General features: G+C 71.6%; 53 protein-coding genes (1 of these 53 only partly in view). 35 read left to right on the top strand and 18 right to left on the bottom strand.

Annotated elements, in window-relative coordinates; translation table 11 throughout:
* From ACFYP0_RS08075 to ACFYP0_RS08065, 3 genes are all read right to left on the bottom strand, one after another.
* On the bottom strand, positions 1–209 hold the start of the coding sequence (locus tag ACFYP0_RS08075; RefSeq protein ID WP_355493929.1) for a MaoC/PaaZ C-terminal domain-containing protein. Its footprint begins 454 nt before the window's first position; 209 of the gene's 663 nt are visible here — the first part of the coding sequence; the start codon lies at positions 207–209; its stop codon lies off the left edge, out of view.
* Positions 206–904 (bottom strand): GtrA family protein, encoded by a 699-nt coding sequence (locus tag ACFYP0_RS08070; protein WP_355493930.1) that lies wholly within the window; start codon positions 902–904, stop codon positions 206–208. The genes ACFYP0_RS08075 and ACFYP0_RS08070 overlap by 4 nt, the downstream gene beginning before the upstream one ends.
* A 63-nt stretch (positions 905–967) precedes the next feature.
* Positions 968–1,504, bottom strand: a complete 537-nt coding sequence (locus tag ACFYP0_RS08065; RefSeq protein WP_386995488.1) for a GtrA family protein — start codon at positions 1,502–1,504, stop codon at positions 968–970.
* A 439-nt stretch (positions 1,505–1,943) separates the two neighbouring features.
* On the opposite strand from ACFYP0_RS08065, the gene ACFYP0_RS08060 reads away from it, so the two are divergent.
* The 4 genes from ACFYP0_RS08060 (at position 1,944) to ACFYP0_RS08045 (ending at position 7,002) form a co-directional block, all read left to right on the top strand.
* The gene (locus ACFYP0_RS08060; protein ID WP_356977943.1) at positions 1,944–3,788 is read left to right on the top strand and encodes a phosphoenolpyruvate carboxykinase (GTP); all 1,845 of its coding nucleotides are present in this window, start codon (positions 1,944–1,946) and stop codon (positions 3,786–3,788) included.
* A gap of 37 nt (positions 3,789–3,825) precedes the next feature.
* Positions 3,826–4,695 (top strand): hypothetical protein, encoded by an 870-nt coding sequence (locus ACFYP0_RS08055; protein WP_356977945.1) that lies wholly within the window; start codon positions 3,826–3,828, stop codon positions 4,693–4,695.
* A gap of 359 nt (positions 4,696–5,054) precedes the next feature.
* Positions 5,055–6,200, top strand: coding sequence for a geranylgeranyl reductase family protein (locus ACFYP0_RS08050; RefSeq protein ID WP_356977947.1), 1,146 nt, complete (start codon positions 5,055–5,057; stop codon positions 6,198–6,200).
* 31 nt (positions 6,201–6,231) lie between these two features.
* Entirely contained in the window at positions 6,232–7,002 is a 771-nt protein-coding gene (locus ACFYP0_RS08045; protein WP_091394347.1) for an isoprenyl transferase, read from the top strand.
* 36 nt (positions 7,003–7,038) lie between these two features.
* Here the strand turns inward: ACFYP0_RS08045 and otsB are convergent, their stop codons facing one another.
* The 3 genes from otsB to ACFYP0_RS08030 all read right to left on the bottom strand — a co-directional run bounded on the left by otsB (position 7,039) and on the right by ACFYP0_RS08030 (position 8,890).
* Entirely contained in the window at positions 7,039–7,863 is an 825-nt protein-coding gene (otsB, locus tag ACFYP0_RS08040; protein WP_124854365.1) for a trehalose-phosphatase, read from the bottom strand.
* 67 nt (positions 7,864–7,930) lie between these two features.
* Positions 7,931–8,284, bottom strand: coding sequence for a hypothetical protein (locus tag ACFYP0_RS08035; protein WP_124854366.1), 354 nt, complete (start codon positions 8,282–8,284; stop codon positions 7,931–7,933).
* A gap of 162 nt (positions 8,285–8,446) precedes the next feature.
* Positions 8,447–8,890: an XRE family transcriptional regulator gene (locus ACFYP0_RS08030; RefSeq protein ID WP_124854367.1), complete on the bottom strand. Its 444-nt coding sequence runs from the start codon at positions 8,888–8,890 to the stop codon at positions 8,447–8,449.
* 264 nt (positions 8,891–9,154) lie between these two features.
* Here ACFYP0_RS08030 and ACFYP0_RS08025 point away from each other — a divergent pair, with 264 nt between their 5' ends.
* The 7 genes from ACFYP0_RS08025 (at position 9,155) to ACFYP0_RS07995 (ending at position 16,231) form a co-directional block, all read left to right on the top strand.
* Complete coding sequence (locus ACFYP0_RS08025; RefSeq protein WP_030328857.1) at positions 9,155–9,499, top strand: hypothetical protein; 345 nt, start codon at positions 9,155–9,157, stop codon at positions 9,497–9,499.
* Positions 9,500–9,530: 31 nt separating this feature from the next.
* Entirely contained in the window at positions 9,531–9,866 is a 336-nt protein-coding gene (locus ACFYP0_RS08020) for a hypothetical protein (protein WP_124854368.1), read from the top strand.
* A gap of 412 nt (positions 9,867–10,278) precedes the next feature.
* A complete protein-coding gene (locus ACFYP0_RS08015) occupies positions 10,279–11,694 on the top strand; it encodes a PhoH family protein (protein ID WP_112581923.1) in 1,416 nt (471 codons plus the stop codon).
* 277 nt (positions 11,695–11,971) lie between these two features.
* Positions 11,972–12,649 carry an aggregation-promoting factor C-terminal-like domain-containing protein gene (locus ACFYP0_RS08010; RefSeq protein WP_124854369.1) on the top strand — a complete coding sequence of 226 codons (678 nt, stop codon included), beginning with the start codon at positions 11,972–11,974 and terminating at the stop codon, positions 12,647–12,649.
* Between the two features lie 105 nt (positions 12,650–12,754).
* Positions 12,755–13,408, top strand: coding sequence for a rhomboid family intramembrane serine protease (locus tag ACFYP0_RS08005; RefSeq protein ID WP_386995074.1), 654 nt, complete (start codon positions 12,755–12,757; stop codon positions 13,406–13,408).
* A gap of 106 nt (positions 13,409–13,514) precedes the next feature.
* Entirely contained in the window at positions 13,515–14,483 is a 969-nt protein-coding gene (locus ACFYP0_RS08000; protein ID WP_112730527.1) for an NAD(P)/FAD-dependent oxidoreductase, read from the top strand.
* 65 nt (positions 14,484–14,548) lie between these two features.
* Entirely contained in the window at positions 14,549–16,231 is a 1,683-nt protein-coding gene (locus ACFYP0_RS07995) for a hypothetical protein (protein ID WP_386995072.1), read from the top strand.
* 73 nt (positions 16,232–16,304) lie between these two features.
* Here the strand turns inward: ACFYP0_RS07995 and ACFYP0_RS07990 are convergent, their stop codons facing one another.
* Both ACFYP0_RS07990 and glpX read right to left on the bottom strand, forming a co-directional pair.
* On the bottom strand, positions 16,305–17,276 hold the full coding sequence (locus ACFYP0_RS07990) for a DMT family transporter (RefSeq protein ID WP_356977954.1): 972 nt from the start codon (positions 17,274–17,276) through the stop codon (positions 16,305–16,307).
* Positions 17,273–18,304, bottom strand: a complete 1,032-nt coding sequence (gene glpX / locus ACFYP0_RS07985; RefSeq protein WP_091394313.1) for a class II fructose-bisphosphatase — start codon at positions 18,302–18,304, stop codon at positions 17,273–17,275. The genes ACFYP0_RS07990 and glpX overlap by 4 nt, the downstream gene beginning before the upstream one ends.
* Positions 18,305–18,463: 159 nt before the next feature.
* Between glpX and ACFYP0_RS07980 the strand changes: the two genes are divergently transcribed.
* Together ACFYP0_RS07980 and ACFYP0_RS07975 are read left to right on the top strand one after the other, a co-directional pair.
* Positions 18,464–19,111 (top strand): DUF4245 domain-containing protein, encoded by a 648-nt coding sequence (locus ACFYP0_RS07980; RefSeq protein ID WP_386995069.1) that lies wholly within the window; start codon positions 18,464–18,466, stop codon positions 19,109–19,111.
* Between the two features lie 205 nt (positions 19,112–19,316).
* Positions 19,317–20,162 carry a hypothetical protein gene (locus ACFYP0_RS07975; RefSeq protein WP_356977956.1) on the top strand — a complete coding sequence of 282 codons (846 nt, stop codon included), beginning with the start codon at positions 19,317–19,319 and terminating at the stop codon, positions 20,160–20,162.
* A gap of 43 nt (positions 20,163–20,205) precedes the next feature.
* Here the strand turns inward: ACFYP0_RS07975 and ACFYP0_RS07970 are convergent, their stop codons facing one another.
* Both ACFYP0_RS07970 and xseA read right to left on the bottom strand, forming a co-directional pair.
* Entirely contained in the window at positions 20,206–20,427 is a 222-nt protein-coding gene (locus ACFYP0_RS07970; protein ID WP_030328827.1) for an exodeoxyribonuclease VII small subunit, read from the bottom strand.
* 45 nt (positions 20,428–20,472) lie between these two features.
* A complete protein-coding gene (gene xseA, locus ACFYP0_RS07965; RefSeq protein WP_355493964.1) occupies positions 20,473–21,639 on the bottom strand; it encodes an exodeoxyribonuclease VII large subunit in 1,167 nt (388 codons plus the stop codon).
* A 266-nt stretch (positions 21,640–21,905) separates the two neighbouring features.
* Here xseA and ACFYP0_RS07960 point away from each other — a divergent pair, with 266 nt between their 5' ends.
* Together ACFYP0_RS07960 and ACFYP0_RS07955 are read left to right on the top strand one after the other, a co-directional pair.
* Positions 21,906–22,892: a 4-hydroxy-3-methylbut-2-enyl diphosphate reductase gene (locus tag ACFYP0_RS07960; RefSeq protein ID WP_091397205.1), complete on the top strand. Its 987-nt coding sequence runs from the start codon at positions 21,906–21,908 to the stop codon at positions 22,890–22,892.
* A gap of 41 nt (positions 22,893–22,933) precedes the next feature.
* The gene (locus tag ACFYP0_RS07955) at positions 22,934–23,368 is read left to right on the top strand and encodes a hypothetical protein (RefSeq protein ID WP_356977959.1); all 435 of its coding nucleotides are present in this window, start codon (positions 22,934–22,936) and stop codon (positions 23,366–23,368) included.
* A 71-nt stretch (positions 23,369–23,439) separates the two neighbouring features.
* On the opposite strand, the gene ACFYP0_RS07950 is transcribed toward ACFYP0_RS07955, so the two are convergent.
* Both ACFYP0_RS07950 and rmuC read right to left on the bottom strand, forming a co-directional pair.
* Complete coding sequence (locus tag ACFYP0_RS07950) at positions 23,440–26,736, bottom strand: S8 family serine peptidase (RefSeq protein WP_355493942.1); 3,297 nt, start codon at positions 26,734–26,736, stop codon at positions 23,440–23,442.
* 138 nt (positions 26,737–26,874) lie between these two features.
* Positions 26,875–28,050: a DNA recombination protein RmuC gene (rmuC, locus tag ACFYP0_RS07945; protein ID WP_356977961.1), complete on the bottom strand. Its 1,176-nt coding sequence runs from the start codon at positions 28,048–28,050 to the stop codon at positions 26,875–26,877.
* A 54-nt stretch (positions 28,051–28,104) separates the two neighbouring features.
* Here rmuC and ACFYP0_RS07940 point away from each other — a divergent pair, with 54 nt between their 5' ends.
* The gene (locus ACFYP0_RS07940; protein WP_356977963.1) at positions 28,105–28,914 is read left to right on the top strand and encodes a hypothetical protein; all 810 of its coding nucleotides are present in this window, start codon (positions 28,105–28,107) and stop codon (positions 28,912–28,914) included.
* A 67-nt stretch (positions 28,915–28,981) separates the two neighbouring features.
* On the opposite strand, the gene ppc is transcribed toward ACFYP0_RS07940, so the two are convergent.
* From ppc to ACFYP0_RS07925, 3 genes are all read right to left on the bottom strand, one after another.
* A complete protein-coding gene (ppc, locus tag ACFYP0_RS07935) occupies positions 28,982–31,768 on the bottom strand; it encodes a phosphoenolpyruvate carboxylase (RefSeq protein ID WP_124859999.1) in 2,787 nt (928 codons plus the stop codon).
* Positions 31,769–31,897: 129 nt separating this feature from the next.
* Positions 31,898–32,950 (bottom strand): hypothetical protein, encoded by a 1,053-nt coding sequence (locus ACFYP0_RS07930; protein WP_386995066.1) that lies wholly within the window; start codon positions 32,948–32,950, stop codon positions 31,898–31,900.
* A 136-nt stretch (positions 32,951–33,086) separates the two neighbouring features.
* Positions 33,087–34,001, bottom strand: coding sequence for a cyclase family protein (locus ACFYP0_RS07925; protein WP_356977967.1), 915 nt, complete (start codon positions 33,999–34,001; stop codon positions 33,087–33,089).
* Positions 34,002–34,297: 296 nt separating this feature from the next.
* Here ACFYP0_RS07925 and mfd point away from each other — a divergent pair, with 296 nt between their 5' ends.
* The 4 genes from mfd (at position 34,298) to ACFYP0_RS07905 (ending at position 41,563) form a co-directional block, all read left to right on the top strand.
* A complete protein-coding gene (gene mfd / locus ACFYP0_RS07920) occupies positions 34,298–37,930 on the top strand; it encodes a transcription-repair coupling factor (RefSeq protein WP_386995064.1) in 3,633 nt (1,210 codons plus the stop codon).
* Between the two features lie 145 nt (positions 37,931–38,075).
* Positions 38,076–38,828 carry a hypothetical protein gene (locus tag ACFYP0_RS07915; protein WP_124860007.1) on the top strand — a complete coding sequence of 251 codons (753 nt, stop codon included), beginning with the start codon at positions 38,076–38,078 and terminating at the stop codon, positions 38,826–38,828.
* 2 nt (positions 38,829–38,830) lie between these two features.
* Positions 38,831–39,823: a nucleoside triphosphate pyrophosphohydrolase gene (locus ACFYP0_RS07910; protein WP_355493945.1), complete on the top strand. Its 993-nt coding sequence runs from the start codon at positions 38,831–38,833 to the stop codon at positions 39,821–39,823.
* Between the two features lie 120 nt (positions 39,824–39,943).
* The gene (locus ACFYP0_RS07905) at positions 39,944–41,563 is read left to right on the top strand and encodes a DUF885 domain-containing protein (RefSeq protein ID WP_355493946.1); all 1,620 of its coding nucleotides are present in this window, start codon (positions 39,944–39,946) and stop codon (positions 41,561–41,563) included.
* 13 nt (positions 41,564–41,576) lie between these two features.
* On the opposite strand, the gene ACFYP0_RS07900 is transcribed toward ACFYP0_RS07905, so the two are convergent.
* The gene (locus tag ACFYP0_RS07900; RefSeq protein WP_355493947.1) at positions 41,577–42,272 is read right to left on the bottom strand and encodes a hypothetical protein; all 696 of its coding nucleotides are present in this window, start codon (positions 42,270–42,272) and stop codon (positions 41,577–41,579) included.
* 213 nt (positions 42,273–42,485) lie between these two features.
* Here ACFYP0_RS07900 and eno point away from each other — a divergent pair, with 213 nt between their 5' ends.
* The 4 genes from eno to ACFYP0_RS07880 are packed head-to-tail and all read left to right on the top strand — an operon-like array spanning position 42,486 to position 45,550.
* Entirely contained in the window at positions 42,486–43,769 is a 1,284-nt protein-coding gene (eno, locus tag ACFYP0_RS07895) for a phosphopyruvate hydratase (protein WP_091394269.1), read from the top strand.
* Between the two features lie 32 nt (positions 43,770–43,801).
* Positions 43,802–44,440, top strand: coding sequence for an FtsB family cell division protein (locus ACFYP0_RS07890; protein WP_355493948.1), 639 nt, complete (start codon positions 43,802–43,804; stop codon positions 44,438–44,440).
* Between the two features lie 34 nt (positions 44,441–44,474).
* Positions 44,475–45,032, top strand: a complete 558-nt coding sequence (locus tag ACFYP0_RS07885) for a DUF501 domain-containing protein (RefSeq protein WP_124861646.1) — start codon at positions 44,475–44,477, stop codon at positions 45,030–45,032.
* Positions 45,029–45,550 carry an amino-acid N-acetyltransferase gene (locus ACFYP0_RS07880; protein ID WP_124861649.1) on the top strand — a complete coding sequence of 174 codons (522 nt, stop codon included), beginning with the start codon at positions 45,029–45,031 and terminating at the stop codon, positions 45,548–45,550. The genes ACFYP0_RS07885 and ACFYP0_RS07880 overlap by 4 nt, the downstream gene beginning before the upstream one ends.
* 1 nt (position 45,551) lies before the next feature.
* On the opposite strand, the gene ACFYP0_RS07875 is transcribed toward ACFYP0_RS07880, so the two are convergent.
* On the bottom strand, positions 45,552–46,442 hold the full coding sequence (locus tag ACFYP0_RS07875) for an alpha/beta hydrolase family esterase (RefSeq protein WP_355493949.1): 891 nt from the start codon (positions 46,440–46,442) through the stop codon (positions 45,552–45,554).
* Between the two features lie 97 nt (positions 46,443–46,539).
* On the opposite strand from ACFYP0_RS07875, the gene ACFYP0_RS07870 reads away from it, so the two are divergent.
* Positions 46,540–47,580, top strand: a complete 1,041-nt coding sequence (locus ACFYP0_RS07870) for an ArsR/SmtB family transcription factor (RefSeq protein WP_355493950.1) — start codon at positions 46,540–46,542, stop codon at positions 47,578–47,580.
* 22 nt (positions 47,581–47,602) lie between these two features.
* Entirely contained in the window at positions 47,603–48,547 is a 945-nt protein-coding gene (locus tag ACFYP0_RS07865) for a Ppx/GppA phosphatase family protein (protein WP_356978030.1), read from the top strand.
* On the opposite strand, the gene ACFYP0_RS07860 is transcribed toward ACFYP0_RS07865, so the two are convergent.
* Positions 48,544–48,735 (bottom strand): hypothetical protein, encoded by a 192-nt coding sequence (locus tag ACFYP0_RS07860; RefSeq protein WP_386995060.1) that lies wholly within the window; start codon positions 48,733–48,735, stop codon positions 48,544–48,546. The two genes, ACFYP0_RS07865 and ACFYP0_RS07860, sit on opposite strands and share 4 nt — an antisense overlap.
* A 384-nt stretch (positions 48,736–49,119) precedes the next feature.
* On the opposite strand from ACFYP0_RS07860, the gene ACFYP0_RS07855 reads away from it, so the two are divergent.
* The 9 genes from ACFYP0_RS07855 (at position 49,120) to ACFYP0_RS07815 (ending at position 56,631) form a co-directional block, all read left to right on the top strand.
* A complete protein-coding gene (locus ACFYP0_RS07855) occupies positions 49,120–49,452 on the top strand; it encodes a PadR family transcriptional regulator (RefSeq protein ID WP_074316865.1) in 333 nt (110 codons plus the stop codon).
* Entirely contained in the window at positions 49,449–50,441 is a 993-nt protein-coding gene (locus tag ACFYP0_RS07850; RefSeq protein WP_355494436.1) for an HAAS signaling domain-containing protein, read from the top strand. The genes ACFYP0_RS07855 and ACFYP0_RS07850 overlap by 4 nt, the downstream gene beginning before the upstream one ends.
* Before the next feature lie 130 nt (positions 50,442–50,571).
* Positions 50,572–51,171, top strand: coding sequence for an LppU/SCO3897 family protein (locus ACFYP0_RS07845; RefSeq protein ID WP_355494435.1), 600 nt, complete (start codon positions 50,572–50,574; stop codon positions 51,169–51,171).
* Positions 51,172–51,370: 199 nt separating this feature from the next.
* On the top strand, positions 51,371–52,057 hold the full coding sequence (locus ACFYP0_RS07840) for a dienelactone hydrolase family protein (protein WP_112671006.1): 687 nt from the start codon (positions 51,371–51,373) through the stop codon (positions 52,055–52,057).
* A 19-nt stretch (positions 52,058–52,076) separates the two neighbouring features.
* Positions 52,077–52,790, top strand: a complete 714-nt coding sequence (locus ACFYP0_RS07835; RefSeq protein ID WP_355494434.1) for a uracil-DNA glycosylase — start codon at positions 52,077–52,079, stop codon at positions 52,788–52,790.
* A gap of 22 nt (positions 52,791–52,812) precedes the next feature.
* Positions 52,813–53,598: a DUF4129 domain-containing protein gene (locus ACFYP0_RS07830; RefSeq protein ID WP_355494433.1), complete on the top strand. Its 786-nt coding sequence runs from the start codon at positions 52,813–52,815 to the stop codon at positions 53,596–53,598.
* Positions 53,595–54,182 carry a hypothetical protein gene (locus ACFYP0_RS07825; RefSeq protein ID WP_386995056.1) on the top strand — a complete coding sequence of 196 codons (588 nt, stop codon included), beginning with the start codon at positions 53,595–53,597 and terminating at the stop codon, positions 54,180–54,182. The genes ACFYP0_RS07830 and ACFYP0_RS07825 overlap by 4 nt, the downstream gene beginning before the upstream one ends.
* Positions 54,182–55,189 carry an AAA family ATPase gene (locus ACFYP0_RS07820; protein WP_091394243.1) on the top strand — a complete coding sequence of 336 codons (1,008 nt, stop codon included), beginning with the start codon at positions 54,182–54,184 and terminating at the stop codon, positions 55,187–55,189. Before ACFYP0_RS07825 ends, ACFYP0_RS07820 begins: the two co-directional genes overlap by 1 nt.
* Complete coding sequence (locus ACFYP0_RS07815; RefSeq protein ID WP_355494431.1) at positions 55,189–56,631, top strand: DUF58 domain-containing protein; 1,443 nt, start codon at positions 55,189–55,191, stop codon at positions 56,629–56,631. The genes ACFYP0_RS07820 and ACFYP0_RS07815 overlap by 1 nt, the downstream gene beginning before the upstream one ends.
* Positions 56,632–56,777 lie beyond the last annotated feature (146 nt).

Here is a 56,777-nt window from a genome sequence, read left to right as displayed (position 1 = left end):
CCGCTGGCGATCAGACCACCGTGTCGGCTCTCAGCGGCCAGGTCGGGGTCGACGTGGTACCACTGCGGGTCGAAGCGGCGGGCGAAGGCGACCATCTCGTCGGCGTCCACGGTGACCACGCCGAGGTCGACGGTGAGCCCCGGGACGAGATCCTCGAAGAACAGCTCGGCCGGCCGCCCCGTGCCGGAGCGGGCGTCGGGGGTCGTCACCGGCGGGGCGCGCGGCGGGTGCTGACGTGCAGCTCCGCGGCGAGTTCCGCGTCCAGGTCGACGGCGGGGCTGACGCTCAACTGCGGGGGCCGGCCCTGAGCCGGTGCGCCGGCTGGGGAGTCGAGGCGTTCCGCCTCCTCCAGCTCGGACACCGATTCCGCCAACTCGGCGACCGGGTCCATCTCCGCCATGGTGTCCCACTCGTCGCGCGGAATGTCGTGCCAGGTGGAGTCGGGCTTCGCGGCCTCGTCCTCGGCCGGTGCGACGGGCTGGAAGACGAAGGTGCGGTATGACCAGAATCGGAACAGCGTGGCCAGCAGGACGCCGACGGTCTTGGCCAGATTCAGCGCCAGCAGGCCGTGTACGCCGAGACCGTACTTGGCCGCCGCCACGGCCCCCAGCTCAATGAGCAGGCCGGCGCCATTGAAAAGGAAGAAAAGGAGATATTCCCGGCGAAGTGCCGATTTCGGGCGATCGCGGTACGTCCAATGCCGATTCATGAGGTACGACGTGATGGTCGCGACGATCGTCGCGATCACGGTCGCCTTCAACTGACCGTTGACGAAAACGGTCAGTGCAAGGGCATTGAACACCGCGTAATTGATGACGGTGTTGATGCCGCCGACGATGCCGAACTTGAGCGCCTCGTGGATGAACTTCTGCCAGCGCTCAGGCAGCAGGCGGACAAGACGCATGCGAAACACCTTAGGGCAGTCGGTGCGGCCGGCGATCACCGGCCGAACGAGGTGGGCGGCAGGTCACGCCCCGTGGTCCCGGTCGGGATTCACCTGCGGAAGGGTCGGGGTTCCCGCTTCGACGAAGACGAACCGCCGGTACGACCAGAATCGAAACAGCGTGGCGAACCCCGTGCCGACGATGTAGCTGGCGAGATTGTCCGCCAGGCGCGTCTGGAACACGGCCGGCCAGATGGCTCCGAGCCCGTAGCGGCTGAGCGCTAGGCAGGCCACCGTGATGCCGAGACCGACAGCGTTGAAGAAGAAGAAGAGCGCGTACTCGCGGGCCGCGTTGTTGCGCTGGCGGTGCCGCCACGTCCAGAACCGGTTGCCCACGAAGGCGACGGACGCCGCGATCACGGTGGAGATCGTTTTCGCCGTCAGCTCTTCGACGCCGTGCTTGCTCGTCAGGTAGTTGAAGAGCGCGAAGTCGACAAGGAAGGCGAAACCACCCACGGTGGCGAACTTGCTCATCTCGCGGATGAGGTGACCGAAGCGGTCGAGGAGTACGCCGACGAGACCCCGCCGGGTCTGCCGGGGACCCGGTTGTTCCCCGGTCATCGTGGCGGCCACGGAGGGATCCTACCGGCTGCCGGCCAGTCAGAGGGGTAGCAACGGCAAGCGGGCGTGGTCTCCCGGAGGGGCCCAGCGCCGTGTACGTAACCACCGCACAGCGCGTAGCCAATTGGGAGGACTGAGCCGCCGCGGAACGGGAATCACCGCACCGGTCGGCGGGGCAGGTCCACGGCCCGACCGCAACAAGCTTCCGCCGGGGTGCACAACAAGATTTGCGTGAAACTGCGCGGGAAAGCGGGTATCAGCTCGTGATGCCGCAGCGAGGCCGTAGCTTGTGCAGTTCTTCACAACCTGTCCCACTGACTCGGAAGGCTGCCCGGTTTACGCTGAGGCCAATCCCAGGTTTCCACGAAGGCGACGCATCGCGCCGCCGAGTCTCGTGCATCCCATAGATCGGTCAGCGTCGACCACAAGGAGATGTGTCATGGTTGCTCCGGCTGTTGTGCGGGGTATTGATCAGGCCCCGACGTCCCATCCGAAACTGCTCGCCTGGGTCCGTGAGGTCGCGGAACTGACCACCCCCGACCGTGTCGTCTGGGTGGACGGGTCCGACGAGGAGTGGCGCCGCCTCACCGATGAGCTGGTCGAGTCCGGCACCCTGATCCGGCTCAACCCGGAGAAGAAGCCCAACTCGTTCTACGCGCGCACCGACCCGACGGACGTCGCCCGGGTCGAGGAGCGCACCTACATCTGTTCCGTCGACGAGGCGGACGCCGGCCCCACCAACAACTGGATGGCGCCGGCCGAGATGAAGCGGACGATGACGGATCTGTACCGGGGATCCATGCGCGGTCGCACCATGTACGTCATCCCGTTCGTCATGGGGCCGGTCGAGGCCGAGTCTCCGATGTTCGGTGTCGAGATCACCGACAGCCCGTACGTGGTCGCGTCGATGCGCATCATGACGCGGATGGGCGCCCGGGTCCTCGAGGCCATGGGTGACAACGCGGACTTCGTGCACGCGCTGCACTCGATCGGCGCCCCGCTCGCCCCCGGCCAGCAGGATGTGGCCTGGCCGTGCAACGACACCAAGTACATCTCGCACTTCCCGGAGAGCCGGGAGATCTGGTCGTACGGCTCGGGTTACGGCGGCAACTCGCTGCTGGGCAAGAAGTGCTACTCGCTGCGAATCGCCAGCGTGATGGGCCGGGACGAGGGCTGGCTCGCCGAGCACATGCTGATCCTCAAGATCACCTCGCCGGAGGGCAAGACCTACCACATCGCCGGCGCGTTCCCCTCGGCCTGCGGTAAGACCAACCTCGCCATGGTGGAGCCGACGATTCCCGGCTGGAAGGTCGAGACCATCGGCGACGACATCGCCTGGATGCGGTTCGGCCCGGACGGCCGCCTCTACGCCGTCAACCCCGAGTACGGCCTGTTCGGCGTCGCGCCCGGCACCGACTGGAAGACCAACGCCAACGCCATGCGCACGCTGGACCGGGGCAACTCCGTCTTCACCAACGTCGGCCTCACCGACGACGGCGACGTCTGGTGGGAGGGCATGGGTGAGCCGCCGGCGCACCTGATCGACTGGAAGGGCAACGACTGGACGCCGGAGAGCGACAGCCTGTCCTCCCACGCGAACAGCCGGTTCTGCACCCCGATCACCCAGTGCCCGATCCTCGCCGACGAGTACTTCGACCCGAACGGCGTGCCGATCGACGCGATCCTCTTCGGCGGACGCCGCAAGGACACCGTCCCGCTGGTGACCGAGGCCCGCGACTGGGTGCACGGCGTCTACATGGGTGCCACGCTCTCCTCGGAGACCACCGCCGCCGCGTCCGGCGCCGTCGGCGTGGTCCGGCGGGACCCGATGGCGATGCTGCCGTTCATCGGCTACAACGCCGGGGACTACTTCCGGCACTGGATCGAGATGGGCAAGGGCGCCGACGGCGACGAGGCGAAGCTGCCGAAGATCTACTACGTCAACTGGTTCCGCAAGGACCCGGACGGCTCGTTCCTCTGGCCGGGCTTCGGGGAGAACTCCCGGGTGCTCAAGTGGGTCGTCGAGCGGATCGAGGGCACGGCCGACGCGGTCGAGACGCCGGTCGGCATGGTCCCCGCGCCGGACGCCCTGGACGTCGAGGGCCTGGACATGACCCCGGAGGACGTCCGGATCGCGCTGAAGGTCGACCCGGACGAGTGGCGCAACGAGCTGCCGATGATCACCGAGTGGTTCGAGAAGTTCGGTGACAAGCTGCCCGGCGTGCTCTGGGCCGAGTTGGACGCGCTGCGCGCCCGCCTGGACGCCGCGCAGCCGCAGCGGTAGGTGTGAACGAGCCCCATCGCGGGCAACATCGGATTTCATGAGGACGGCCGCCGAGACCCAGGTCCGGCGGCCGTCCGCCGTCCGGGTGCTCACCACCCTGCTGGCGACGACGGCGGCGGCCACCGTCGTGGTCGAGCTGCTCAACTGGTGGTACGCCCCGGAACAGGGATTCGGGCTGGCCGTACGGACCGGCTGGGCCATGCTGCGCTCGTTCGGCTTCCTGCTGCTGATCGGGCACGTGCGACGGGGTCGTACGGTGGCCCGCCCGTTCGGGCTGATCCTCGCGGTCACCACGATCTTCGCGGTCGGCCGGCTCATCGTGCCCCGGCAGGGGGTGCCGCCACTGCCCGGCCTGCTCGGCTTCGCCATTCTCACGGCGCTCTGTGTCGCGGTGGTCTGGTTGCTCTACCGCTCGTCGGCGTTGGCCGGGCACCTGGTCCGGCACCGTCCACGCCTCGTCATCGACCGGGACGGCATCTCCTGGCGGGAGACCCCGCCACGCCGACCACAGGCCAGCGCCTGGCTGTTGACCAGCCGGGTGGCGGCCTTCACCTACAGCCCGTTGATGCTGGTGCCGGCCCTGGTAGCCGGAGGCTCCATCCTGGACGATCGACTGACCGCGGTGCCGGCCGTGCTGTTCTGGTTCGGCGCGGGCATCACCGCCAGCTACGCCGTGCTGTTCTGCACCGCGTTCCTGATGCGGGGCAAGGACTGGGCGCGCGGCGTGCTGGTCGTCGTCACTGTGGCCGTACTCGCCGTGGATCTGCCGCTGTGCTGGTGGCTGCTGGGTGTAGACGGCCTGGTCCGCGACGGAGGCCCCCTGGTGGCGGCGGCAGGGCTGACCCTGTACGGCCTTCGCCGCGCCGCCCGCGCCCCCGACGACGCACGACCTGAACCCCGACCCTGACCGCGGTTGGAGCCCCGCACCGACGCCGCTGGGTGCCGACCCGGCGGCCGACCGCGGCCCAGCACCTGCCCGTCCCCCCTCCTCTGCTCTGCACCGTCCTTTGCTCTGCACCCCGATAGGCGACAGTCGCGGACGGTGACCGTCGCATCCGCGGGTGCAGAGCAAAGGGGGGGTGGGTGAGACCGGCCGGCCCGGTGCGGGAGCGGTCTTCGCGCGCGGGCAGGGGGCAGGATGGCGGGTGGCGTCGGTCACAGCGGCCGGCGCCGGGACGGCTGCGGAGATCGTCGGGCGGCCGGCCGCAAGGCCGACCGGGTCGCCCGGCGAGAGCGGCCGCGCCCCGTCGGACTGGAGGGAGGCGCATGGTGGGCGACGAGTTCGACGTGGTGGTGGTGGGGGCGGGGCCGGCCGGGGCGGCAGCCGCGCTGACGGCGCGCCGGGCCGGTGCCAGCGTGCTGCTGCTGGACCGGGCCGATTTTCCCCGGGACAAGGCGTGTGGTGACGGGATCGCCGCGCACTCGGTGGACGTGCTCGCCGAGCTGGGGGTGACCGAGGCGGTGGCGGGCTACGCGCCGCTGCCGGCGTTGCGCATGATCTCGCCCGGTGGCGGTGCGGTGGCTCGGGCGCTGCCCCGACCCGCGTACACAGTGCCCCGGGAGGTTTTCGACGCGCGGCTGGTGGCGGCCGCGGTGGCCGCCGGTGCCCAGCTGCGCCGGCACACCGTGCGCCAGGTCGAGCCGCGCGCGGACCGGGTGGTGCTCGACGGGCAGGTGTCCGGTCGGGTGGTGATCGGCGCGGACGGCGCCGGTTCGGTGGTACGCCGGGCGCTCGGCCACCAGCCGAACCCCGACCGGCACCTCGCGCTGGCCATCCGGGGGTACGCCCCGGCTCTGCCCGGCCCGTCCGAGCAACTCATCGTCACCTCGAAGGCGCGTTGGCCGGCGTACGCCTGGTCGTTTCCGATCGGTGACGGACGGGCGAACGTCGGGTACGGGGAGGTCCTGCGCGGTGAGCCGCTGAGCCGCGCGTACCTGCTGGACCGACTGGCCGCTCTGCTGCCCGGCACCGATCTGGCGACCGTGACCGCGTTGCGCGCGCATCATCTGCCGCTCTCCACCCACCGACCGTCGCCGGGGCGAGGGCGCACCCTGCTCGCCGGGGACGCCCTGTCACTGATCAATCCGTTCACCGGGGAGGGCATCTTCTACGCGTTGCTCTCCGGCGCGCTCGCCGGGTCGGCGGCGGCCCGGTCGCCCGAGGGCGCGGCAGGCCGCTACGCCGACGGGTTGCGTCGTCGCCTCGGGACCCACCTGCGGCATAGTTCGGTCGCGGCCTGGTTGGCCCGGCGACGACGGGTGGTGGACGCGGCGGTCCGGGCCGCCCGTCGGGACGACCGGGTGTTCTACGACGTGGTCGAGTTGGGACTGGGTGACGGACGCCTCACCGCTCGTACGCTCGCACTGATCGGTGCCGGTCTGGGCGGTGGGGATGGGGCTCCGAGGCAGTGAACTGGCCGAAGGGTCGCTACGCTGCTAGGTGATGACGCTGCGGAACCTTATCTACTCCGTGTACGAGCGCCGGCTCACGGCGAAGCTCGCGGGTAAGCCGGTGCCCCGGCATGTCGGGGTGATGTGCGACGGCAACCGCCGATGGGCGAGGGAGATGGGTTTCGTCGACCCGAACGACGGGCACCGGGTCGGCGCGGCAAAGATCAAGCATGTCCTCGGCTGGTGTGACCAGGCCGGCGTCGGGCACGTGACCCTCTACCTGCTGGCCACCGACAACCTGCGCCGTCCGGCCGCCGAGCTGGACCCGCTCCTCAAGATCATTGAGGACCTGGTGGTGGAGCTCTCCGAGGAGGGCAACCCCTGGCGACTGCGCATCGTCGGGGCGCTCGACCTGCTGCCGGCGCAGACCGCGGCGGCGCTCAAGGGCGCCGAGGAGCGCACCCGCGAGCGCACCGGCGGCGCGGAGGTCAACATCGCGGTGGGCTACGGCGGTCGCCGGGAGATCACCGACGCGGTCCGTTCGCTGCTGCTCGAGCACGCCGCCACCGGGGGCACGATCGAGGAGTTGGCCGAGGTGCTGGACGTCGAGCACATCGCCGAGCACCTCTACACCCGGGGCCAACCCGACCCGGACCTTGTCATCCGCACCAGCGGCGAGCAGCGGCTGTCCGGTTTCATGCTCTGGCAGTCCGCGCACTCGGAGTTCTACTTCTGCGAGCTCAACTGGCCGGATTTCCGGCACATCGACTTTCTGCGGGCCCTGCGCTCGTACGCCACCAGACAACGCCGCTACGGGGCCTGACCCGGCGGCGACGTCGTCGGTCGCCGCCCGATCAGGTCAGGGCAGGTGGGTCAGCGCCCGGGTGAGGAAGTCGCCCAGGGCGGCCGGCGACTCGATGGTCAGGTCGGCGGCGTTGGCCACCTCTTGTCCGGTCTCCGGGTTGGCCACCGCCACGCAGACACCGAGGAAGTCCGGGTCGGCGGCGGCGCGAGCGCGCAGCGCGGCGAAGGCCTTGATGTCGGAGACATCGTCGCCGAAGTACCAGGCGCCGGTGGCGCCCTTGATCGCCTCGCCGATCACCATGCCCTTGTCCCGGTCGACCGGTGGCTTGAGCTCCAGCACCATCCGCCCGGCCTGCGAGCGCAGCCCCAGACGGTCGGCCTGTGCCTGCCCCCACTGCTGCACGGTCGCGCCGAGTTGCGGGGCGGTACGCCAGTGCAGCGCGACCGAGAGCCGCTTGTACTCCACAAGCGTGCCGGGCGGCAGTTCCGCCCGAGCCAGGTCGGCCAGCTCCGCCATGGTCGGCACCCAGGGCAGCGCGGCCGGTTCGGTGACTGTCTCGCCGCCGGAGTGGCTGTGCTCCAGCCCGTAGAGGCCGTAGAGGTCCACGCCGACGAGCCCGCCGAGCTGATCCCGAAGGAACTCGACGGGTCGGGCGGAGACGATCGCGACCCGCTGCACGACCGGGGCGAGCGCCTCGATCGCGGCCAACGCCTTGGGCGCCGGGCGTACCGCGGTCGGATCGTCGTCGACGGGCGCGAGCGTGCCGTCGAAGTCGAAGAAGAGCACGGTCCCGGCCGCCCGGCTGGCGGTTGTCCGCCAGGCCTGGTCGGCGTTCAACGGGGTTCTCGGCTGCTGATTGCCCAGATTCAACGGCGGCACGCGCGTCAGCGTACCCCGGCGATCCAGGCTCATTCCTGGCCGAGCGGGCCCATTCAGCGGTACGCGATCAGCGTTCGGCGGCTCCTCGTCCGCGCCGCCCGAACGGCACCACTGCCGCCTCCTGGCCGTGGCTCAACAGGTAGCCCTCCACGAACCCGGTGTTGCGATCGCCGGTGTGGTTCTCGATCTCGGTGAGCCGGGCCACCAGGAACTCGGTGAGCGCGCTGATTCGGTTGTTCAGACGCTCGTGCAGCTCGGCGACGACGGCCAGGACGACCGCGGTGCCGGCGGTGACGAGCGCAAAGAGGTTGACGAGCAGCGGCAGCTGCCCGCCGTCGACCGCGAGGGTCACCGTGTTGCCGGTCGCCCACAGTGTCACCGACACCGTTGCGACCACGACTGCCAACCACTTCAGGGTCATGGACAGACCCCTCCTTCTGTCCCGCAGGGCTGGGTTCGGCCTTGTCCCGTCCCCCCGCCGATGACGAGCCCAAGCAGTACGAATAGGGACGCTAGCGTGCCCGTTCCAGCCCCGGAGGCAAACGAATGAACCTGACCAGGCGTTCTTTCGCTATCTGAGGAACTAGCCTGCCTGATTGCCCCTTTTTCGGACATCGACCGGCAGCGTTGGGCGGTATGCGAGATATCTGATGGTTTCCCGGATGTGGAACTTCTCCGCGTCCGACACCTGCGGATCGACCAGACGGCGCAGCAGCGCCTCCACGTCGGGGTCCATCGGAGGGGCGGCCTGGCCGGTGCGGGGGCCGGTCGCGGCGCGGTCCCAGCCGAGCGCGGCGAAGGCGGCGGCCGGGTTCAACCCCAGGCCCTCGCAGAAGGCGACCACCCGCTCGGCCTCCGGATCGCTGGCCCAGTCGCCCCGGACCCAGCGGTTGATGGTCTGCCGGGAGACGCCGGTGCGCCGGGACACCTCGGTGCCGCTCCAGGCTCGGGTCGCCCGTGCCTCGTCCAGGGCTCGCCGGACGAAGGTGGCGAAGGCGATCTTCCGCGCATTGGCCGTCTCGGTCACCCCGTGACGGTACGGCCAGCCGACTGCGGGTGCGCGGCCCGCCTCGCCACTGTCACGCGGACGTGACGAGGGGTTCGGATTTCCGGTAAACGAGTCAGTGCCACTGTTGAGGGGTGTCACGCGGGCAGAATAGATGAACGTAGTGGCAAACGTAACCGGACGAAAAGCTGATACTGTCACGCCCATGGGACAATCTACGGTGTGTCACGTGCATGAGACGATTGGTGCTCACATGCGTCACGCCCCCGGTGCCGGGGGGTCGTGGTGACCGAGCTCGCCACCCGCGCCCAGGCCTTCGGGCTGATCGCCGAGGGGGTCGCCGCGGGGCTTACCGCCCCCTGGCGCCTCTACCTGGCCCGAGGCTGCCGCTACCTGTCGCTGAGCGTCGGTGATCGTGCCGAGTGGAACGCGTGGCGTACCCATCTCGGCTGCCCGGAGCTGAGTGTCCGGGTCTACGACGCCGGCGGCGAGATCCGCCGGTCGTCGGTGGCCGAGGTCGTGCTGGACGGCTGCCGGATCAGCGTCGAGCTGGTCGAGGAGGTCAGCACCGACGACCTGGACCGGCTGCTCGTCGCCGACCCCACCACGATCGAGCCGGAGGAGCGATGACCTGGCGTCCCGGCTGGGCCGGAGCTGCCCGATGAGCCCTTTTCTCGCGGTGTTCCTCGTCCTGGTGCTCGGTGCCACCAGTTACGCGGCCGGCCGTCTGCACGGGCAGCTCAGCTACCGCATCGGCTACCGCTTCGGTTACCGGCAGGGCTACTTCGACGGTGACCGGGGCGCCTGGAACCGGCGTCGTCGGGACGCCCAGGCGGCGATCGCCTCGGCCCTGTCGGTCTCGCCCGCTGGCGTGGTCCGCTCCGCCGGTGCGGTCGAACGCCCTGGCACCACGTACACCGGCTCGTCGTTCAGCGCGCCGGCCGCCCCGATCACCGGGCGGCACCCGACCGGCACGCTTGTCCGACGTAGCGGGTGAGGTCGGTCGGCGGGCTGCCCCGCCGACCGGCGCCACGAGCGCGGTGCGTCGTCCGCGGCGGACACGCACCGTCGGGGTCACGTCAGACCGGTGACGGTGGCCCCACCGGCCGGGATGCGCGCAGGGGGCATGCATCCCGGCCGGTTCCGCCGCGTTCACGACAATGCCTTTCGGCTGGTGCGGGCGTCGGCGGAGGGCTGTTCATGAGCGCGTCTTGGGAGATCCACGTTCGGCCTCTAGCCGGGAAGGTCAGGCGGGGCTAGCGTCTAGGCATGGCACGGGGTTCTCCCGAGCCAGCCGGTTCGCCCGGATCTGCGACCTCGCGCATGGGGTTCCGCATCCGACCCCGTGTCCCCGGGCACCGGAGGAGGCGGAACACGGGTGGCGGGTGCCCATCCGTCGGAGCAGGCCTGTGACGACTCGCCGTACCATCGCCGGTGCCGACCAGACCCCGGCCGCGACTGCCACGCCCCGCCGAGCCACCAGGAGCCGCCGTTCGGCGGCCACCGCGCCGGCCGACCCCAAGGAGCCACGACCAGCCGGCCAGGCCTTTGTCCTGGACACGTCGGTGCTGCTCTCCGATCCGGCGGCGTTCCACCGGTTCGCGGAGCACGAGGTGGTGCTACCTCTGGTGGTCATCACCGAGCTGGAAGGCAAGCGGCACCATCCGGAGCTGGGCTGGTTCGCCCGGCAGTCGTTGCGGATGCTCGACGACCTGCGGGTTCGGCACGGCCGACTCGACCGCCCGGTGCCTGCCAACGACGTCGGCGGCACCCTGCGGGTGGAGCTCAACCACACCGACGACGGCGTCCTGCCGCCCGGTTTCCGCACCGAGAGCAATGACGCCCGGATCCTCTCCGTCGCGCTCAACCTCGCCGCCGAGGGGCGGGAGGTGACCCTGGTCAGCAAGGACATGCCGCTGCGGGTCAAGGCGGCCTCGGTGGGTCTGCGTGCCGACGAGTACCGCCACGGCCAGGCCAGCGACCCGACCTGGACCGGCATGTCGGAGATGGAGTTGAGCGAGGAGCAGATCGGCCAGCTGTACGCCGGCGAGACGCTCGACCTCGACGAGGCGGCCGGGCTGCCCTGCCACACCGGTCTGGTGCTGCACTCGGGGCGTGGTTCCGCGCTCGGTCGCGTGCTGCCGGACAAGTCGGTACGTCTGGTCCGGGGCGACCGGGAGGCGTTCGGGCTGCACGGCCGCTCGGCCGAGCAGCGGATCGCTCTCGACCTGCTGTTGGACGAGTCGATCGGGATCGTCTCGCTGGGTGGCCGGGCCGGCACCGGCAAGTCGGCGCTGGCGCTCTGCGCCGGGTTGGAGGCGGTGATGGAGCGCCGCCGGCACAAGAAGGTGATCGTGTTCCGCCCGCTCTACGCCGTCGGTGGCCAGGAGTTGGGCTACCTGCCGGGCTCGGAGTCGGAGAAGATGTCGCCGTGGGCCCAGGCGGTCTTCGACACGCTCGGCGCGGTGGTGCACGAGAACGTGCTGGAGGAGGTCACCTCGCGGGGCATCCTGGAGGTGCTGCCACTGACCCACATCCGTGGGCGCAGCCTGCACGACGCCTACGTGATCGTGGACGAGGCCCAGTCGCTGGAGCGCGGGGTGCTGCTGACCGTGCTGTCCCGGATCGGGCAGGGCTCCCGGGTGGTGCTCACCCACGACGTGGCCCAGCGGGACAATCTGCGGGTCGGCCGGCACGACGGGGTGACGGCTGTCATCGAAGCGCTCAAGGGCCATCCGCTCTTCGCGCACGTCACCCTCAGCCGTTCGGAGCGGTCGCCGATCGCCGCGATGGTCACCGACCTTCTGGAGGACATTCCGATCTGACGGCCCTTTTGTGGGTTTTCGTCCCCATTTTCGGTGTGGCGCAGATCACAAACGGCCTGGTTGGTTTCCCATCAGCCTCACTGTGCGCAATCGTGTCTCACGAGCGTCCATGCACCACCGGAATCGTTGGCGATCGTTCGTCCCGAGACGGACGACATCGGCGAAGGTCGGTGCGTCGGCGCGACCGGCAACCGGTCGGGGCGCTCGTGGCACGGCTGACGGCCCACCTGTGGTCTGCGCCGCGCCACGTCCTTGCTCCCGACGAAGGGACCACTTCGTGAGTCGGCTGTGGAGCCGGTTGGGCGCCCGTACGGCTGCTGTAGCGCTGCTCTCCGTGGGCGTTGCCGGTGGCTTCTACCTGGGCGAAGACCGGGAAACCCAGCAACAGGGTCTGACCGAGCAGGTCAGTCTCGAGGTCGACCGGGCCGACCTCGCGTACCAGCGCGAGCGGCAGGCCGCCCACCAGGTGCAGTTCTCCAAGCAGCGGGCCGCCGAGTACCAGGCCAAGCTGCGGGCGAAGCAGGCCGCCAAGGAGGCCGCCGAGCGGGCCCGCCGGGCCGAGGCCGCCGCGGCGTCCCGCAAGCGCGAGCGTGCCGCCGCCAACGCGCCCGCCAAGCCGTACGACGGGCCGATCCCGGCGTCCTGCGCCGAATACAGCGGCAACCGCAAGACCGGCTGCGCCCTGATGATCAGCGCGGGTTTCGGCATCGCCGAGTTCCCCTGCCTGGAGAAGCTCTGGACCAAGGAGAGTGGCTGGAACCACAAGGCCAGCAACTCCTCGTCCGGTGCGTACGGCATCCCGCAGTCTCTGCCGGGCAGCAAGATGGGCTCCGTCGCGTCCGACTGGCGCACCAACCCGGCCACGCAGATCAAGTGGGGGTTGGGCTACATCAAGGGCAGGTACAAGACGCCCTGCGGCGCCTGGACCTACTTCCAGAACAACGGGCACTACTGACGGCTGTCGAAGGCGGGGCAGGTGGCTCTTCACCGCCCCGCCTTCGCGCGTACCCGGACGGGACGTGAGTGGCGGTCGGCCGCTTTTGCTGATAGCAGTTGTGGAGTGACCCTGCACCCGTCAAGCGGCGACCCCTACCGGTTCGGCACCGAGGCGTTCTACGCCGCGCTCGGCCGGGCGTTCGTCGCCATGTGCGCGGTGGTCCCGTTCCTCTTCCTCATCGAGGCCGTCGACCAGGGGCTCGCGTTCGGCCTGGACGCCACCGCCGGCATCATCCCGAAGCGCATCGACGGGCTGGACGGGGTCTTCTTCTCCCCGTTCCTGCACCACGGCTTCGACCACCTCTACAGCAACAGCATCCCGCTGATCCTGCTGGGCACCTTCGTCCTTGCCGCCGGCGCCCGCCGGTTCCTCTGGTCGACTCTGATCATCATCCTGGTCAGCGGGCTCGGCGTGTGGTTCACCGGCTCACCCAACTCGGTGGTGGTCGGCGCCAGCGGTGTCATCTTCGGCTACCTGGGCATCCTGCTCACCCGGGGCATCGTCGAGCGCAGCTGGTGGAACTTCGCGGTCTTCCTCCTGGTCGGCCTGCTCTACGGCTGGCAGCTGGTCGGCATCCTCCCCACCGACGAGCGGATCTCCTGGCAGGGGCACCTGTTCGGCCTGCTCGGCGGGGTGGTGGCGGCGATCCTGTTCCGTCGGCGGCGACCCGCCGTGGGCGGCCCGGACTACTCGGGGTCCACGCTCAGCCTGCCCTGAGGCGATTCTCCGGCGCGCCTCTGGGACGTGCTTGCCCGACCGTCGCCGCCCGCTTACGGTCGAGATCAGCACGCGTTGATCCGTGAGCGGAAAGCGACGGTACGCCATGCGCGAGGTCGATGTCGCCGTGATCGGGGCCGGTCCGGCCGGCCTCTTCGCCGCGTACTACGCCGGGTTCCGAGGGCTGTCGGTGGCGGTGATCGACGCGTTGCCCGAGCCGGGCGGTCAGGTCACCGCCATGTACCCGGAGAAGCTGATCCTCGACGTCGCCGGCTTCCCCGCGGTCAAGGGCCGCGACCTGGTGGCCAACCTGGTGGCCCAGGCCGCCCCGTTCGGTCCGCAGTACCTGCTCGGCACCCGGGCGGAGAAGCTCGCGTACGCCGACGGTCGCCCGGTGCTCGGCCTGGCCGGTGGCGAGCAGCTTGCGTGCGGCGCGATCGTGGTCACCGGCGGGCTCGGCAGCTTCAGCCCTCGGCCGTTGCCGTGCGCCGACGGCGCCCCCGGCTCCGGGATCGTCTACTTCGTGACCGAGCCGACCGAGCTGACCGATCGGGACGTGCTGATCGTCGGTGGCGGCGACTCCGCCTTCGACTGGGCGCTGGCGCTGCAACCGCTGGCCCGCTCGGTGACCCTGGTGCACCGCCGGGAGAAGTTCCGGGCCCACGCCTCGACGGTCGCCCGGGTGCTGTCCCTGCCGGTGCGGGTGGTGGTCAACGCCGAGGTCACCAGACTGCTCGGGGACGGGGTGGTGACCGGTGCCGAGGTGACGGTGCGCGGCGGCGCGACCGAGACGCTGCCGGTGGACACTGTGGTGGCCGCCCTCGGCTTCACGGCCGACCTGGGCCCGCTCGCCGAGTGGGGGCTACGGCTGGACCGCCGGCACATCCTGGTCGACAGCGCGATGGCCACCAACCTGCCCCGGGTCTTCGCGGCGGGTGACATCACCGAGTACCCGGGCAAGGTCCGGCTGATCGCCACCGGCTTCGGTGAGGCGGCGACTGCGGTCAACAACGCGGCAGTGGCCATCGACCCGAGCGCGCACCTCTTCCCCGGGCACTCCTCCGACGCCGGCTGAGCGTCGGTACCGGACCCAGGCCGACCTGAGTCCGGATCGAGACAGCTCGACCGGATCCTGAGGGGATGACGGGCTCCGAGACACCGCAGGACGGCGCACCCACCACGCTGTCCTGGCTCTGCCACCCCGCCACAGTGTTCGCGCTGGTCCTGCTGCTGGTCAACGACCATGTGCTGAAGGCGGCTTTCCCCGGCCTGGTGACCGGCAAGCTGAGCGACGTCGCCGGCCTGGTGCTCGCCCCGCCGTTGGTCGCGGTGCTGCTGACCCTCCTGGTGCCACGGCTGCCGTCCCGGGCCGCCGCGGTGGCCGGCCTGGTCGCGGTGGGCGTCGGGTTCGCCGTCGTCAAATCCAGCGGGTACGCCGCCGAGCTCGCCTCCTCGGCCTGGACCGTGCTGGCCGGGCCGTCGCTGGTCCGGGCCGACTGGACCGACCTGCTCACCCTGCCGGCACTCGGCCTGGCCTGGTGGAGTTGGACGCGGTCACGTCGCCGCCCGGTACGTCAACGGACCGCCCGGCTGGTCCGGCTGCTGGTGGTGCTGCCACCGGCGGTGTTGGCGGTGGCCGCGACCAGCGCGATCCACTATCCATACGCAGTGAGCACCGCGACGCTCGACGGCCACCCGGCGATCTCGGTCGGCAGCGGCTACAGCTCATCGGACTGGCCGGCCGGTCCGACGGACGGGCAGTGGGCGGTCAGCGAGGACGGCGCGACCACCTGGCGGCCCGCCACGGAGGAGGAGCAGCGGCGACTGTCCGGCCAGGAGGTCGGGCAACAACAGGCGTGCGCTGCGGATGAGCCCCGGCGCTGCTACCGGGTCGTCACCGGGCACCTACGGGTCGAGGAGAGTGACGACGCCGGTGCGACCTGGCGGGTGGCCTGGGAGGTGCCCGACGGGCAGCGCGAGGAGTTGGCCCGGCGGTCGCCGAACCCGGGCGACATCCACCGGCACTTCGCCTCCCGCGATCTGGTCGTCTATCCCCACACCAACGGTGGTCACGAGGTGCTGGTCGCCAACGGCCGGGACGGGTTTCTGCGCCGCCTGCCCGACGGTGGCTGGCAGCGCGACGGGTTCCTCTTCGAGGAGGGGCAGATCGCCACGTCGTGGGACAAACCGCGCCGGCTGAGCGGTGGCGGACCCGGCGACCGCGAAACCGACCTGCTGCTCGCCGTCGCGCTCGCGCTCACCCTCGGCTGCGCGGTCACCGTGCTCGCCGGCCACCTGGCGATCCGCCGCGGCGGAGGTCCCCGCTGGTGGGGGATCGCCGGCAGTGCGTCGATGCTGGTCGCGGGGATCGTGTTGGCCGCGGTGTGGGAGCGCGACGACGACAGCGGGACGTCCCTGGCCCTGTTGTTCCTCGTCCTGCCACTGGGGGTCCTGACGGCGGCGGCCCTGATCGTCCGAGGCTCCTACCAGGGTGCGCTGCCCCGATGGGTCCGGTGGGTCCTGCTCGGGCTCCTGTTCACCGCGCTCCTGGCCGGGCTGCCGCTCGTCGGTTGGCTGTACGGCACCCCGTCGCGGACCCGGTTCGCGGTGGCGCTCGCCCTGCTGGCCACGGTGCCGGGCGTGCTGCTGGCCACCCGGATCGCGCGGCTGGTGGACCCGGCCCGTGGGTTCGAGCGCCGGTACCCGCCGCGCCCGCCCTATGCGCCCTATCCGCCGCACGGGCCCTATCCGCCTGCGCCCTACCCCACGCGTCCACCGACGGTGCCTGATCCGCCGTACCCGTCGCAATCGCCGCCGCAGTGAACCTTCGGGGTGCGGCTGAACTCTTGGCGGGCGCTGGTCGGCGGCGGGCGGCTGGTCAGCGGCGAGCGGCTGGTCAGCGGCGAGCGGGTGGCGCCAGCGCGGCGATCAGCACCGCCACCAAGGTCAGCGCCGCCCCGAACAGGGTTTTCACACCCGGGTGCGAGGCCGCCGTGGGGAGGATCAGGTCCAGCAGGACGGCGCCCACGATCTGCCCGGCGATGGTGGCCAGACCGAGCAGCAGAACGCCGGTGAAGCGGACGATCGCGGCGGCGATCGCGATGAACACGATGCCGATCGGGCCGCCCAGGTAGAGCCACGGCTCGGTCGGCAGGTCGCCGCCCGGCCAGCCGCGTACGGCGATGTCGATCGCGAACGCGACGAGCAGGGTGACCGTGCCGACGGCGAAGTTGACAAGGGTGGCGGTCAACGCACTGTCGGCCGCCGCTCGGACCCGGCCGTTGACGGCCTGCTGCCAGGCGATACCCACCCCGGCGAGCAGCGGTAGCAGGGCCAGCGCCAGCGCGCCCAGGTCGCCAAGACGGTCGCCCACCGCCAGGCCGACCGCCAGCACGGTGAGCACCGCGCCGGCCAGCCGCTGTCGGGTGACCGGCTGCCGGCCGGTCGGCCCGATCCCGGCCCGGTCCACGGCGAGGCTGCTGCCGGTCTGACCGGCGACCACCGCCACGGTGAAGACCGCCACGCCCAACGTGCCGATGGTGAGGCCCTGGGTGGCCACCAGGAAGGCTCCGCACATCCCGCCGAGGCACTGCCAAGGCCGCAGCGCGCCGGTCCGCAGCGCCCGCCGCGTCGCGGCCAGCCCCCGCCGACCACCGGGGGTCGCGGGCACCAGCACCAGCAGCACCAGCAGACCGACGCCGAACGAGATGACCGCGGCGGCGAAACCGTCGTCGAGGCGTACCCCCAGCTCGCCGTTGATGCGCGACTGCACCGCCACCGCGACCCCGGAGGCCGACGCCAGCGCGACGCCGGTGATCCGGCGGGCGGCCGACAGGGTCTGCGGGGTCGCCGTGTCGGTGGCTGTCACTCCTGCTCGGCCAGCGGACGACCGTCGAAGTCGACAGCGGAGTAGAGCGCCAGCTTCTCCAGCCGGTGGTACGAGTCGATCACCCGGATGGTGCCGCTCTTCGAGCGCATGACGATCGACTGGGTGTACGCGCCGCCCGCCCGGTAACGCACCCCGCGCAGCAGGTCGCCCGAGGTGACCCCGGTCGCCACGAAGAAGCAGTTGTCGCCGGTGACCAGATCGTCGGTGCCCAGCACCCGGTCCAGGTCGTGCCCGGCGGCGATCGCCTTCTCCCGCTCCTGCTCGTCACGCGGCCACAGCTTGGCCTGCATCGCACCGCCCATGCACTTCAGCGCGCACGCGGAGATGATGCCCTCCGGGGTACCGCCGATGCCCATCAGGACGTCGACGTCCGACTCGCCCCGGGCCGCCGCGATGGAGCCCGCGATGTCGCCGTCGGAGATGAACCGGATCCCCGCCCCGGTCCGGCGGATCTGCGCGACCAGGTCGTCGTGACGGCTCCGGTCCAGCACGCAGACGGTCACCTCGGAGACGTCGGTGCCCTTGACCTTGGCGATCCGGCGCAGGTTCTCCGCCACACCGGCGTTGATGTCGATCACGTCGGCGTACGCCGGCCCGACGGCGAGCTTCTCCATGTAGAACACGGCGCTGGGGTCGAACATCGCACCGCGCTCGGAGACGGCCAGCACCGCCACCGCGTTCGGCATGCCCTTGCTCATCAGGGTGGTGCCGTCCACCGGGTCGACGGCGACGTCCACCTCCGGGCCCGTGCCGTCGCCGACGTGTTCGCCGTTGAAGAGCATTGGGGCGTTGTCCTTCTCGCCCTCGCCGATCACCACCACACCGCGCATCTGGATCGAGTTGATCAGCTTGCGCATCGCGTCGACCGCGGCCCCGTCGCCGCCCTCCTTGTCGCCTCGACCGACCCACCGGCCGGCGGCCATCGCCGCGGCCTCGGTGACCCGGACCAGGTCGAGGGCAAGGTTTCGGTCGAGATCCTGTGGGATCCGCGTCCTGGTGTTCGTCATGACGGCTACTCCTCCTCGCGACGGTGCGGGGACGACCGGCGGCGGGGAGGCCCCCACTGACGGCTTTGTCGCTGATCCTCACACGATGGCCGACCGGGCGTCGGCGCGGGGCGGTGATGGCCCGGATACCGCCGGTCGGGCGGCTGCGAAGATAAGGGGGTGGAACCCGCACAGCCAGCCGACCGTGTACCCGCCGACAGCACGCCGCCCGACGGTCAGCCGCCGGCCGACGTCCCCGCCGGCCGCGGTGGTGAGCCCGCCGCAACCGACCCGACCCCACCGCCCCGGGCGGTGTCCGGCAAGTCCGAGCGGTCGCCGAAGGACATGGCGATCTCGCTGCTGGTGCTGCTCGTCCCGATCGCGCTGCTGCTGGCGTTCTACCGGGGATTCCTCGGCGGCGACCAGGCCACCACCGTCGATCCGGCGCCCGCCATCGAGCAGGCCCGTTCGGCGAACGTTTTTCCGGTGAGCCAGCCGCAGGGGCTCAGCGGCGACTGGAAGACGGTCAGCGCCCGTTACCAGACCGTCGAGGACGGTGCGAACCTGCGACTCGGCTACCTCACGCCGGAGGGGCGGGGCGTCCAACTGCTGCAGAGCAGCGTTCCGGCGGACCGCCTGCTCCCCGCCGAGCTGACCAGTCAGGGCCAGCCGCAGGGCCCCACCGAGCTGGCCGGGCGCACCTGGCAGCTCTACACGGCCCGGGGAAACCAGCAGGCGCTGGTCCTGCTGGAGCCGACCCGCACGGTGATCGTCGTCGGCGACGCCCGGGACAACGAACTCCGCGAACTGGCCGGCTCGCTGCGCTGACCGACCCGGTGGGGTGGCCCCGCCGGCGCCGAATCTGGGCAACAGGCCCGAAGGGTGATTGTCCGACCCGTCGACAGGGAACAAGGAGGGCGTGACCCGGGCGCGTTGCTCGGCCCGGGTCGCGCGACGCAGCCGACGGTGCTGCTGCGTCGCCGGAGTTTCCGGCGCCGTCCAGGTCGTCGGGTGACCCCCTTGGGAGACACGTATGACTGTTCGACGACTCGGCGCCGGCCTGGTAGCCGCCGCTCTGATCACGCCCGCACTGGCCGCCTGCGCCAGCGGAACCGGCACCGCCGGATCGACGCCGTCCCCGACGGTGAGTGCGTCCGGCACGGCGAGCGCGTCCGGTGCTCCGGTGGCGGGTGACGCCAAGCAGGCCCTGCTCGACTCCACCAAGGAGATCAGCAACGGGAACTTCCGGTTCACCCTGGCCGGCGCCGGTTCGACGGCGGAGGGGCTGGTGCACCAGCCGAGCCAGAGCGCGGCGATGAAGATCGCGATCGGTGGCCCCTCGTCCGACCTGGCGATGAAGCTCGACGTGGTCCACTTCAAGCCGGACAGCTGGGTCAAGCTGGAGCTGAGCGGCCCCACCGCCGACAGCCTGCCCGCAATCAAGCAGCTCAACCTCGGCAAGTACCAGCACCTGGACCAGAACCGGATCAAGGGCAACCGCAACCTCGGCTTCGACTTCGAGAAGGTCGACCCGGCCGGTAGTGCGGTGCTCACCCAGGGCATCACCGAGGTCCGCAGCACCGGCACCGGCGCGTACGCCGGCACCATCGACGTCACCAAGGCCGCCGAGGCGGGCTCGTTGAACGCGGCCACGATCGCCGCGCTGGGCACCCAGGCGAAGACCGTCCCGTTCACCGCGAAGGTGGACCCGCAGGGCCGGCTCAGCGAGTTGGTGCTGCAGTTGCCGGCGGCCGGGCAGACCGCCGCCCAGGAGATCAAGATGACCTACTCCGACTACGGTGCCGCCACCGCCGCGCAGAAGCCGCCGGCGGACCAGGTCGTCGAGGCGCCGGCCGAGCTGTACAGCCTGTTCAACTGACGTACCGAGGTGGGGCGGCTCCGGCCGCCCCACCGGCGGTCGGTCAGGAAGCGGGCTCCTGCCGGGCGGCGTCGATCCGCGCCCGCGCACCATCCAGCCAGCGTTGACAGATCACCGCCAGCGCCTCGCCGCGCTCCCAGAGTGCCAGCGACTCCTCCAGGGACGTGCCGCCGGCCTCCAGCCGTTCCACCACCGAGGCCAGCTCGGCGCGGGCCTGCTCGTAACTGAGCCGTTCGTCCGGCCCGGCCTTCGTGTCGTCAGTCATCGCGTTCATCTCAGCACACCACTCCCCACCGCGCCGCGTCGCCACTCAGCCATCGACCGTCGCGGCCAGCTCGCCGTCGGCCAGTCGTACCCGCAGCGGGTCGCCCTTGCCGACCTCCGCCGCCGCGCGGACCACGTGGCCATCCGCGCGCTGCACGATCGCGTACCCCCGGTCGAGGGTGGCGGCGGGGGAGAGGGCGCGCAGGCGGGCGAGGGTGTGCCGCAGGTCATCCTCGGCGGCGGTGAGCCGATGCTCCAGGCAGCGGCCGGCCCGCTGACGCAACGCGGTCAGCTCGGTCGCCCGATGCTCCACCATCACCTGCGGCCGGGCCAGCACCGGCCGGGAACGCAGCCCGTCGAGCCGGTGCGTCTCCCGGTCGACCAGGTTGCGTACCGCCCGTTCGAGGCGGTGCCGGGCCTGACCGATGAGGCGTACCTCCTCGGTGAGGTCAGGGACGACCCGCTTCGCCGCGTCGGTCGGGGTGGAGGCACGGACATCGGCGACGTAGTCGATCAAGGGCGCGTCCGTCTCGTGGCCGATCGCGCTGACCACCGGCGTACGACAGCCGAACACCGCGCGGCAGAGTGCCTCGTCGGAGAAGGGCAGCAGGTCCTCGATGCCGCCGCCACCCCGGGCGATGATGATCACGTCGATGCTCGGGTCGGCGTCCAGCACCTTGAGCGCGTCGACGATCTGTGGCACCGCGGACGGGCCCTGCACTGCCACGTTGACCGTCCGGAACTCCACCGCCGGCCAGCGCCGCCGGGCATTTGTCAGCACGTCCCGCTCCGCCGCCGACGCACGACCGGTGATGAGCCCGATCCGGCCGGGCAGGAACGGCAGTCGACGCTTGCGGGCGCGGTCGAAGAGCCCTTCGGCGGCGAGCAGCTTCTTGAGCTTCTCCAGTCGGGCCAGCAACTCCCCGAGCCCCACCTGGCGAATCTCGTCGGCCCGCAGGCTCAGCGTGCCCCGGGCGGCGTAGAACTCGGGCTTGGCGTGCAGCACCACACGTGCGCCCTCGCGTAGCTCCGGCGCGCCGGAGTCCAGGACGTCCCGGTTGGTGGTGACGGTCAGGCTCAGGTCGGCCGATGGGTCACGCAGGGTGAGGAAGACCGTGCTGGCCCCGGGGCGGCGGCTGATCTGCGCGACCTGCCCGTCCACCCACACCCAGCCCAGCTTGGCGATCCAGGCCCCCACCTTCTGGCTGACCACCCGTACCGGCCAAGGCTCCTCAGCGCTGCTCGCCCCGCCGCCCCCGCCCCCGCCGCCCCCGCCGCCGCTCCCGCCGCTTCCGCCGCTTCCCGCCCGCCCACCCTCGCTCACCCGCCCACCCTACGGACCTCCCCGGTGATCAAGAGGTTTGCGTCGGCGTTGGGCGCGTTTCTGACGCAAACCTCTTGATCACCGGCGGCTGGGGGTGGGGTCGGGGTGGGTTGCGGGCCGGTGCCGGATGGGAGGGCGGCACGTACGATGGGGTGGTGACTGAGGCTCAGGCGACTCACCGGACCGGCAAGCGCGTGCTCCTGGCCAAGCCCCGCGGCTACTGCGCGGGTGTCGACCGCGCGGTGCAGACCGTGGAGGAGGCGCTGAAGCTCTACGGCGCCCCGATCTACGTGCGCAAGCAGATCGTGCACAACAAGCACGTGGTGCAGACCCTGGAGGCCCAGGGCGCGATCTTCGTGGAGGAGAACGAGGAGGTGCCGGAGGGCGCCACCGTCGTCTTCTCCGCGCACGGTGTGGCGCCGGAGGTCCACGAGCAGGCCAAGGCGCGGTCGCTCAAGGCGATCGACGCGACCTGTCCGCTGGTCACCAAGGTGCACCACGAGGCGCGGCGCTTCGCGGCCGAGGACTACGACATCCTGCTCATCGGCCACGAGGGGCACGAAGAGGTCATCGGCACCGCCGGTGAGGCCCCCGCGCACATTCAGCTGGTGGACGGCCCGGACGGCGCCGACAAGATCACCGTACGTGATCCGGAGAAGGTGGTCTGGCTCTCCCAGACCACGCTCTCGGTCGACGAGACGCTGGAGACGGTGGCCCGCCTCAAGCAGCGGCTGCCGCTGTTGCAGTCCCCGCCCAGCGACGACATCTGCTACGCCACCTCCAACCGGCAGCACGTGGTCAAGGAGATCGCCGCCGACTGTGACGTGGTGATCGTGGTCGGCTCGACGAACTCCTCCAACTCGGTCCGCCTGGTAGAGGTCGCCCTGGACGCCGGCGCCCGCGCCGGTCACCTGGTCGACTTCGCCCACGAGATCGACGACGCCTGGCTGGAGGGGGCCACCACGGTCGGTCTGACCTCGGGTGCGAGCGTCCCGGACGACCTGGTCCAGGAGGTGCTGGTCCACCTCGCCGCCCGCGGCTTCGCCGACGTCGAGGAGATCACCACCGCCAACGAGCGGCTCACCTTCTCGCTTCCGCAGGAGCTGAGGCGGGACATGAAGGCCGCTGCGGCGCGCGGCTGAAGCAGGGGAACGAACTCGGTTCGGCGTACGTCAGATTCGGCATGAGGACTCTTCGGCTCGCCGTCCCCGCGCTGGCCGTCTGCGTGGCGCTGAGCGCCTGCGGCGGCCAGGGTGTCGGGGGCGGCACACCCACCCCGACACCGACGGGAGCGCAGCCGGTGACCAGCCAGCCCACGCCCGACCCGACGCCCTCGCCGACGACCGGCACCCCGACCGTGCCGCCCGGGGTGAAGACCCCGAAGCCGGGCGGCCCGAGCACGCCGCCGGGCGTCGGAGCCACCACCCTGAGCGGCACCCTGCAGAGCGGCGTGGAGCCCGGGTGCGTACTGCTCGACGGTTACCTGCTGCTCGGCGGCCCCCGTGACGTGTTGATGCCGGGCGCGCGGGTCGAGGTCACCGGCCGGGTGGAGCCCGGCATGATGACCACCTGCCAGCAGGGCACCCCGTTCGTCGTCACGGCCGCCCACCGGTCCTGACCACTCACCCCTGACACGCGGGAGCCCGCCCCCGAACGTGGGGACGGGCTCCCGCCGGTGTCACGAGCGGATCAGTTCACGGCACCGATGGACACGTTGCCACGACCCACGATCGCACCCTCGCTGGTGACGATCGCCAGCTCACCGGAGAGCTGACGCCCGTCGGCCGGAACGGCCACCGCGGTCACCGTGCCGGTGATGGTGGCCGACTCGCCGTGCATCAGCGGCACCGCGGTGGCCGGGGCGGTGATCGTGCCCAGCGACGCGGACGCGAACGCGTCGTAGTAGTCGTAGGCGGTGCTGGTCCCCGGCCCGTCAACCCCGTACGGCTCCACCACGACGCGGTAGGTGCCGGCGGCCGGGTTGGTCAGCGTGACCGCCTCCTCCGAGTCGCCGTCCGCGGCCCGGCCGACCTCGGTGGTGCCCCGGTAGACGAACAGGTCCAGGTCGGCTCCCGCGTTGGCGGGGTTGCCGATCCGGGCGGTGAACGTCGACGTACCCGCCGGGATCTCGACGGTCCACTCCTGGTTGGGACCGCCCTCGGTGATGGTCGGACGCTCGGTCCGCACACCGGTCAGCGCGCCACTGCGGCCGCTGACCGAGACCGGACCGAAGGCGTTGGTGACCTTCCAGCTCACCGGGGTCGGCTCGCCGGCCTCGACACTGGGCAGCTCGACCAGCGCCGGCTCGACCGTCAGGCCCTGCACCCGCGCCTGGAGCTTGAACGGGTTGTTCAGCGCCGGTGACGTGCGCCGCGACTCCACCTCGATCTCCCAGACCCCGGGAAGCGGGTTCTGGTAGTCACGCTCCTGCGGCTTGCAGACGTTGACGTCGGAGAAGTTGGTGTAGCAGGCGGTGCTCGCGGTGCTCTCCACCGGCACACCCAGCGGGTTGATCGCGATGAACCGGGTCTGCGAACCGGTCGCGATCCCGGAGAGGTTCACCTGGAGGGCCTTGGCACCCTGCGGCACCGTGACGAAGTACGACGTGAAGCCGTTGCGGTCGACCGAGCCCTCGTTGGCGTACGAGAAGTTGGGCTTCTTCACGTCGTTCGAGGCCACCACCACGGTGGACACCTCGAAGTCGACAACGTTGGTGGCCGGGTCGTCGATCCGCACGATCGCGCCGTGCGCACCCTCGGTGGCCGGCTTGGCGGTGACGCTGACGGTGACGGCCTTGTTGAGCGGCAACGCGACGGTCTTCGGCGCCTTGAAGGTGCCGTCGTTGCCCTGGAGCGTGATGTTGTGCTTGATGGTGCCGGCCGGGCCGCTGGTGCGGGTGAGCTTGACCGGGTACGTCTTGCTCTGGCCGATCTTGTGGCCGCCCTCGGCCGAGGTGCAGCGGTTGTAGACGCCGGTGCCCCGACCCGGGTTCGGCACGAACTTCACACCGTTCCAGATGGTCAGCTGCTCCGCCAGCGGGCTGCAGACCGGCGCGTCGGAGACGTACGACCGGGTTTCGACGCCCTGGCGCAGCAGCTGCCAGGCGCCCGGAACGTTGACCATGCCGTAGCCCTGCGCGTACGTCGGCACGTCCGCGATCGGCTTGGCGGAGCTGAACAGGGCCCGCCGCAGTGCCGCCGGGCTGACGCCCCGGTCGGTGGCCTTGGCGGCCGACAGCAGCAACGCGCCGGCGCCGGCGGTCTGCGGAGACGCCATCGAGGTGCCGTTGAGCATCGCGTAGCCCGGGGGCAGCGCGTATCCGGCCTCGGGGACCGGGGCGCCGAGCTGCCAGGTCGGTGCGGTGGAGATGGCCGAGCCGGGGGCGGCGATGTTCGGCTTGAAGCCGCCGTCCTCGCGCGGGCCACGGGAGGAGAAGTTGAACAGGGCGTTCTTCTTCTTGACGACCGAGCCGTAGTTGGCCAGCCAGGTGTCCTTGCTGATGTTGGCGGCAACGCTGATCACGTTGCTGGCCACCGACGGGTCGCCGACGGTGTTGAGACCCGGGCCGGAGTTGCCGGCCGAGATGACCAACTGCACGCCGTACGTCTCGATCAGTTCGTTGTAGAGGTTGGTCCGCGCGTTGTTGCCGTCGTTCAGGCCCGGAAGGCCACCGATCGACATGTTGACGATGTCGACGCCACGGTTGGCCACCAGGTCGATCATGCCGGTGGTGAGGGCCGCCGCGGTACAGCCGCCGCCCCAGGAGCAGGCGCGGGCGGAGACCAGCTTCGCGCCGGGCGCGGCGCCGTCGAAGGCCCCGTTGCCGAGCATGTCGTTGGCGGCGGTGATGCCGGCGACGTGGGTGCCGTGGGTGCTCTCGACGATGCCGATGTTGACGTAGTCGTAGGTGCCCGGCAGCCCGATCGGCGTGGTGTTCACGTTCTTGCGGAACTCGACGACGAAGGGCTGCCGCTCGGCGACCGGGGTCGCCGGGTTGTCGGTACCGAAGTAGCCGATGTCGTACTTCTCCTTGTACGGCCGCATGATCGGGTCGTCGGTGAAGTTGAGGTTCTGGTTGGCGTCCACCCGGATGTTGTTGGTGGCCGGGTCGAAGAGCACACCCCAGGTGTCGGTCGTGTCGCCGTCGCGGTTGACGTCACCGCGGGCGTCGCTCGCGGTGGTGACCGACTCGCTGAACAGGTTGAACCGGTACGCGCCGGCCGGCGCAGTCCAGGTGCCGCCAGCGATGGTGAACGACGGGCCGGTGACCTCGGCCTGCATCCGCCGCCACGAGCCGTCCTCCAGCGGATCGGTCGCGGTGACCCAGTCGACGATCTTGCGCTCGCCGGTGGTGGTCTGCTGCAACGCCGGGTGGGCAAGGTCCACACCGGAGTCCATGATGCCGATCGTGACGCCTCGGCCGTCCCACTCGGGGTGGGCCGCGGTGAACGCCACCGCGCCGGTCTCGTTCGTCGGCATGTAGGGGTTGTCGGCCGGGGTGGTCTCTCCCGGTGCCCCGACGGTGGCCTGCCGCGCGCCGGCGGTGCCGGTGGGGGTGTTCTCCGGGGCAGGGTCCGGCAGTTGGATGACCTCGTCCAGGTCGACGGCCGAGACGCCGGGCAGCCGTGCCGCCTTGAGGACCCGGTCGGTCGGGACCTTGGCCAACACGAAGCCGACCCGGTCCTGCCGCTGGCTGACCGTGCCGCCGAGCTTGGTGAGGCTGTCCGCGACGTCCCCTGCCTCACCCTTTTCGGTGGCGACGATCAGGGTGACGGTCGGGGCCTTCTTGGCGCGGGCCTCGCTGAGCAGTTTGGCGTCGTGGGCGCCCAGCGTCTCGGCGGCGGTGGCCGAGGAAGGGTCCGGTGTGGTGGCGGGAGCGGCGGTCGCGGTGGCGGCACCACCGATCGTCGTCATGGCGCTCGCCGCCAGGACCGACGCGAAGAGCGCGGCTGAGGTGCGCCGGCTCAGGTTTCGAAGTCTGCTCACGTTCTCTTTACCTCCAGAGAACAAGGCGCCCTCAGAGAAGGGCGCTCGGGTGAGCAGAATCTTTCGTGGTATCGACGAGCACTGTCACTACTGGTCAGTCCCTTGTGACCACTTCGTGACATGCGGGCATACCCACTGTCACATGCTCGGTGAGCGGTTCGAGACCTCGTCGCCGGCCGGATCGGCCAGCTCGGGGGCCTGCGGTTGCCGGGGCGCCAACTCGACCTGGGCCGGGGTGGCCAACTCGTCGTCCGAGACGCCCAACTCGGCGAGTTTGCGGGCGCTGACCAGCACCCGGGCCTCCAGCGAGCCGACCGCCCGGTTGTAGGCGGTCACCGCACCGGCCAACGAGGACCCGAGCTTGCCCACGTGGTCGCCGAGGGTGGAGAGCCGGCCGTACAGCTCCCGGGCGAGGGTGTGCACGGCGAGCGCGTTGCGGGCCAGTGCCTCCTGCCGCCAGGAGTAGGCCACCGTGCGGAGAAGCGCGACCAGCGTGGCCGGCGTGGCGAGCACCACGTTGCGGGTGAAGGCGTGCTCCAGCAGCGTCGGGTCCCGCTGGAGCGCGACGTCGAGGAACGGATCGGCGGGGACGAACAGCACCACGAACTCGGGTGAGTTGTCGAAAGCCGACCAGTACGACTTGGCGGCCAGGGCGTCGACGTGCCCCCGCAGGTGCCGCGCGTGCGCATCGAGGTGGGTGTCCCGGCCGCGCTCGTCGCGGGCCTCCATGGCTGTCAGGTACGCGTCGAACGGGGCCTTGGCGTCCACCACCACCGAGCGGCCGCCGTGCAGGCGGACCACCAGATCTGGTCGGACGACCTGCTGGTCCGTGGTGGCGGTGACCTGCTCGGAGAAGTCGCAGTGCTCCAGCATGCCGGCAGCCTCGACGATCCGGCGCAGCTGGTGCTCGCCCCAGCGGCCCCGCACCTGCGGTGCGCGCAGCGCCGCCACCAACTGCTTGGTCTCGGTGCGCAGCTCACCGGAGACCGCGGTCATCGAGCGGACCTGCTCACGCAGCTCGGCGTACGCGTCGACGCGGTCGTGCTCCAGCTCGGCCACCCGCTGCTCGTAGCGGCGCAGGGTGTCGTGCAGCGGCGCGACCGCCCGGGCCACCGCCTCCTGGGACTGCGCGGTGGCCTCGTAGCTCAACGCCCGCATTGACTGCTCCAGCCGACCCTCGCCCTCCCGGGTGGCGGCCAGGGTGGCATCCAGGCGGGCGATGTCAGCGGCCGACCGGGACCGGGCCGCGAGCCAGCCCACCGCCCCGCCGGCGCCGAGGCACACGATCACCAGGAGCAGGGTCGAGACGTCCATCACCGGAGCTTGCCAGACGGATACGACGTGCGACCCGGGGGTACGTTCGATGACATGGAACTTGTGCTCTGCCTCGCCGTTGTCCTGGTCGGCGCGCTGGGCGCCGCCGCGCTCGTCCGCGCTCAGGCCGGTGCTCGTCGGCGCACCGAGCTCGGGGACGCCCGCGCGGAGGCGCAGCGGTGGTACGAGCGCCTCGGCGGCCAGTTGATGAACCTGCACGGCGACGACCCAGCGGTACGCCAGGCGCTGGCCGACGCCGGTGAGCGGTACAACGCGGCGGGCTCCCAGCTGGAACAGGCGTCCACGCCGCACCAGTTCGGGCTGGCCCGGGAGACCGCGCTGGAGGGTTTGGCGTACATCCGGGCGGCGCGTACGGCGCTGGGCATCGATCCGGGCCCCGAGGTGCCGACCCTGGCCGCCGCCCGCGGCGTCGGGCAGCTCACCAAGGAGCGCGAGGTCGATGTGCAGGGGCAGACCTTCCGGGCCGGGCCGCAACCCGGCCGAGAAACGCCCTACTACTACCCCGGCGGGCGTTATCAGGGTCGCCCGGTGCCCGCCGGCTGGTATTCGACGCCCTGGTGGAAGACGGCGTTGGGTGCCGGCGCTGGTGTCCTCGGCGGCATCCTGATCGCCGACGCGCTCTTCTCTCCCGCCTTCGCCGACCCGGGGTACGGCTACGACGCCGGCTACCAGGAGGGCTTCGGTGACGGTGTCGATCAGGGCGGCGACCAGGGCGGTGACTTCGGCGGCGGCGACCAGGGTGGGGACTTCGGCGGCGGCGACTACGCCGGTGGGGACTTCGGTGGTGGCGACTTCGGCGGCGGCGACTTCGGGGGCGGGGACTTCGGCGGCGGCGACTTCTGATCGTCGTTCAGAGCTACGACAACGGGCCCCGGTCGCAGCGACCGGGGCCCGTTTCCGTACCTGTTGATCAGCCGGTGTTGCGCATCCCGGCGGCGATGCCGTTCACGGTGGTGAGCAGCGCGCGTTCCAGGGCGGTGCCGTCGCTCGGTGCGCGTCGGCCGCCCGGGGCGGTGGCGATCGCCCGTCCGGCGGCGCCCGACTCCCGGTACTGCCGCAGCAGCGCCACCTGGAGATGGTGCAGCGGCTCCAGGTAGGTGTCGCGGACGGCCAGGGTGCGCTGGAGCACCGGCGAGTTCTCCAGCAGGGCCGGTGCGGCGGTGATCGCCAGCACCTCCCGCTTGGTCAGCTCGTACTCCTGCTCGATCTGCTCGAAGATCGGGTGCAGCTTCTTCGGCACCAGCGTCTCGACGTACCGGCGAGCGATGCTCAGGTCGGTCTTGGTGAGCATCATCTCGACGTTCGACAGGAACGTGCGGAAGAAGTGCCAGTTGCGGTGCATCTCGGCCAGCACGTCCGCCAACCCCGCCTCGCGGGCGGCGGCCAGCCCGGAGCCGACGCCGAACCAGCCCGGCACGATCTGCCGGGTCTGCGTCCAACCGAACACCCACGGGATGGCCCGCAGCCCGGACAGCCCGGCACCGGTGTTCGGGCGCTTCGCCGGCCGGGAGCCGATGTTCAGGGCGCCGAGCAGCTCGGTGGGGGTGGACGCCCAGAAGTACGCGGGCAGGTCCGGATCCTCCACCAGCGACCGGTAGGACCGGAACGCCGACTCGGAAACCACGTCCATCGTCGCGTCCCAGCGCTCCAACATCTCGGCCGGCTGCCGGGGTGCGGTGTGCAGCAGGGTCGCCTGGAGCACCGCGGCGAGGGTGAGCTCCAGGTTCTCCCGGGCCAGCGAGGGCAGGGTGTACTTGTCGGAGATCACCTCGCCCTGCTCGGTCACCTTGATCGCGCCGTCCATGGTGCCGTACGGCTGCGCCAGGATCGCCTCGTGCGTCGGCCCGCCGCCGCGCCCGACCGTGCCGCCCCGGCCGTGGAACAGCCGCAGGTGCACACCGTGCCGGGCGGCCACGTCGCGCAGCGCGCGCTGCGCCCGGTGGATCGACCACTGGCTGGTGGTGATCCCGGCTTCCTTGTTCGAGTCGGAGTAGCCGAGCATGACCTCCTGCACGTCACCCCGCGCCGTCACCAGCGCCCGGTACGCGGGCAGCGACAGCAGCTCGTCGAGGAGCTCGCCGCCGGAGTTCAACTCGGCCGGGGTCTCCAGGAGGGGCACGAACCCGATCCGGGCCCGCCCGCTGTGCACGTCCACCAGGCCGGCCTCGCGGGCCAGCACCACGGCGGCCAGCACGTCGTCGACACCCAGGGTCATCGAGATGATGTACGACTCGATCACCTCGGCGCCGAACCGGTCCTGTGCCTCCCGGATGGTCCCGAACACGTCGAACGTCTTGCGGGCCGGCTCGGACAGCGACGTGTCCACCGTCGACAGCGGGCGACGACCGGTCAGCTCGTCGGCGAGCAGCTTGGTGCGTTCCAGCCGGGTGAGCGCCGGGTAGTCGGAGACCTCGCCGACCGCCTCGTAGAGCTGCGCGAGCACCGCGTGGTGCGCCTCGGCGTGCTCCCGGACGTCCATGGTGGCCAGGTGCAGGCCGAACGCGGAGACCGTACGGATGGTGGAGGCCAGCCGGCCGACCGCGGTGAGCTGCCCGGAGTTGCGGGCCAGCGAGGCGCGCAGCAGGTCCAGGTCGGCGATCAGTTCGGCGGAGCCCCGGTAGTCCCGGCCCGGTACGTGCGCCGTGCCCTGGCGCAACCTCAGCCGGGTGTTGGCGAGCTTCGCCTTCACGCAGCGTGCCTTGAGCCGGTACGGCTCCTCCGCGTTGACCCGGCGGAAGCGCTGCGCCACCTCGGGCAGCGCGTCCAGGTCGGCGGCGAGGCTGGCGGAGAGGTCCAGGGACACCCCGCGCAGTCGGCGGGACACCGAGACCTCGTTGATCAGGTGGTCCATCGCCTTCTCGGTGGCCGCGATGCCGTGCTCGTGCTGGATGGTCAGCACCTCGCGGGTGACCGCCGGGGTGACGAACGGGTTGCCGTCGCGGTCGCCGCCGATCCAGGTGCCGAAGCTCAGCGGCCGGGCCGTCGGTGAGGTCTCCACGCCGAGCGTGCGTAACGTGTCGGCCAGGTCGTCGAGCACCTGCGGGGCGGCCTCGGCGTACAGGTCGCGCAGGTAGTAGATGGCGTTGCGGGCCTCGTCGGTCGGGTCCGGCCGGTCGAGCCGCAGCTCGTCGGTCTGCCACATCAGGTCCAACAACTCGGCCAGCCGGCGGTTGGCCGGGCCCTCGTCGCTGGCGCCGTAGAGGATCGCGTTGGCGGTCTCGGTGTCCAACTCGTCGGCGATCGCCCGCAACTTGGACAGGATCGAGCGACGGGCCGCCTCGGTCGGGTGCGCGGTGAAGACCGGTCGTACCGCCAGCCGGCGAGCCGCGTTGGCGATCTCCTCGGCCGGCACCCCGCGCTCGGCGATCATCTTGGCGGCCTGGTCCAGCCAGCCGCCCTGCACCGCGCGGCGGCGGCGCAGGTCCCGTGCCCGGTGCACCTGCTCGGTGATGTTGGCCAGGTGGAAGTAGGTGGAGAAGGCGCGGGCCAGCTTGGTGCCGGTGGTCACGTCGAGCCCGCCGAGACGCTGGGCGGCCGCGGGGGCGTCGGAGCGGACCTGGGCGCGGATCTCCTCGACGAGGTCGAGAAGCGGGCGACCCTCCTGGCGGGCCAGGGTCTGGCCGAGCAGGGTGCCGAGTCGGCGAATGTCGGCGCGCAGTGCGGCGTCCGGGCCGTCGTGGTCGTGCTGGTCGGTCACGATGCGCTCCCTTACGTGGGTACGAAGGACAGCGCTGTCCGACTTACTGGATGGTATCCGCGTGCCGGGGATGTCTGGAGGGCCCCCTGGTGATCCACTGCCCTCGGGAGGGTGTTTTCCGGAGTGATCTCAACCACCGTCGTGGTCCCGCGCGGGGCCGGGGCGGGTGGTCCCGGGGCCGGAGGCGGCGGCCCGGCGACCTCGGACCAGGCTCGCGCTGACCAACCCGAGCCCTCCGAGCACCGTCCAGATCCCGAGGGCGGCAGCCGGCCAGCCGGCCGACCGCCAGTCGAAGTACACCGCGGCCTTGGTCAGGTCGTTGGCGAGCCCGGGGATGTTCCAGCGGTGCATGCCGCGCAGCACCCCGGGCAGGAACTCGGGTGCGTAGATGCCGCCGGAGCCCGGGTTGCCGAGCACCACCAGCAGCAGGATGACCAGCGCGGTACCCGCGACGCCGAGCCAGCCCTGGATGGCGCTGGCGAACATGGCGGCGGCGAAGACGGCCAACGCGCCGATGGCGGCGATCGTCGGTACGTCGTGGTGCCAGATGTCCAGGACAGGCCCGACCACTACCGCGCCGGCGATGCCGAGCAGCACGCTGTAGACCGCCAGGGCGGCGATCCGCAGCCCGGCCCGTCGCGCCGTACGGGGGGTGGTGCCGGCGGATATCCCGAGCACGGTCGAGCCCAGGTAGCCGCCGAGCACGTACCCGACGTTCAGGTAGAAGGGCACCACCCCGCGCGGGTCGGCCGGGGTGACCGGCACCTCGTCGACGATCTGGAGCGGGGTGCCGGTGCGGGTGGTGGCGGTGCCGAGGACCTCCTTGATCGCGCTGGTGGCGGAGGGGCCGGAGGCGCTCGCCACGGTGAGGAGCAGGCCGTTGTCTCCTCCGGTGCTGAGCACGGCGTACACCGCGCGGCTGAGCAGCCCGTCCTCGGCGGCGGCCGGGTCGTCGTACTCGATGGGTTTGAGGATGTCGGTCTGGCCGCGCACGGCGTCGAGCGTCGACCGGGCGCGTTGGTCGCCGGAGACGACGCCGATCGGCACGTCGCGGGGTGTGGGTTGGTGCAACGCGCCGACGTAGGCCGCGATGAACGCCGTGGCCAGCACGAGGGTGCCGAGGAGCAGTCCGATGCTGCGCGGTGCCCAGTCGCGAGCTGTGCCGTGCGATTCTTCGTCCACGTTGTCAGCCTATGGCCGGTTTTGTGGACAGGCGGGCGGAACGGGTGGCCGGGCGGCTGACTGATCGCCACGGAGACCGGCCCGGCCGCCGGCCGTGCGTCGACGGCGTCGCGGGTGGCGTCAGAGGCGGGTGGCGTCAGGGGTTGACGACGGCGAAGGCTCGGACCGGGAAGGTGCCCATGCCGGCCACCATCGGCGGTGCCGCGGTGAACCGGAACCCGCTCGGCGGCAACGCGTCCAGGCCGGTCAGGTGCTCCACGATCGGGATGCCGGCGGCGAGCAGTGCGCTGTGCGCGGGGCGTACGCCGACGGCTGCCGGGCTCATGTCGTCGATGTTGATCGAGTCGATGCCGACCAGGGCCGCCCCCGCGTCGACAAGCGCCTGGGCGGCGTCCCCGGTCAGGTACGGCGCGTCCGGCGCGGCGTACCGCTCGGTGCCGAAGTGCGTGTCCCACCCGGTGTGCAGCAACACTGCCTGGCCGGCCACCTCGTAGGGGGCCAGCATCAGCCGGTCCACCGCGCGGATGCCGGCCGGCACCCGGACCACCACCCCGGGCAGATTGGCGAGACGGTCCAGCGACACCCCGGTCAGGTCGTCCCGGCCGGCCCAACGGTGGGCGGGCGTGTCCAGGTACGTGCCGGTGTTGGCGATCATGTCGATTCGGGCCACGTGGAACTCGGTGCCCGGTGCGTACCGCTCGCGGGATGCCGCGAAGGTCAGCCACTCGGTGATCCGGGGGCCCGGCCAATCCGGCAGGGTGGTCATGCCGTCGCTGATCACGTGGCTCAGCTCGACCAGCCGACGATCGGCGTCGGATCCGTCGACCGCGACACCCCGGCCGCCCTTGTGCGGCTCCTCGATGATCGTCTTGGCGCTGATCCGAACCTCGGCGACCATCAGCAGCCCGAGGTGCCGGACGAACAACGCCGCCAGGTCGTCGTCGGTGATCTCCCGACCGGGAATGTCCAGCCGGAACCCCTCGGTACGCAGCCCGCCGCCGTTGGCGAAGCTCACCTCCGCGTCGAACTGTGCCCGCCACTGCTCACCCATCCCGAAACCCGACCACGCCCGCCGGCGGCGGTCAAGATCCCTGGCGGCGGCCAGGGCCCGATAGGCAAGATCGCGCAACATCCAGGATGTAGTGGCATCGGTGCGCCGCTGAGGCCACTACATCCTGGTTCGAGCACGATCTTGGCGCGGGGCGCCGTGCGCGGCGCGCGCGGCGCGGACCTGGGCGGAAGGGGGTGTGTGTCGGTGGACGGGGATAGGCTTGCTGTCGTGCACCCCCCGTCCGACTGGACGAGGGGCCGCCGTCGTGTGCGTCGACTCCCCGGGAAGGATTTCCCTTGCTCACCGGTCTGTTCACCGCCGCCCTGGCCGACCCCGGGCTGACCCGGGCGCGTGACCTGGCGCGCTCCGGTGCCGCCCAGGTCGACGGCCTCGACATCACCGCTCCGGCGGCGCTGCGCCCGTTCGCCGTCGCGGCGGTCGCCGCGGACAACGACGGCGCCGGGCGACCGGTGCTGGCGGTGACCGCCACCACCCGGGAGGCCGACGACCTGGCCGCCGCGCTGGGCGGGTTGTTGCCGGCCGAGCAGGTCGTGGTCTTCCCCTCCTGGGAGACCCTGCCGCACGAGCGGCTGTCCCCCCGCTCCGACACGGTCGGCCGGCGACTGGCAGTGCTGCGCCGGCTGGCCCACCCGAAGGCGACCGACGCGCACGGCGGCACCGGGCCACTGCGAGTGGTCGTGGCCCCGGTCCGTTCGCTGCTCCAGCCTCAGTTGAAGGGGCTCGGCGATCTGGAGCCGGTGCAGCTCGCCGCCGGCGAGGAGGCCGACCTGGAGGAGGTCGCCCGCCGGCTGATCGACATGGCGTACGCCCGGGTCGACCTGGTCACCAAGCGCGGTGAGTTCGCTGTGCGCGGCGGCATCCTGGACGTCTTCCCGCCCACCGACGAGCACCCGTCGCGGGTCGAGTTCTGGGGCGACGAGGTGGAGGAGATCCGCACCTTCGCCGTCGCCGACCAACGGACCATCGAGCAGGTTCCGCTGCTCTGGGCACCTCCCTGTCGGGAGCTGCTGCTCACCCCGGCGGTCCGCGACCGGGCCGCCGCGCTCGCCGAGCAGCACCCCGAGCTGGCCGAGATCCTCGACAAGCTGGCCGAGGGCATCCCGGTGGAGGGGATGGAGTCGCTGGCACCGGTGCTGGTCGGCCCCGACTCACTGGAGCTGCTGCTGGACGCCATGCCGGCCGGCACCCACGTCCTGCTCTGCGACCCGGAACGGATCCGCACGCGGGCGCACGACCTGGTGCGTACCTCGGAGGAGTTCTTGCAGGCCAGCTGGGCCGCCGCAGCGGTCGGCGGCCAGGCCCCGGTGGACGTCGGCGCCGCCGCCTTCCGCACCCTCGGCGAGGTACGCGCCGCCGCGGGCAGGCTCGGCCAGCCGTGGTGGACGCTGTCCCCGTTCGGTCTCGTCCAGGGGGAGACCGCCGAGACGCGGCAGCCCTGGGAGGACGCGCCCGAGCAGGCCGCAGTCACTCCGGACGACGCCATCGCGGTGACCCTGTCCGCCCAACCGGCGCCGCTCTATCACGGCGAGACCTCGCGGGTGGTCGAGGACCTCAAGCGCTGGGCCGGCGAGGGTTGGTCGATCGCGCTGGTCTTCGAGGGGCACGGCCCCGCCCAGCGGGCGGTGGAGGTGCTGCGCGACGCCGGCCTCGGTGCCCGGTTGACCGAGGAGGTGCCGACCGCGCCGGTCCCCGGCGAGCTGGTGGTCACCTGTGGTGCGCTGAGCAGCGGTTTCGTCGACGAGGCGTCCCGTTTCGTGCTGCTCACCGGCAACGACGTGACCGGCGGTCGGGGCACCTCGACGCGGGACATGCGCAAGATGCCGAGCCGGCGGCGCAACACCATCGACCCGCTGGAGTTGAAGACCGGCGACCACGTGGTGCACGAGCAGCACGGCATCGGCCGCTACGTCGAGCTGGTGCAGCGCACCGTCAACGGCGCCAGCCGGGAATACCTCGTCATCGAGTACGCGGCCAGCAAGCGGGGCCAGCCCGGCGACCGGTTGTTCGTCCCGACCGACCAGCTCGACCAGCTCTCCCGCTACGTGGGCGGCGAGCAGCCGACCCTGCACAAGATGGGCGGCTCGGACTGGCAGAAGTCCAAGGCCCGGGCCCGCAAGGCGGTCCGGGAGATCGCCGCGCAGCTCATCCAGCTCTACGCCGCCCGCAAGGCGTCCAAGGGGCACTCGTTCGGCCCGGACACCCCGTGGCAGCGCGAGCTGGAGGACGCGTTCCCCTGGCAGGAGACGCCGGACCAGCTCGCCGCGATCGACGAGGTCAAGCGGGACATGGAGCAGACCGTTCCGATGGACCGGCTGATCTGCGGTGATGTCGGCTACGGCAAGACCGAGATCGCGGTCCGGGCGGCGTTCAAGGCGGTGCAGGACGGTAAGCAGGTGGCGGTGCTGGTGCCGACCACCCTGCTGGTTCAGCAGCACTACAACACGTTCGCCGAGCGGATGAGCCAGTTCCCGGTCCAGATCCGGCAGCTGTCCCGGTTCCAGACGGCGAAGGAGACCGAGCGGACGCTGGAGATGGTCGCCGACGGCACCGTCGACATCGTCATCGGTACGCACCGGCTGTTGCAGACGGCGACCCGCTTCAAGCAGCTCGGTCTGGTGATCGTCGACGAGGAGCAGCGCTTCGGTGTCGAGCACAAGGAGCACCTGAAGACGCTGCGTGCGTCGGTCGACGTGCTCAGCATGTCGGCCACCCCGATCCCGCGCACCCTGGAGATGGCGATCACCGGCATCCGGGAGATGTCCACCATCGCCACCCCGCCGGAGGAGCGGCACCCGGTGCTCACCTTCGTCGGCGCGCAGGACGACCGGCAGGTGGCCGCGTCCATCCACCGTGAGCTGCTCCGCGACGGGCAGGTCTTCTACCTGCACAACCGGGTCGAGTCGATCGACCGGGCGGCACGGCGGCTGCGGGAGCTGGTGCCCGAGGCGCGGGTCGCGGTGGCGCACGGCCAGATGGGCGAGGACGCCCTGGAGAAGGTCATGGTCGGCTTCTGGGAGAAGGAGTTCGACGTCCTGGTCTGCACCACGATCGTCGAGTCGGGCATCGACATCCCGAACGCCAACACGCTGATCGTGGAGCGGGCCGACCTGCTCGGCCTGGCCCAGCTGCACCAGATCCGGGGCCGGGTCGGTCGGGGCCGGGAGCGGGCGTACGCCTACTTCCTCTACCCGCCGGAGAAGCCGCTCACCGAGCACGCGCACGAGCGGTTGGCAACCATCGCCCAGCACACCGAGTTGGGCGCCGGCATGTACGTGGCGATGAAGGACCTGGAGATTCGGGGCGCCGGCAACCTGCTCGGTGGCGAGCAGTCCGGGCACATCGAGGGCGTCGGCTTCGACCTGTACGTGCGGATGGTCGGCGAGGCGGTCTCCGCGTTCAAGGGTGAGCGGCCGGAGGAGGAGACCGATGTCAAGATCGACCTGCCGGTCGACGCGCACCTGCCACACGACTACGTGAGCGTGGAGCGGCTGCGCCTGGAGATGTACCGCAAGCTCGCCGAGGCGCGCGACGAGGAGCGGCTGGGCGAGGTGATCGCCGAGATGACCGACCGGTACGGCGAGCCGCCGGCCCCGGTGCAGAACCTGGTGGAGGTGGCCCGGTTCCGTCTGCTGGCCCGCCGCTACGGCCTGACCGACGTGTCGATGCAGGGCAAGCACGTACGGTTCGGCCCGCTGCCCCTACCGGACTCGAAGCAGTTGCGACTCAAGCGCTACCACCCGGATGCCGTCTACAAGCAGGCCACCGACCAGGTCAGCGTGCCCCGACCGACCACCCGTCGGATCGGTGGCGAGCCGCTGCGTGATCAGGCGCTGCTCCAGTGGTGCGCGCAACTGCTCTCCGATGTGCTCGGTGCTCCCGCCCCACTCGCCGTCGCCGCGAGCGCCTGAGCCGTCACCGTGGCCCGCAAGCGCCTGAGCCGGCGGTGTGCTCTCGACCAGGGGCGGTCAGCGCGTCGCCGCCGTCCCTGGTCGTGGGATGAGCGAAGGTGGGGGGTGTCACAACCCCGGGTGACGGCGTGAGAGAGTGACGGCTATGCGTGCTCGCCGTCTTGCCGCCGTCGCCACTGTGGCGCTCGGCCTCGTCGCCCTCTCCGGTTGCCGTGCTGAGCCTGGTATCGCCGCTTACATCGGTGACCAGCGCATCACCGACGTTCAGGTCTCCACCGCGATGAAGGACCTGCGGACGAAGAACCCGGCGCCGGAGTCAGCCGCCAGTGGGCAGCCCGCGGCGCCGCAACCGGCCCTGCCCGAGGTGGCCGACGTGGTTCGGACCATGGTGCTGACCAAGGTGTGCGAGAAGCTCTCCGCCGAGAAGAACTACCAGCCGCGCGGCCAGGTGGCGGCCGACCAGGCCGCCCAGCAGCTCGGTCTCGACCCGGAGACCGGGCACGTGCGGGAGGTGGCGAAGCTCTTCACCTGCCTGTCCGGGTTGCCGGCCGAGCCGGTCGAGCCGACCAAGGAGGAGATCGCCGACGTGATCGCCGCCGGGCGTGCGGCCGGCAAGATCCCCGCCGAGGTGACCGATGCGGACGCCGCCCAGCAGCTCGACGGCGAGCAGCTACGCGGCGCGCTGGCGACCAAGCGGATCCTGGCCGAGGCGGTCGGTCGTTACGACGTCACCGTCAGCCCTCGGTACCGTCCGCTTGAATTCCCGCTGCTCAGCTTCGCCGATGACGCACCCGCGGTGAGCGTGCCGTTGGGTGAGCCGGGCTCCGACGCGGTCACCGACATTTCCACCCCGGAGGGGCCGACCGTGACGCCGGAGGCCGAGGGCACGGCCAGCTGAGCATGACCGCACGGATCGTTCTTCTGGTCACCTCACCCCGGTTGCCCGCCGGCCTGTTGACGGCTGCGGCCTGGGACGTCGTACGCCAACACCCGGTGTTGACCGGCGCGGACAGCGAGTTGACCACGGCCGTGCGCCAGGCGGGCGCCGAGGTCACCGTGGTGGACGGCCCGGCGACGCAGCCGTTGCTGGACGCGGTGGCGACGCACGGCACGGTAGTGTGGCTGGCCGGTCCGGCGGGTGACGAGGCGCTGGCCCGGGAGTTGGGTCTGCGGCTGGCTCGGCAGCCGGGGTTGGCCGAGATGGAGTTGATGTACGGCTCGTGGGATCCGCCGGGTGCCCGGCTGCTCGACGCGGTGGCCGTGCTGGATCGACTGGCCTCTCCGGGTGGCGACCCGTGGAAGCGGGCGCAGACGCACCGTAGCCTCGCCGGTTACCTGCTGGAGGAGAGCTACGAGGCGTACGACGCCATCAGTGCCGACGACACCGACGCGCTGCGCGAGGAGTTGGGCGACGTGTTGTTGCAGGTGGTGCTGCACGCGCGGCTCGCCGAGGAGTTGCCCGAGGACGAGCGGTGGACCATCGACGACGTGGCCGGTGGTCTGGTCGACAAGATGATCCGGCGTAATCCGCACGTCTTCGCCGGTGCCGAGGCGGGCACCCTGGAGGAGATCACCGAGAACTGGGAGCGGATCAAGCGCGCGGAGAAGGCCCGGCACTCGGTGTTGGACGGCGTGGCCCTGAGTCAGCCCGCGCTGGCCCTGGCAACGCAGATCCTGGACCGGGCCGCCCGCCGGGGCGTCGACGTCCCGCCTCCGCCGGCCGACACCCAGGCCGACCCCGAGGCAAGACTGGGCGCCGACCTGCTGGCAAGGGTGGCAGCGGCCCGCGAGGCGGGCATCGACCCCGAAGCCGCCCTCCGTCGCACCACCCTGGCCCACGCCGAAACCATCCGCCAAGCCGAACCCCCACCCCCACCCGCCAGCCCCCGGTGATCAAGAGGTTCGCGTCAGGATTCGGCTCGAGCCTGACGGAAACCTCTTGATCAACCCGCTGGTGCAGACGCGGTGGGCGGAACCGACGGCGGGGGGTGGGGCGGTCGGTAGGGTGGGGCGGTGGAAGCGTTTGGGGTGCTGGCTGAGCGGGTTGTCGAGGCTTTACTGGAGTCGCGGCCGGGGGTTGCCACCGCCGCCGGGGACCACCGGTTCGACGACCGACTGCCGGACCTGTCCGCCGACGGGTTGACCGCCGACCGGGCGATGCTCTCCGACGCGGCCAACGCACTGTCCGAACTGGACCCGGACTCGCTCGACGTCGACGAGCAGGTCGACCACGCGCTGCTCACCTCATTCGTGGACCGGGCGCTGTTCGAGCTGACCGAGATCCGCTCGCACGAGTGGGATCCGCTGCGGCACAACCCCGGCCCGCTGCTGCACCCGCTGCTGGCCCGCCCGTACGCCCCCGCGGACGTGCGGCTGACCCAGCTGGCCGGCCGGCTCGCCGCCGTACCGGACGCCCTCGCCACCGCCCGCGCGACGCTGCGGGACATGCCGCGCATCCACGCGGAGACGGCGGTCGGGCAGTTCACCGGCACTGCCGCGCTGATCCGCGACGAGCTGCCGGCGTTGCTCGCCCAGGCGCCGAGCCACCTCGACCGGGTCGAGCCGGCGGCCACCGCCGCTGTCGCCGCGCTGGACGAGTTCGTCGCCTGGCTGCGCACGGGCCTGGCCGCCGATGCCGGCCCCGGCCGTGACCCGCGACTGGGCCGGCGTCGCTGGGAGGCCCGGCTCTGGCACACCCTCGACACCGAGTTGGGCGCCGCCGAGATCCAGCGTCGCGCCTGGGCCAACCTGGACCGGGTCACCGCGGAGATCCGTGAGGCGGCCGTCGAGCTGGTCGGTGGCCCGGCCGACGACGCGACAGTACGTCGGGCGCTGGACCTGCTCGCCGCCGAGCACCCGAACGACGCCACGATCGTCGAGCTGGCCGGGGTGACCCTGGACGAGGCGACCGACTTCGTCCGCGCACACGACCTGGTCACAGTGGTCGACGACCGGTGCGTGATCCAGGAGATGCCGGAGTTCGCCCGGGGGGTCGCGGTGGCGTACTGCGACGCGCCCGGCCCGCTGGAGACCGCAGTCGTGCCGACCTTCTACTGCATCGCGCCCACCCCGTCGGACTGGCCGGCGCAGCGGGTCGAGTCGTTCTACCGCGAATACAACGACCACATGATCCGCAACCTCACGGTGCACGAGGCGATGCCGGGGCACTTCCTCCAGCTCGCCCATGCTCGCCGCTACGTCGGTGGCACGCGGGTCCGCGCGCTGGCCGAGTCCGGCCCGTTCATCGAGGGCTGGGCGGTCTACGCGGAGGAGGTGATGACGGGGCTCGGCTTCGGCGGTCTGCCGGTGCGGTTGCAGCAGCTCAAGATGCAACTGCGGATGACCATCAACGCGCTCCTCGACCAGTTGGTGCACGCCGAGGACCTGCCCGAGGCCGAGGCGATGGCGTTGATGACCGGGCGCGGCTTCCAGGAGGAGGGCGAGGCGGCCGGCAAGTGGCGGCGCGCCCAACTGACCTCGACCCAGCTCTCCACCTACTTCGTCGGGTACAGCGAGGTGGCCGAGATCGCCGCCGCCCGCCCGGACGGGGTGTCGGTCCGCGACTGGCACGACGCGATGCTCGCCCACGACTGCCCGCCCCCGCGCCACCTGCGCACCCTGCTCGGTCTCTGAGGGGCGCGGGCGGTCACGAGCCGCCGGGGCGGCGGTCGACGACGGCGGCGCCGGAGGGCGGTTCGAACGCGCCCTCGTCGACGGCTGCGGAGTAGTTGCTCAGCGCCAGCTCCATCGGCTTGCCGTCGACCGGCCCGGTGAAGCTGCCGAGCACGCCCTCGGTGGTCACGCAGGCGGTGAAGTCGCCGGACGACGAACTCTGCACCGCGACACAGGCGGCGTGGTGCCCGGCGACTGTGGTGTCACTCTGCTTGATGACCGCCTGTGGGTCGAGCGCGGCGGCGGTGAGCAGCCCGACCACCACCGGCGGCGTGACGAGGCCCTGCTGGTTGGCCTCGCCGAACAGCGTCACGGTGGGCTTGCTGCCCGGGGTGGGCGGGGTGATCAGCGTGCACTGCGGGCGGGCACCGGTCGTCGTGCACCGGGTGATGGCCTCCGGGGTGACGGTGAGTTGCCCGCCCGGATAGGTGTACGTGGATCGCGCCGGGTCCTGCGCCTGCACGATCGCGGCGCGTTGGCCACCGGGCAACTGGTAGTCGGCCGAGTAGGTCAACTCCAGTGCCCGATCGAGCCGGGCGGCGAGGTCGTTGACGAGTTCCGAGCGGCCCATGGCGACTCCGGCGTCCTCGAATGTCTGACAGCCGGTGACCGTGAGCGACGCGATGACCGACACGGCGAGCATGCGGAGGGTGGTCGAGGCGGCGGGCATGGCGACCAGCCTGGTGGATCTGGTCCGCGCAGCGCAAACCAGTTGCCGGTTGACGCCCGGAAATCCGGGAATGTCCGGCAGTGCGGGGTCCCCCGGGTGCGCGGGCGACGCCGTGCCCGTTCGCGCCGCCCGATACGCTGCGTTCAACACCTGCCTCAGCCGCACCGTCGCGGCCCACCCACGGACCGGATCACAACAACGAGGAGCGACTTAGTGGCAACCATCGAGGGAATCGTCGCCCGGGAGATTCTCGACTCGCGGGGCAACCCGACGGTCGAGGTCGAGGTCGGTCTGGACGACGGCACGGTAGCCCGCGCCGCCGTGCCGTCCGGCGCCTCCACCGGCGCCTTCGAGGCGATCGAGCTGCGCGACGGTGACGCCGACCGCTACCAGGGCAAGGGCGTGGAGAAGGCGGTCTCCAACGTCGAAGACAAGATCGTCGACCAGATCATCGGGTACGAGGCCAGCGAGCAGCGGCTGATCGACCAGAAGATGCTCGACATCGACGGCACGGAGAGCAAGTCGGAGCTGGGCGCGAACGCCATCCTCGGGGTCTCCCTGGCGGTGGCGAAGGCCGCTGCCGGCAGCGCCGAGCTGAGCCTCTTCCGCTACCTGGGCGGCCCGAACGCGCACCTCCTGCCCGTGCCGATGATGAACATCCTCAACGGTGGCGCGCACGCCGACTCGAACGTCGACATCCAGGAGTTCATGATCGCGCCGATCGGCGCGCCCACCTTCCGTGAGGCGCTGCGCTCGGGCGCGGAGGTCTACCACGCGCTGAAGTCGGTGCTGAAGAAGAAGGGCCTCTCCACCGGGCTCGGCGACGAGGGTGGCTTCGCGCCGAACCTGCCGACGAACGCGGCGGCTCTGGACCTGATCGCCGAGGCGGTCGAGAAGGCCGGTTACCGGCTCGGCACCGACATCGTGTTCGCGCTCGACGTGGCGGCCACGGAGTTCTTCGACAACGGCACCTACACGTTCGAGGGTGCCGCGAAGTCCGCCGAGGAGATGAGCACCTACTACACGAAGCTGGCCGACGAGTACCCGATCGTGTCGATCGAGGACCCGCTGGCCGAGGACGACTGGAGCGGCTGGCAGACGCTGACCGCCTCGATCGGCGACCGGGTGCAGATCGTCGGTGACGACCTGTTCGTGACCAACCCGCAGCGCATCGCCCGCGGCATCGCGGAGAAGGCGGCGAACGCGGTTCTCGTCAAGGTCAACCAGATCGGCTCGCTGACCGAGACCCTGGACGCGGTGGACCTGGCCCACCGGGCCGGCTTCAAGTGCATGATGAGCCACCGCTCCGGCGAGACCGAGGACACCACCATCGCCGACTTGGCGGTGGCCACCGGCTGCGGCCAGATCAAGACCGGCGCCCCGGCCCGCTCGGACCGTGTCGCCAAGTACAACCAGCTGCTCCGGATCGAGGAGGAGCTGGCCGACGCGGCGCGCTACGCCGGCGCTGGCGCGTTCCCGCGCTACCGTTCGGCCTGAGACGCACGAAGCCTCGGGGGAGGGGTGTGACGATGCAGCAGCGCCGCACACCGGGTGGTCAGCGTCCCGCCCGCCGGCCGGGTCAGTCCGGTCGGCCGGGCGGCGGGCGCGCCACGCGGGGATCGGTCCGGGAGGCCGGCGTACGCGCCGAGCCGCGCGCAGCCGGTCGCGCGCCGGGTGCTGCCCGCGGCGCCGAAGGCGTGCGCTCCGCGAATCGTCCCGCCGCCGCTCGGCGTACCGCCGCCGGTGGTGCCGTGAAGCGGCTCGCCGCACCCAACCCCCGTCGCTTCACCGGTCGGGCCACCGTGCTGTTCGCGGTCCTGATCGCGCTCGCTCTGGCCTACACCTATCCGGTCCGGGTCTACCTGGACCAGCAGGCCGACATCGAGCGGATGGAGGCGGCCCAGGCGGTGCAGGAGCGGGAGATCGCGAAGCTCGCCGCCGAGGCCGCCAACTGGAAAGACCCCGAGTACATCAAGACGCAGGCTCGGGAGCGGTTCTTCATGGGCCGGCCCGGCGAGAAGATGATGGTGGTGCTGCACGACCCGGAGGGCGCCGCCCGGGACGCCGGGAAGTCGGCCGGTTCGGCCCCGCCGGCCGGGCCGGTGACCTGGTACGACACGCTCTGGTCGAGCGTGCGGGCGGCGGACAGCCAGCAGCCGGGCCAGTGATCCACCGACCAGCACACCAGGAGAGATGGGCACCGTGACTGTCGTACCACCGTCGGAGCCGGCGGCGGATTCCGTTCCCCTGCCGCAGCGCGAGCCGGCCACCGAGGCCGACCTGGCCGCGGTCGCCGCGCAGCTCGGCCGGACACCCCGGGGCACCCGGGCGGTGGCCCACCGGTGCCCGTGTGGCCTTCCCGACGTGGTGGAGACGACCCCCCGCCTCGCCGACGGCACCCCGTTCCCGACGCTCTACTACCTGACCTGCCCCCGGGCCACCGCTGCGTGCAGCCGACTGGAGTCGGCGGGGCTGATGAAGGAGATGGCGGACCGGCTCACGACGGATCCGGAGTTGGCCGCCCACTACCGTGCCGCGCACGAGGACTACCTCACCCGCCGGGAGGCGATCGGCGAGGTGCCGGAGATCGCCGGCATCTCGGCCGGCGGGATGCCGGGCCGGGTGAAGTGCCTGCACGTGCACCTGGGCCACGCGCTGGGCGCCGGCCCCGGGGTGAACCCGTTCGGTGACGAGACGTTGGAACTGGTCGAGCCCTGGTGGTCGGCGGGGCCGTGCGTGGACGTGCCGGCGGCCGAATGAGCACGCAGGCCGCAGATCAGATCACGGTACGGCGGGCCCGCACCGGGGACGTGCGGGGTATCCGACGACTCGTCGACACCTACACCGACGACCGGCGGCTGCTGAGCAAGGCCACCGTCACCCTCTTCGAGGACGTGCAGGAGTTCCGGGTCGCGGTCCGGGCCGAGGACGACGTCGTGGTGGGCTGCGGCGCGCTGCACGTCATGTGGGAGGACCTGGCCGAGATCCGCACGGTGGCGGTGGACCCGTCCTGCCGGGGCCGACGCATCGGTCACCGGCTGGTCGGTGAGCTGATCGACGCGGCCCGGGAGTTGGGCGTGGCGCGGATCTTCGTGCTCACCTTCGAGACCCGGTTCTTCGGCTCGTTCGGTTTCCGCGAGATCGACGGCGCTCCGGTGCCGCAACCGGTCTACGAGCAGCTGCTGCGCTCGTACGACGAGGGTGTCGCGGAGTTCCTGGACCTGGAGCGGGTCAAGCCGAACACGCTGGGCAACACCCGGATGTTGCTGCGCCTGTAGGTCACGCCTTGCGGGGGTGGGCGGCGAAGAACTCCCACATCAGGTCCGTGGCGGACAGCCCCGCGGAGGATGCGGCGAGTTGGCCCGTTGTGGCTCCCGGCCAACTGTGGCCCATGTCGGCGATCGTGTAGACGCTGACCTCGCTGCCGTCCGCGCAGCCCGCCACCGTGTGCGTCACACCCGGCACCCCGGACGCCTTCGGGCTCGGCCGGCAGCCGAGCCGCTGCTGCCAGGTCTGCATTCCGGTCTGGAAGATCGAGGCGTAGCGATCCTGGCCGCCAATGAAGGTGATCACGGAGACCGGGCTCTTCGGCACGTAACTGTCGGCGGTGGTCAGATTTCCGCTGTAACCACCGCTGACCACCCCGATCGCGGCGAACCTGCCCGTGCTCTCCACCGCCGCCCGGAAGCTCATGTCGCCGCCGTTCGAGATGCCGGTGAGGAACACCCGGTTCGGGTCTGCGTGCCAGGTCTGCACCAGATGGTCGGTGAGGGCGTTGAGGAAGCCGACGTCGTCCGCGCCGCCGCAGCAGATCAGCGCGTTGAAGCCGCCGCCCTGCCCGTCGGGGTAGGCGACCAGCACATTGTCAGTGTCGGCTTTGGCGTCCAGGCCCGCCAACTCCCGCATCGAGGATCCGAGGCCGGGATAGAAGTGCAGCGCGATGACCAGCGCGGAGGGCCTGCCCGGGTCGTACCCCGGTGGCGCGTGCAGCAGGTAGGTGCGGTCGAGTCCGTTGTGATGCAGGGTGAGCTGGTGGTCCCCGGTCGCCGGTCGTTCGCTCGACGCGGACGGTGCGGCTGGCGGGGCCGACGAGGGTTGCCCCCGCTCACCACAAGCTGCGGCAACGACCATGAGGCAGAGCCCCGTCAACACCGCCACCGATCGCCGCACGCCGGCCACCCCCCGTCGACCCCGCAGTCCACACTGGAAGGCGTTCGGCCGCGGATCAACCCTTTCGGTCCTGGGCGAAGGCAGGCAGGCTGTTGCCATGCTTCGCCTCCAGCTCGGGTCGGCCGACCTGTGCCGGGTGCGGTTCGCCGATCGGCTGCATCCGGTCGGGACAGCGTTGCTTGCCGGTCAGTGGCTGCGCGATCCCACGGTCGCGGCGATGGCGCCGACCCTGGCCGAGCGTGCGGCAGCGGCCGAGGGTACGCCTGCCGCCCAGGCTGCCACCGCGGTCCTGCGTCATCTGCTGCCCGACCGGGGACGTCTGCCGGACTTCGTCACTCCCTTCGACGGCTTGGAGTCGGTGGAGGCCGGGCTGGAGGCGATCCGGGCCACCCCGGCGCGGCGGGTCCGCGCCGAGGTCACCCTGGCGTACGCGGACACGTCGGCCAGCCCGCTGCGGCGGCGGTTCGCGGCGGCCGACCCGGAGGTGCTGGACCTGTTCGGCGGGGCCGTGCGGACCTGGTGCGACGCGGTGCTCGAACCGCACTGGGCCGAGTTGGTGTCCGCGTACCGTCAGCAGGTGACGTCTGCCAGCCAGCGGCTGGCGCAGCACGGCCTGGCCAGTCTCTTCGCCGGTCTGCACCCGGGGATCCGGTGGCGGGAGCCGGTGCTGGAGGTACGGACGTGGTGGGACGGCGATCTCCCCGGCACCGGCCACGGGATCATCCTGTTGCCGTCCCCGTTGGCCGGGCCGCGGCCCCGGGTGCTTGTCGAGCAGGGTTACCCGATCCTGCTCGTCTACCCGGTGGTCATGCCGGCGGGCAGGGCTCCCGCCGACGACGATGCCCTCGGTCGGCTGCTCGGCGTCACCCGGGCGCTGGTGCTGCGCCGACTGGCGACCGACGGTGGGTTGACCACCACCGTGTTGTCCCGGGCGGTCGGGATCAGTCTCTCCTCGGCCTCGGAGCACGCCCGCGCGCTGCGGACCGCCGGTCTGGTGACCAGCGAGCGGGAGGGCGGGGCCGTCCGGCATCACCTGACCGCGCTCGGGTTGGGGTTGTTGCGGGGCCGGTCGGGCGACCTGGGCGAGTCGTGGCCCACGCCCGACCAAGCCGCCGGGTGGCCGCCCGTCCTGCCGTAAGGTTGCTGCAGTGACGACGCGTGTGGCGGCCATCGACTGCGGGACCAACTCGATCCGACTGCTGGTCGCCGACCTGCCCGACGCCTCGGCCGGGCCGCGGGCGCCGCTGGTCGACCTCACCCGGCGGATGGAGATCGTCCGGTTGGGCCAGGGCGTGGACCGCACCGGCCGACTGGCGCCGGAGGCGATCGAGCGGACCCGGGTGGCGTTGGCGTCGTACGCCGCCGACATCGAGAAGCTGGGTGCGCAGCGGGTGCGGATGTGTGCCACCTCGGCCTCCCGCGATGCCGCCAACGCCGCCGACTTCACCGAGATGGTGCGGGCCACCCTCGGTGTCGCGCCCGAGGTGGTCAGCGGCGACGAGGAGGCCCGGCTGTCGTTCACCGGCGCGGTGCGCGGGCTGCCCGCCGACGCGAAGGAGCCGTTCCTGGTCGTCGACATCGGTGGCGGTTCCACCGAGTTCGTGGTCGGTGACCGGGCCGCCGGGGTGCGGTCGGCGATCTCGGTGGACATCGGCTGCGTCCGGATGACCGAGCGGCACCTCCCCGGTGACCCGCCGACGCCCGAGCAGGTCGATGCGGCGCAGGCCGACATCGCGGCGGTGGTGGACCGGGCGCTCGCCGTGGTGCCCGGTCGCGAGGCGGCCACCCTGGTCGGCCTCGCCGGGTCGGTCACCACAGTGGTCGCGCTCGCGCAGGGCCTGCGGGAGTACGACCCGGAGCGCATCCACCACGCCCGGGTGTCGTACGAGGAGGTCGCCCGGGTGACCGCGGAGCTGCTGGGTCAGACCCGCGCGCAGCGGTTGGCGAACCCGGTGATGCACCCGGGCCGCGCCGACGTGATCGGCGCTGGTGCCCTGGTGCTTCGTGTGATCATGGAGCGGGCCGGGATGCCCTCGGTGGTCGCCTCGGAGCACGACATCCTCGACGGCATCGCCTGGAGCCTCCAGCCGACCACGCGGCGCTAGCCAGCCATCTTGATCGACTCGTTTTCATTGAAACCGCGCTGTCCGAGCGGCTCGGACAGCGCGACTCCCTGAAAACCGAGTCGATCAGCATCCCGCGCGGCCCGGCCCGGCCAGGCCAGGCCGTGCTTGCGTCGGTTCGGATCGGTCCGGATCGGTCCGGCACGGTCCGGCACGGTCCGGTCCGGCACGGTCCGGTCCCGCACGGTCCGGTTTGGCGCTTGGCGCTTGGCGCTTGGCGCCTGGCGCTTCGTGCTTGGCGCTTCAGCCCAAGATCCGAGCAACTTCCCGGATGTTGCTCCCTGTGGGGCGCGGGAGACAGCAACATCCCTGATGTTGCGCCGACCTTTCTCGTTGCGTGGGCCTCGGCGGGCCCTCCGATCTCACCGCACGCCAAGATCGCGCTCGTTCATGGATGTAGTGGCATCCTCCTACGCGGAGGCCACTACATCCTGGATCGAGCGCGATCAAGGGGCGTCCGCCCCCGGCGAAGGCCCGCCCCGCGCCCGCGCCTGCCCGGCGTGTCGGAGCCATCTCGTTGACGCTACTTCGCATTACGCACTAGTGTGCAATGCGTGGACACCACACAGTTGTTGAAGGGCGTGCTCGATCTGGCCGTCCTGGCCGTGCTCCGCGAGGAGGACGGTTACGGTTACGACATCCTGCGCCGGCTGCGCGAGGCCGGCCTGGAGGAGGTCGGTGACGCCTCGGTCTACGGGACGCTGCGCCGCCTCTTCGCCGCCGGCCTGCTCACCACCTACGTCGTGCCGAGCGAATCCGGGCCGCACCGCAAGTACTACTCACTCAACGCCGCGGGGCGTGACCAGCTGACCCGCTCCGGCAAGCTCTGGCGCTCGTTCGCCACCACAATGGACAGTCTGCTCGACGATCGGGGGATGGCGGCATGACCGTCGCGGAGCAGGAGATCACCGACTATGTGGCGCGGGTCCGGGCCGCTCTGGCCGACCTGCCGCCCGGGCAACGCGACGAGTTGACCGAGGATCTCGCCGACCACCTCACCGAGGTCGCCGCCGAGGCCGAGGGCACCCTGGTCGAGCGGTTGGGCGAGCCCGAGACGTACGCCGCCGAGCTGCGCGCCGCGGCCGGCGCCGCGCCGGGCAGCGGGCGCAACCTCGACCAGCGGGTGGCGAGCGCGATGGCCCGGGTCCGCGGCCGGCTGCGCACCGTGGACGCCCGGCTCGGCCCACCCCTGGGGTACGAGACGGCCAGCGACTTCCTCCGACTGTTGCGCCCGGCCTGGTGGGTGCTGCGCGGCTATCTGGCGGCGATGCTGGTCACGGTGATCACCACCGGTGGCGAATTCGGGCTACTGCCGAGGTTCGGCGGTGAGCTGCTCGCCGGCCTGATCATGCTGATCGGCTTCGTGCTCGGCTCCATCTGGATCGGTCGCCGTTCGGCCCAGCTGACCCGCTGGCCGCGCTCGGTCGTGCAGGTCGCCAGCGTGGTGCTGGTGGTCTTCGCGTTCGCCGCGCTGATCCAGGCCGAGGACCGGATGCGCTACGGCGACTACGGCTATGACCAGACCGCTGTCGACAGCCAGTACGACCGGGTCCGGGATGTCTTCGTCTACGACAGCGAGGGCCGCTTGGTGGAGAACGCCCGGCTCTTCGACCAGAACGGCAATCCGATCCGACTCGGCTACCCGGACTGCGCGGAAGAGGTCTACGACAAGCCGATCCTGCGGTCGTACCCGTACTGCCCGGAGCAGGCGCCCTTCGTGCCCCGCGCACCGGGCGCGCCCCTTCCACCCGCATCACCAGCCAGCACGCCGGACCCGGCAAGCACGCCGGACCCGAGCGGTACACCCGGGGAGACCGGAACGCCGCTGCCGACCGGTACGCCAACCCCTACGCCAACTCCCACCCCGACGGGCTGAGCCGAGATGTGAACTGGATCATGTGGGTGAAGCTGGGAAATAGCTGAACGGACGAGGCGAGCGGGACGGCACCGGAAATCAATGATCGTTACGGTGTCGTCTGCTCATCAACCCCTCGGAAGGAACCCCCGTGCCAGAGCAGGTCGCACCGCCCCCCGCGCCCGACGCCGCAACCCCTGAGCCGGCCGTCGAGACGCCGCAAGCGGCCGCGCCGCAGCCTGCCGCGCCGCAGCAGCAGCCGCAGACGCCCGAGCAGCAGCCGGCCGCCGAGCAGCAGCCGCAGACGCCCGAGCAGCAGCCGGCTTCCGAGCAGCAGCCGGCGGCCGAGCCGAAGGCGGAGAAGTCCGGTGCGAAGAAGGCCATCGGCATCGTCGGTGCGGTCCTCGCCGTCGTCGTCATCGCCGGCCTGAAGTTCGGTGTCGCCTCGGCGATCGGCAACTACTTCAACAAGGACGAGACCGCAGCCGCCAAGACCGGCGACTGCATCGCCGAGCTGCCCGAGATCACCGGCACCGAGCAGGAGGAGGTCGACGGCGCCAAGGTCGTCGAGTGCACCTCCACCGACGCGGCGTACAGCGTGGTCGGTCGGGTGGACGGCCAGAGCGAGGCTCAGGCCAAGGCCGACACCACCTGCACCCAGTTCTTCAAGGAGGGCGAGGAGGGGTACGTCTTCTCCAGCATCGAGCCGGGCAAGACGGGCTACGTGCTCTGCCTGACCAAGAAGGTCTGACCACAGCGGTAGCTCGGCATCGACGGCGGCGGGAGCAGACCCCGCCGCCGTCGGCGTACCCGGAGTCAACGGGGGGCTAACAGGAGGTGAATGCCACTGTTCCGGCGTCTTCCCGACGGCCGCGTGGCGTGGCAGGCTACCGGCACGTAGGACCACTGGGCGACCAGCCAACGATGACTGACCGCTAGGAGGACGGCCCATGGGCGAAATGGTGAGCTACCGCAGCAACGGGGGCACGAGCGAGGGGTATCTCGCGATACCCGCCAGCGGCACGGCCAGCCCTGCCGTCATCGTCATTCAGGAATGGTGGGGTCTCGTCCCGCACATCCGGTCGGTGGCGGACCGGTTCGCCGAGGCCGGTTTCGTGGCCCTCGCCCCGGACTTCTACCACGGTGAGACGACCAGCGAGCCGGACGAGGCGCAGCGGCTCCTGCTGGCGATGCGGATGGACGAGGCGGCGAAGGACATCGCCGGAGCGGCCGACTATCTCGCCGGGCGGCCCGAGGTCACCGGTAAGGTCGGTGCCGTGGGCTTCTGCGCCGGTGGCAGCCTGGCCCTCTGGTCGGCCACCATCTCCGAGCGGATCGTCGCGACCGCCGGTTTCTATCCCGTGCTCCCCTGGGAGTCGATGCGCCCCGACTGGGCCGACTACGCCGGCAAGGCAGCGGTCATCCACTGCTCCGAAGAGGACGGCACCTCCGCCGACGAGGGCGTGCAGACCGCTCGTCGGGCCATCGAAGAGGCGGGCGGCGACTGCCACCTCTACGACTACCCGGGCACCTCGCACGCCTTCTTCAACGACGACCGGCCGGAGGCGTTCGACCAGCGCGCCGCCGCCAGCGCCTGGGCCCGCACCCTGGAACTCTTCCGGGCCAAGCTTGGCTGAGACGCGTACCCCCGCACAGGTGGTCGCCCGCGCAGCGCGGGCGACCGACCTGGCCGACCTCGACGCGGCGGTGAGCGACTGTTTCGCCTGCCCACGGCTGGTCCAATGGCGGGAGGAGGTCGCCCGCACCCGGCGGGCCGCCTTCCGCGACCAGGAGTACTGGGGTCGGCCGGTGCCGGGCCTCGGCACCGGTGACGCGCGGATCGCCATCCTCGGGCTGGCGCCCGCCGCGCACGGTGGCAACCGCACCGGCCGGATCTTCACCGGCGACCGGTCGGGTGACGTGCTGTTCGCCGCGCTGCACCGGGCCGGGCTGGCCAACCAGCCGACCAGCGTCGCCGCCGCCGACGGGCTCAACCTGCGTGACCTGCGGATCTTCTCGGCCGTCCGGTGTGCGCCTCCGGACAACAAGCCGACCCCGGTGGAACGGGACACCTGCGCACCCTGGCTGCACCGCGAGGTCACCCTGATCCGGCCCACGCTGCGGGTCGTGGTCGCGCTGGGCGCGTTCGCCTGGGCCGCCTGGTGGCCGGTGCTCCGCGCGGTGTACGGGCAGCGCCCGCCCAGCCCGCGACCGGCGTTCGGTCATGGGGCACACTGGTCCGGCACGAACGCTCCGGACTTGCTGGGCTGCTACCACGTCAGTCAGCAGAACACCTTCACCGGGCGGTTGACACCAGGGATGTTGGACGACGTCTTCGGCCAGGCTAAACAGCTGGCCGGAGTGGACTGAGACGACGCGTGGGGTGGTGGCGATGACAGACGGAACACGCCCGCCCACACCGGTACCGTCCGCCGAGCCGGGTGTGCTGCGGCCGGCGCTCGGCCTGCTCCGCCGGTGGTGGCCGGTCGGCGCGGTCGCCGCCCTGCTCGCCGGTGCCGCGCTGGCGTCCGCTCACTCGTCGATCGGGGCCAGTCGCATCCCGCCCGCCGCGGACAACGTTCCCTGGGTTCCCGAGTACCCGACCGTTGAGCCGTCGCCGTCCATCCCGATCGAGCCCCGCGACGCCGGCGAGGCCACCCAGGCGCACATCCCGCAGTGGGTCGGCACGGTGGCTGTGGTCCTGCTCGGGCTGGCCATCCTCGCCGCGCTCGGCTACCTCAGCTGGGTCCTCATCCGGGGCGCACTGCGCCGCACCACCCGGGCACTACCGGCGCAGCGGGCCCGCAGTACCGCCGAGGGCACCGCCCGCGAGGTGGTCGCCGCCCTCGACGCCGGCCTGGTGGAGCTCGACGACCGGGACACCGACCCCCGGGTGGCGGTGATCGCCTGCTGGGTGCGCCTGGAGGAGACCGCCGCCGCGGCCGGCGTGCCGAGGCTCGCCGGAGACACCCCCACCGACCTGGTCAGCCGACTGTTGCAGGGTGACCCTGCGGCGGGCGTGCCGGCCATCGCCAGCACCGACGTGCTGGCCGAGTTCGCGCACGTCTACCGGGAGGCCCGGTACGCCACCCACCCGGTCGGCGAAGGCACCCGGGACCAGGCCCGCGCCGCGCTCGGCCGGCTGCGCGGAGAGCTCACCGCGGCGGTGACCTCATGAGCAGCACCAGCATCGACGATCTGCTCGCGTTCGAGGAGGAGGCGGCCGCGCCGGCCGGTCCGCAGGCGCGGCCGTCCCGATGGCGTCCGGTGCTGCGCTCGCTCGCGTGGGCCGCCGCGGTGGTGGCTGTCCTGCTGGTCGGCCTCCGCGCGGTGGGCCTCCAGGTCTCGCTGCCCGTACTGATCGCCGGGGTGCTCGCCGTGCTGGCGGTCCGCCGGGTCACCGCCCTGCTGGCGCCGCCACCCCCGCCGCCGCCTCCTCGCCCGGCCGGCGCGGGCGAGGAGGACGGCAGCTACAACTGGGGCGCCCGGGACGCGCTGCGTGGCGCGATCAACCAGTGGGAACGGCCCCTGGACTGGTCCTCGAACCGAACCGAACGTTTCACCGAGGTGGTCCTGCCCCGGATCGGTGAGTTGGCCGACGAGCGGATGCGGCTGAAGCACGGCGTCACCCGTGAGTCGGATCCCGCCCGCGCCCGCGTCCTGCTGGGTGACCGCCTGTGGACGTTCCTGGAGACCCCGCCTCGCCGCACCCCGTCACCGCGCGACCTCGCGGTGATCGTCGCCGAACTGGAGAGCATCTGATGAACGACGTGGACCGGAGCATTGCCCCCGCCGAGGTCGGGCACCTGGCTCGGGCGGTCCTGGACGCGGTCGGCACCGTCGTGGTCGGCAAACGGGACGCGTTGGAGCTGGTCCTCGCCGGCATCCTCGCGGGCGGGCATGTGCTCCTGGAGGACCTGCCGGGGCTCGGTAAGACGCTCACCGCCCGCTCGTTCGCCCAGGCCCTCGGGTTGGACTTCCGTCGGTTGCAGTTCACCCCCGACCTGCTCCCCGCCGACGTCACCGGCTCCTTCCTGTACGACCAGCGCAACGGTGACTTCACCTTCCGGGCCGGTCCGGTCTTCACCAACCTGCTCCTCGCCGACGAGATCAACCGGACGCCGCCGAAGACCCAGTCCGCGCTGCTGGAGGCGATGCAGGAGAAGCAGGTGTCGGTCGAGGGTGTGACCTACAAGCTCGACGAGCCGTTCCACGTGCTGGCCACCGCCAACCCCATCGAGTACGAGGGCACCTACCCGCTGCCGGAGGCGCAGCTGGACCGGTTCCTGCTGCGGGTCTCGTTCGGTTATCCGCAGCACGAAGAGGAGTGGGAGGTGCTGCGCCGTCGGATGAGCCGTCGCCGGGAGGAGGCGGACATCAAGGCGGTGGTCGACGCGGCCACGCTGCGGGCCATGCAGGCCGCCCTGGAGGACGTGGTGGTGGAGGACTCCATCGGCCGCTACATCGTGTCGCTCACCGCGGCCACCCGGGAACACCCGTCGGTGCTGGTCGGTGCCTCACCTCGCGGTTCGCTGGCGCTGCTGCTGCTGGCCCGGGTCCGTGCCGTGTTCGGCGGACGGGACTACGTGGTGCCGGAGGACGTCAAGTCGGTGGCAGCCCCCGCGCTGGCCCACCGGATCACCCTGCGCCCGGAGATGTGGTTGCGGCGCGTCGATCCGGCGTTCGTGGTGGGCGAGGTGCTGGAGGCGACTCCCGCCCCGGCCAGTGGCGCGCTGCCCAGCTACGCCGCCGGCGGGCCCCGGCACTGATGACCGGACCGACCGTGCCGAGGGACACCGAAGCGGAACCGGCTGCCGGCTGGGCGCCCACCCCGGCGCTCGGCCGCGCGGTGCTGCTCGCCGGTCTGCTGCTGGTGGCCGGTGTGCTGCTGGGCCGGGTGGACCTGATCGTGCTCGCGGCCCCGTTCGCGTTGGGCACCGCGTACGCGCTGCGTCGCCGGCCCACGGCACTGCCACAGGTGTGGATCACCCAGGGTGACGGTGGGCCGCTGGTCGAGGGCGGTGACGTGGCGGCGGCGGTGAGCGTCGGCAACCCGGACACTGTCGACTACGACCTGGTGGTGATGCGTACCCGCGTGTCGCCGTGGCTGCGGGTCGAGCGGGCCGGCTTCGCCCGCGACGAGGTCGTCGACTCCGGGCCGCCGAGCGCCACCCCGGAAACCGGTGCGACGACGCAGGGCTTCGGCGGGCGTCGTTCCGTCGCGGACCGGCCGTTCGTGACGTCGGTGCCGATCGGCGCCGCGGTGGACCTGGGGCTGGCCGGCAAGGCCCTGCGCTGGGGCCGGCACCCGGTCGGCCCCGCCGGTGCCCGGGTCGCCACGGCCGGGGGTCTGCTGGTCTCCCGGGCGGTGATCACCGAGCCGGTCCGGGTGCGGGTGTACCCCCGTACCGAGCCGTTCGAGGCGGTCGAGGCGATGCCCCGCGCCGCCGGCCTGGTCGGGGCGCACCACTCTCGCCGACCGGGAGAGGGCGGCGAGCTTGCCGGCGTACGCGTCTTCGCCCCGGGGGACCGGCTGCGCCGGATCGACTGGCGGGTCTCGTTGCGGGCCCGGCAGCTGCACGTGGCCGCCACCCTCTCCGACCGGGACGCGGAGGTGGTGGTGTTGCTCGACGTGCTCGCCGAGGCCGGCCGCTCCGGTGGGGTGGACGGCGCCGCCTCGGTGCTGGACACCACCGTCCGGGCCACCGCCGCGATCGCCGAGCACTACCTGCACCGTGGTGATCGGGTCTCGCTGCTGGAGTACGGGCCGGCCGCTCGCCGGCTCCGGCCGGCCGCCGGGCGGCGGCAGTACCTGACCGTGCTGGAGTGGTTGCTCGACGTCCGGGTCCACCCGTCCGCGCACGAACCGTACGACCAGGTCTTCGGCCCGCAGTTGCTCTCCTCGGACGCGTTGGTGGTGGTGCTCACCCCGCTGCTGGACGAACGGTCGGCGCAGATGCTCGCCCGGTTGGCCCGCGGTGGGCGGTTCGTGGTGGCGGTCGACACGTTGCCTACCGACCTGGCGTCGCCGAAGGACCGGGGTTGGGCCGAGGTGGCGTACCGGCTGTGGCGCCTGGACCGGGAGATCATGATCGGGCAGCTCCGGGAGCACGGCGTTCCGGTGGTGCGCTGGGCCGGTGCCGGCAGCCTGGACCAGGTGTTGCGGGACGTGGCCCGGTTGGCGACCGCCCCGAGGGTGGGTGGCCGGTGAGCGCGAGGAGTGAGCTTGCGAGCCCCGCAGTCGCGAACGGAAGGCGGGTGCGGTGAGCGCGAGGAGTGAGCTTGCGAGCCCCGCAGTCGCGAACGGAAGGCGGGTGCGGTGAGCGCGAGGAGTGAGCTTGCGAGCCCCGCAGTCGC

Origin of the sequence: Micromonospora arida (assembly GCF_042873195.1) — a bacterium.
GTDB classification, from domain to species: Bacteria; Actinomycetota; Actinomycetes; order Mycobacteriales; family Micromonosporaceae; genus Micromonospora; species Micromonospora arida.
This window is presented reverse-complemented; position numbering and strand designations above follow the sequence as displayed.

Bases quoted from the DNA above. Each gene is read 5' to 3' on its own strand.
- ACFYP0_RS07880 (WP_124861649.1), top strand. From the start codon at position 45,029: ATGAGCACGCAGGCCGCAGATCAGATCACGGTACGGCGGGCCCGCACC.
- ACFYP0_RS07915 (WP_124860007.1), top strand. From the start codon at position 38,076: ATGCGTGCTCGCCGTCTTGCCGCCGTCGCCACTGTGGCGCTCGGCCTC.
- ACFYP0_RS07890 (WP_355493948.1), top strand. From the start codon at position 43,802: ATGCAGCAGCGCCGCACACCGGGTGGTCAGCGTCCCGCCCGCCGGCCG.
- glpX (WP_091394313.1), bottom strand. From the start codon at position 18,304: ATGACGAACACCAGGACGCGGATCCCACAGGATCTCGACCGAAACCTT.
- ACFYP0_RS07830 (WP_355494433.1), top strand. From the start codon at position 52,813: ATGACAGACGGAACACGCCCGCCCACACCGGTACCGTCCGCCGAGCCG.
- ACFYP0_RS07940 (WP_356977963.1), top strand. From the start codon at position 28,105: ATGGAACTTGTGCTCTGCCTCGCCGTTGTCCTGGTCGGCGCGCTGGGC.
- ACFYP0_RS08060 (WP_356977943.1), top strand. From the start codon at position 1,944: ATGGTTGCTCCGGCTGTTGTGCGGGGTATTGATCAGGCCCCGACGTCC.
- ACFYP0_RS07850 (WP_355494436.1), top strand. From the start codon at position 49,449: ATGACCGTCGCGGAGCAGGAGATCACCGACTATGTGGCGCGGGTCCGG.
- ACFYP0_RS07975 (WP_356977956.1), top strand. From the start codon at position 19,317: ATGACTGTTCGACGACTCGGCGCCGGCCTGGTAGCCGCCGCTCTGATC.
- ACFYP0_RS07820 (WP_091394243.1), top strand. From the start codon at position 54,182: ATGAACGACGTGGACCGGAGCATTGCCCCCGCCGAGGTCGGGCACCTG.
- ACFYP0_RS07840 (WP_112671006.1), top strand. From the start codon at position 51,371: ATGGGCGAAATGGTGAGCTACCGCAGCAACGGGGGCACGAGCGAGGGG.
- ACFYP0_RS08000 (WP_112730527.1), top strand. From the start codon at position 13,515: ATGCGCGAGGTCGATGTCGCCGTGATCGGGGCCGGTCCGGCCGGCCTC.
- ACFYP0_RS07970 (WP_030328827.1), bottom strand. From the start codon at position 20,427: ATGACTGACGACACGAAGGCCGGGCCGGACGAACGGCTCAGTTACGAG.
- ACFYP0_RS07955 (WP_356977959.1), top strand. From the start codon at position 22,934: ATGAGGACTCTTCGGCTCGCCGTCCCCGCGCTGGCCGTCTGCGTGGCG.
- ACFYP0_RS07900 (WP_355493947.1), bottom strand. From the start codon at position 42,272: ATGCCCGCCGCCTCGACCACCCTCCGCATGCTCGCCGTGTCGGTCATC.
- ACFYP0_RS07815 (WP_355494431.1), top strand. From the start codon at position 55,189: ATGACCGGACCGACCGTGCCGAGGGACACCGAAGCGGAACCGGCTGCC.
- ACFYP0_RS08065 (WP_386995488.1), bottom strand. From the start codon at position 1,504: ATGACCGGGGAACAACCGGGTCCCCGGCAGACCCGGCGGGGTCTCGTC.
- ACFYP0_RS08035 (WP_124854366.1), bottom strand. From the start codon at position 8,284: ATGACCCTGAAGTGGTTGGCAGTCGTGGTCGCAACGGTGTCGGTGACA.
- ACFYP0_RS07825 (WP_386995056.1), top strand. From the start codon at position 53,595: ATGAGCAGCACCAGCATCGACGATCTGCTCGCGTTCGAGGAGGAGGCG.
- ACFYP0_RS08055 (WP_356977945.1), top strand. From the start codon at position 3,826: ATGAGGACGGCCGCCGAGACCCAGGTCCGGCGGCCGTCCGCCGTCCGG.
- rmuC (WP_356977961.1), bottom strand. From the start codon at position 28,050: ATGGACGTCTCGACCCTGCTCCTGGTGATCGTGTGCCTCGGCGCCGGC.
- ACFYP0_RS08070 (WP_355493930.1), bottom strand. From the start codon at position 904: ATGCGTCTTGTCCGCCTGCTGCCTGAGCGCTGGCAGAAGTTCATCCAC.
- ACFYP0_RS07995 (WP_386995072.1), top strand. From the start codon at position 14,549: ATGACGGGCTCCGAGACACCGCAGGACGGCGCACCCACCACGCTGTCC.
- ACFYP0_RS07870 (WP_355493950.1), top strand. From the start codon at position 46,540: ATGCTTCGCCTCCAGCTCGGGTCGGCCGACCTGTGCCGGGTGCGGTTC.
- ACFYP0_RS07910 (WP_355493945.1), top strand. From the start codon at position 38,831: ATGACCGCACGGATCGTTCTTCTGGTCACCTCACCCCGGTTGCCCGCC.
- ACFYP0_RS08050 (WP_356977947.1), top strand. From the start codon at position 5,055: ATGGTGGGCGACGAGTTCGACGTGGTGGTGGTGGGGGCGGGGCCGGCC.
- ACFYP0_RS08045 (WP_091394347.1), top strand. From the start codon at position 6,232: ATGACGCTGCGGAACCTTATCTACTCCGTGTACGAGCGCCGGCTCACG.
- ACFYP0_RS07925 (WP_356977967.1), bottom strand. From the start codon at position 34,001: ATGGGTGAGCAGTGGCGGGCACAGTTCGACGCGGAGGTGAGCTTCGCC.
- ACFYP0_RS08020 (WP_124854368.1), top strand. From the start codon at position 9,531: ATGAGCCCTTTTCTCGCGGTGTTCCTCGTCCTGGTGCTCGGTGCCACC.